41 protein-coding genes and 2 tRNA genes (1 of these 43 running past the window's edge) are annotated in these 57,671 nt (G+C 45.2%); 20 read left to right on the top strand and 23 right to left on the bottom strand.

From position 1 onward, the window contains the following. The 4 genes from cheR to cheZ all read left to right on the top strand — a co-directional run. On the top strand, nt 1–763 hold the 3' portion of the coding sequence (gene cheR / locus Xinn_RS04310) for a protein-glutamate O-methyltransferase CheR (RefSeq protein WP_086956246.1). It extends 125 nt beyond the left edge of the window; only the last 763 of its 888 coding nucleotides appear in the window; its start codon lies off the left edge, out of view; it ends in the stop codon at nt 761–763. After that, the gene (locus Xinn_RS04305) at nt 756–1,808 is read left to right on the top strand and encodes a protein-glutamate methylesterase/protein-glutamine glutaminase (protein ID WP_086956247.1); all 1,053 of its coding nucleotides are present in this window, start codon (nt 756–758) and stop codon (nt 1,806–1,808) included. The genes cheR and Xinn_RS04305 overlap by 8 nt, the downstream gene beginning before the upstream one ends. Before the next feature lie 224 nt (nt 1,809–2,032). Continuing rightward, nucleotides 2,033–2,422 (top strand): chemotaxis response regulator CheY, encoded by a 390-nt coding sequence (cheY, locus tag Xinn_RS04300; protein WP_086956248.1) that lies wholly within the window; start codon nt 2,033–2,035, stop codon nt 2,420–2,422. 9 nt (nt 2,423–2,431) lie between these two features. Beyond that, nucleotides 2,432–3,091, top strand: a complete 660-nt coding sequence (cheZ, locus tag Xinn_RS04295) for a protein phosphatase CheZ (protein ID WP_086956249.1) — start codon at nt 2,432–2,434, stop codon at nt 3,089–3,091. A 232-nt stretch (nt 3,092–3,323) separates the two neighbouring features. Here cheZ and Xinn_RS04285 read toward each other — a convergent pair whose 3' ends face one another. From Xinn_RS04285 to Xinn_RS04215, 15 genes are all read right to left on the bottom strand, one after another. Then, nucleotides 3,324–15,134 (bottom strand): non-ribosomal peptide synthetase, encoded by an 11,811-nt coding sequence (locus tag Xinn_RS04285; protein ID WP_244590128.1) that lies wholly within the window; start codon nt 15,132–15,134, stop codon nt 3,324–3,326. Between the two features lie 261 nt (nt 15,135–15,395). After that, nucleotides 15,396–16,178 carry a flagellar biosynthetic protein FliR gene (gene fliR, locus Xinn_RS04280; protein WP_086956252.1) on the bottom strand — a complete coding sequence of 261 codons (783 nt, stop codon included), beginning with the start codon at nt 16,176–16,178 and terminating at the stop codon, nt 15,396–15,398. Nucleotides 16,179–16,180: 2 nt separating this feature from the next. Continuing rightward, nucleotides 16,181–16,450, bottom strand: coding sequence for a flagellar biosynthesis protein FliQ (fliQ, locus tag Xinn_RS04275; protein WP_086956253.1), 270 nt, complete (start codon nt 16,448–16,450; stop codon nt 16,181–16,183). Nucleotides 16,451–16,491: 41 nt separating this feature from the next. Beyond that, nucleotides 16,492–17,208 (bottom strand): flagellar type III secretion system pore protein FliP, encoded by a 717-nt coding sequence (gene fliP, locus Xinn_RS04270; RefSeq protein ID WP_086956630.1) that lies wholly within the window; start codon nt 17,206–17,208, stop codon nt 16,492–16,494. 82 nt (nt 17,209–17,290) lie between these two features. Continuing rightward, complete coding sequence (gene fliO, locus Xinn_RS04265) at nt 17,291–17,770, bottom strand: flagellar biosynthetic protein FliO (protein WP_086956254.1); 480 nt, start codon at nt 17,768–17,770, stop codon at nt 17,291–17,293. 2 nt (nt 17,771–17,772) lie between these two features. Next, the gene (fliN, locus tag Xinn_RS04260) at nt 17,773–18,180 is read right to left on the bottom strand and encodes a flagellar motor switch protein FliN (RefSeq protein ID WP_086956255.1); all 408 of its coding nucleotides are present in this window, start codon (nt 18,178–18,180) and stop codon (nt 17,773–17,775) included. Continuing rightward, the gene (fliM, locus tag Xinn_RS04255) at nt 18,173–19,183 is read right to left on the bottom strand and encodes a flagellar motor switch protein FliM (protein WP_086956256.1); all 1,011 of its coding nucleotides are present in this window, start codon (nt 19,181–19,183) and stop codon (nt 18,173–18,175) included. Before fliM ends, fliN begins: the two co-directional genes overlap by 8 nt. A 5-nt stretch (nt 19,184–19,188) precedes the next feature. Next, a complete protein-coding gene (gene fliL, locus Xinn_RS04250; protein WP_086956257.1) occupies nt 19,189–19,665 on the bottom strand; it encodes a flagellar basal body-associated protein FliL in 477 nt (158 codons plus the stop codon). Between the two features lie 205 nt (nt 19,666–19,870). Next, nucleotides 19,871–21,226, bottom strand: a complete 1,356-nt coding sequence (locus Xinn_RS04245; protein WP_086956258.1) for a flagellar hook-length control protein FliK — start codon at nt 21,224–21,226, stop codon at nt 19,871–19,873. Then, nucleotides 21,223–21,669 carry a flagellar export protein FliJ gene (gene fliJ / locus Xinn_RS04240; protein ID WP_086956259.1) on the bottom strand — a complete coding sequence of 149 codons (447 nt, stop codon included), beginning with the start codon at nt 21,667–21,669 and terminating at the stop codon, nt 21,223–21,225. Before fliJ ends, Xinn_RS04245 begins: the two co-directional genes overlap by 4 nt. 26 nt (nt 21,670–21,695) lie before the next feature. Beyond that, the gene (gene fliI, locus Xinn_RS04235) at nt 21,696–23,060 is read right to left on the bottom strand and encodes a flagellar protein export ATPase FliI (RefSeq protein WP_086956260.1); all 1,365 of its coding nucleotides are present in this window, start codon (nt 23,058–23,060) and stop codon (nt 21,696–21,698) included. Further along, nucleotides 23,060–23,776: a flagellar assembly protein FliH gene (gene fliH, locus Xinn_RS04230; protein ID WP_086956261.1), complete on the bottom strand. Its 717-nt coding sequence runs from the start codon at nt 23,774–23,776 to the stop codon at nt 23,060–23,062. Before fliH ends, fliI begins: the two co-directional genes overlap by 1 nt. Further along, nucleotides 23,769–24,761 carry a flagellar motor switch protein FliG gene (gene fliG / locus Xinn_RS04225; RefSeq protein ID WP_086956262.1) on the bottom strand — a complete coding sequence of 331 codons (993 nt, stop codon included), beginning with the start codon at nt 24,759–24,761 and terminating at the stop codon, nt 23,769–23,771. Before fliG ends, fliH begins: the two co-directional genes overlap by 8 nt. Further along, a complete protein-coding gene (gene fliF, locus Xinn_RS04220; RefSeq protein ID WP_086956263.1) occupies nt 24,758–26,452 on the bottom strand; it encodes a flagellar basal-body MS-ring/collar protein FliF in 1,695 nt (564 codons plus the stop codon). Before fliF ends, fliG begins: the two co-directional genes overlap by 4 nt. Beyond that, on the bottom strand, nt 26,449–26,637 hold the full coding sequence (locus tag Xinn_RS04215) for a hypothetical protein (protein WP_086956264.1): 189 nt from the start codon (nt 26,635–26,637) through the stop codon (nt 26,449–26,451). The genes fliF and Xinn_RS04215 overlap by 4 nt, the downstream gene beginning before the upstream one ends. Before the next feature lie 220 nt (nt 26,638–26,857). On the opposite strand from Xinn_RS04215, the gene fliE reads away from it, so the two are divergent. Beyond that, nucleotides 26,858–27,169, top strand: a complete 312-nt coding sequence (gene fliE, locus Xinn_RS04210; RefSeq protein WP_086956265.1) for a flagellar hook-basal body complex protein FliE — start codon at nt 26,858–26,860, stop codon at nt 27,167–27,169. A 553-nt stretch (nt 27,170–27,722) separates the two neighbouring features. Here the strand turns inward: fliE and Xinn_RS04205 are convergent. Next, nucleotides 27,723–27,989, bottom strand: coding sequence for a helix-turn-helix domain-containing protein (locus Xinn_RS04205; RefSeq protein WP_038220669.1), 267 nt, complete (start codon nt 27,987–27,989; stop codon nt 27,723–27,725). A 1,419-nt stretch (nt 27,990–29,408) separates the two neighbouring features. Here Xinn_RS04205 and Xinn_RS04200 point away from each other — a divergent pair. The 8 genes from Xinn_RS04200 (at nt 29,409) to Xinn_RS04165 (ending at nt 36,741) form a co-directional block, all read left to right on the top strand. Beyond that, entirely contained in the window at nt 29,409–31,196 is a 1,788-nt protein-coding gene (locus Xinn_RS04200) for a type VI secretion system baseplate subunit TssF (RefSeq protein WP_169923522.1), read from the top strand. Nucleotides 31,197–31,230: 34 nt separating this feature from the next. Next, on the top strand, nt 31,231–33,249 hold the full coding sequence (locus Xinn_RS04195) for a type VI secretion system Vgr family protein (RefSeq protein WP_086956267.1): 2,019 nt from the start codon (nt 31,231–31,233) through the stop codon (nt 33,247–33,249). Beyond that, a complete protein-coding gene (locus Xinn_RS04190) occupies nt 33,246–33,740 on the top strand; it encodes a DUF4123 domain-containing protein (protein ID WP_086956268.1) in 495 nt (164 codons plus the stop codon). Before Xinn_RS04195 ends, Xinn_RS04190 begins: the two co-directional genes overlap by 4 nt. Then, nucleotides 33,740–34,084 carry a hypothetical protein gene (locus tag Xinn_RS04185; protein ID WP_086956269.1) on the top strand — a complete coding sequence of 115 codons (345 nt, stop codon included), beginning with the start codon at nt 33,740–33,742 and terminating at the stop codon, nt 34,082–34,084. The genes Xinn_RS04190 and Xinn_RS04185 overlap by 1 nt, the downstream gene beginning before the upstream one ends. Before the next feature lies 1 nt (nt 34,085). Further along, complete coding sequence (locus Xinn_RS04180) at nt 34,086–34,769, top strand: Tox-REase-5 domain-containing protein (RefSeq protein ID WP_086956270.1); 684 nt, start codon at nt 34,086–34,088, stop codon at nt 34,767–34,769. A 27-nt stretch (nt 34,770–34,796) separates the two neighbouring features. Continuing rightward, nucleotides 34,797–35,495 carry an Imm52 family immunity protein gene (locus Xinn_RS04175; protein ID WP_086956271.1) on the top strand — a complete coding sequence of 233 codons (699 nt, stop codon included), beginning with the start codon at nt 34,797–34,799 and terminating at the stop codon, nt 35,493–35,495. A gap of 64 nt (nt 35,496–35,559) precedes the next feature. After that, on the top strand, nt 35,560–35,823 hold the full coding sequence (locus tag Xinn_RS04170; protein ID WP_086956632.1) for a PAAR domain-containing protein: 264 nt from the start codon (nt 35,560–35,562) through the stop codon (nt 35,821–35,823). A 177-nt stretch (nt 35,824–36,000) separates the two neighbouring features. Further along, the gene (locus tag Xinn_RS04165; protein ID WP_086956272.1) at nt 36,001–36,741 is read left to right on the top strand and encodes a hypothetical protein; all 741 of its coding nucleotides are present in this window, start codon (nt 36,001–36,003) and stop codon (nt 36,739–36,741) included. A 446-nt stretch (nt 36,742–37,187) separates the two neighbouring features. Here the strand turns inward: Xinn_RS04165 and Xinn_RS04160 are convergent, their stop codons facing one another. From Xinn_RS04160 to Xinn_RS04140, 5 genes are all read right to left on the bottom strand, one after another. Then, complete coding sequence (locus Xinn_RS04160) at nt 37,188–39,623, bottom strand: toprim domain-containing protein (protein WP_086956273.1); 2,436 nt, start codon at nt 39,621–39,623, stop codon at nt 37,188–37,190. Nucleotides 39,624–39,732: 109 nt separating this feature from the next. Beyond that, the gene (locus Xinn_RS04155; RefSeq protein WP_086956274.1) at nt 39,733–39,939 is read right to left on the bottom strand and encodes a helix-turn-helix transcriptional regulator; all 207 of its coding nucleotides are present in this window, start codon (nt 39,937–39,939) and stop codon (nt 39,733–39,735) included. Nucleotides 39,940–40,078: 139 nt separating this feature from the next. Then, the gene (locus Xinn_RS04150) at nt 40,079–41,353 is read right to left on the bottom strand and encodes a tyrosine-type recombinase/integrase (protein ID WP_086956633.1); all 1,275 of its coding nucleotides are present in this window, start codon (nt 41,351–41,353) and stop codon (nt 40,079–40,081) included. A 165-nt stretch (nt 41,354–41,518) separates the two neighbouring features. Further along, nucleotides 41,519–41,594, bottom strand: a tRNA-Thr gene (locus Xinn_RS04145). Between the two features lie 6 nt (nt 41,595–41,600). Continuing rightward, a tRNA-Ser gene (locus Xinn_RS04140) sits at nt 41,601–41,688 on the bottom strand. A 337-nt stretch (nt 41,689–42,025) separates the two neighbouring features. Here Xinn_RS04140 and rcsD point away from each other — a divergent pair. Both rcsD and rcsB read left to right on the top strand, forming a co-directional pair. Then, nucleotides 42,026–44,725, top strand: coding sequence for a phosphotransferase RcsD (gene rcsD / locus Xinn_RS04135; RefSeq protein WP_086956275.1), 2,700 nt, complete (start codon nt 42,026–42,028; stop codon nt 44,723–44,725). 8 nt (nt 44,726–44,733) lie between these two features. Then, entirely contained in the window at nt 44,734–45,384 is a 651-nt protein-coding gene (gene rcsB, locus Xinn_RS04130; RefSeq protein WP_086956276.1) for a response regulator transcription factor RcsB, read from the top strand. A 36-nt stretch (nt 45,385–45,420) separates the two neighbouring features. Here the strand turns inward: rcsB and rcsC are convergent, their stop codons facing one another. Next, nucleotides 45,421–48,270 carry a two-component system sensor histidine kinase RcsC gene (rcsC, locus tag Xinn_RS04125; RefSeq protein ID WP_086956277.1) on the bottom strand — a complete coding sequence of 950 codons (2,850 nt, stop codon included), beginning with the start codon at nt 48,268–48,270 and terminating at the stop codon, nt 45,421–45,423. Between the two features lie 160 nt (nt 48,271–48,430). After that, entirely contained in the window at nt 48,431–51,070 is a 2,640-nt protein-coding gene (gyrA, locus tag Xinn_RS04120) for a DNA topoisomerase (ATP-hydrolyzing) subunit A (protein WP_086956278.1), read from the bottom strand. 209 nt (nt 51,071–51,279) lie between these two features. On the opposite strand from gyrA, the gene ubiG reads away from it, so the two are divergent. From ubiG to Xinn_RS04095, 5 genes are all read left to right on the top strand, one after another. After that, nucleotides 51,280–52,014, top strand: coding sequence for a bifunctional 2-polyprenyl-6-hydroxyphenol methylase/3-demethylubiquinol 3-O-methyltransferase UbiG (gene ubiG / locus Xinn_RS04115; protein ID WP_086956279.1), 735 nt, complete (start codon nt 51,280–51,282; stop codon nt 52,012–52,014). Between the two features lie 357 nt (nt 52,015–52,371). After that, nucleotides 52,372–54,663 carry a class 1a ribonucleoside-diphosphate reductase subunit alpha gene (gene nrdA / locus Xinn_RS04110; RefSeq protein WP_086956280.1) on the top strand — a complete coding sequence of 764 codons (2,292 nt, stop codon included), beginning with the start codon at nt 52,372–52,374 and terminating at the stop codon, nt 54,661–54,663. A 12-nt stretch (nt 54,664–54,675) separates the two neighbouring features. Then, nucleotides 54,676–55,806 (top strand): class Ia ribonucleoside-diphosphate reductase subunit beta, encoded by a 1,131-nt coding sequence (gene nrdB, locus Xinn_RS04105; RefSeq protein ID WP_086956281.1) that lies wholly within the window; start codon nt 54,676–54,678, stop codon nt 55,804–55,806. Nucleotide 55,807: 1 nt separating this feature from the next. Continuing rightward, nucleotides 55,808–56,074 (top strand): class I ribonucleotide reductase maintenance protein YfaE, encoded by a 267-nt coding sequence (gene yfaE / locus Xinn_RS04100; RefSeq protein WP_086956282.1) that lies wholly within the window; start codon nt 55,808–55,810, stop codon nt 56,072–56,074. A gap of 208 nt (nt 56,075–56,282) precedes the next feature. Next, nucleotides 56,283–57,053 (top strand): N-acetylmuramoyl-L-alanine amidase, encoded by a 771-nt coding sequence (locus Xinn_RS04095; RefSeq protein ID WP_086956283.1) that lies wholly within the window; start codon nt 56,283–56,285, stop codon nt 57,051–57,053. The last annotated feature ends 618 nt before the right edge of the window (nt 57,054–57,671 follow it).

The following is a 57,671-nucleotide window of genomic DNA, read 5'->3' as shown; positions in this document are numbered from 1 at the left end:
TATTGTGCTGGCAAAAAATAAACGAGAGATGGTTTATAACCGTCTGGTCAGGCGATTGCGTGTTCTGGGGTTTAATGATTTCGGGCAATATCTGGCGATTCTGGAGCAGAACAGTTATAGCAGCGAATGGGAACTCTTTGTCAATGCACTGACGACGAACCTCACTGCATTTTTCAGGGAAGCTCATCATTTTCCGATTCTTGCGGCTCATGCAGGTAAAAAAACTGGCGGGACTTTCCGGGTCTGGAGTGCAGCCGCTTCAACAGGAGAAGAGCCATACTCCATAGCCATGACGTTATGTGATGTATTAGGGCATCGTTCAAGCCGGATAAAAATTATTGGCAGTGATATTGATACTCAGGTGCTGGAAAAAGCCCGTCAAGGGGTTTATCGGTTAGATGAGCTACAGCATCTGAGTGAAAGCCAGAAAAAAAAATACTTTTTTAAAGGCGTTGGTCTTTATGAAGGATATGCCAGAGTTCGTCCGGTGCTTGCTGAAATAGTCAGCTTTCAGCATCTGAATTTACTGGACTCTGAGTGGGCACTTGAAGGTAAATTTGATGCAATTTTCTGTCGTAATGTGATGATTTATTTTGATAAAAAAACACAGGAAAGAATTTTACGCCGTTTTGTCAATTTCTTAAAACCAGATGGTCTGCTCTTTGCCGGGCATTCCGAGAACGTTACTCAAATTAGCCGGGAGTTCTACTTGCAGGGACAGACCGTTTACGGTGTAGGTCAGGCAAGGAGGGGTCATGAATAAAATAACAGTTCTTTGTGTGGATGATTCGGCGCTGATGCGCCAAATCATGCGGGAAATTATCAATAGCCATCCTGACATGGAGGTCGTGGATTGTGCGCCTGATCCCTATGTTGCCCGCGATTTAATCAAAAAGCATAACCCGCAGGTACTGACATTGGATGTCGAAATGCCACGGATGGATGGAATTGATTTTCTTGAAAAACTCATGCGGTTACGCCCTATGCCTGTTGTGATGGTTTCTTCTCTGACAGGAAAAGGGTCGGAAATTACCTTAAAAGCTCTGGAATTGGGTGCGGTGGATTTTGTGACCAAGCCGCAGTTGGGAATTCGTGAAGGAATGCTGGCCTATAGCGAGCTGATTGCTGAGAAAATCAGAGTAGCGGCGCAGGCCAAAGTCAGCAGGATAAAATCCGCGCAGGAAGCTGAGGCTCTACTGAATTTTAAACCCCTTTTATCCAGTGAGAAGTTGATCGCTGTCGGTGCCTCTACCGGAGGTACTGAAGCCATTAAAAATCTGTTACAACCTCTGCCTGTTACCAGCCCGGCGTTACTTATTACCCAACATATGCCATCGGGTTTTACCCGTTCATTTGCAGAGCGGCTCAATAAACTGAGCCAGATTACCGTCAAAGAGGCAGAAGATGGTGAACGGGTTCTGCCGGGCCATGCTTATATTGCGCCGGGAGACCGCCACATGGAACTGTGTCGCAGCGGTGCAAACTATCAGATTATGACCAGCAGTGCTCTGCCGGTTAACCGCCATCGCCCTTCCGTCGATGTGCTGTTCCGCTCTGTCGCCAAATATGCAGGGCGTAATGCGGTGGGCGTTATTCTGACCGGCATGGGGAGCGATGGTGCTGCGGGGTTATTGGAAATGAAAAAAGCGGGAGCTTATACACTGGCACAAAATGAAGCAAGCTGTGTGGTTTTTGGTATGCCACGGGCGGCAATCCAGCTGGGAGCTGTCGATGAAGTGATGGATCTGCAAAAACTCAGCAGAACGATGCTGGCTAAAATCAGTACCGTGCAATCGGTTCGGATTTAGTCGAAGCTGATTGCATTGAGTCATATACCCAATGAATTTCAAGCCACATCTCGGTGGCAAGGGAATGAACCCAGCCAACAAAGAGGTAGCTTGAAAGACGAAGGGTATAATTATGCCTGATGGACTTCAGATTACAGGATAGTAGCCTGAAAGATAAAGGGAAGATTGAGTGTTAACCTTTACAGCACGATGCTGTCGGATGAACAAAATTTCAAGGAGTTTTTATGGCAAGTAAGGATTTAAGATTTCTGGTAGTTGATGACTTTTCAACCATGCGTCGTATTGTGCGTAATTTGCTGAAAGAGTTGGGATTTAACAATGTTGATGAAGCACAGGACGGAGCAGAAGCCCTGACAAAACTTCGGACGGCTGAATTTGATTTTGTGATTTCTGACTGGAACATGCCTAACATCGATGGCCTTGAATTACTGAAAACAATTCGCAGTGACAGCCAATTGTCTGCTTTGCCGGTTCTGATGGTGACGGCAGAAGCCAAGAAAGAAAACATCATTGCAGCGGCACAGGCCGGAGCCAGTGGTTATGTTGTAAAACCGTTTACGGCGGCAATTTTGGAAGAAAAGCTCAACAAAATATTTGAGAAATTGGGGCTCTAAGGAGACAAAATGAGTGAAAATCCAGTCATGCCTAGAAGAGATGAGGCGATTACAACCAGTGAAATAATCAGTCGTATCGGGCAGTTAACAAGAATGCTGCGTGATAGTCTGCGTGAACTGGGATTGGATCAAACCATAGCTCAGGCGGCTGAGGCGATCCCTGATGCGAGGGAGCGATTGAATTACGTTGTCCAAATGACGGCACAGGCAGCAGAAAGAGTGCTGAATTGTGTTGAAGTGGCTCAGCCCCGCCAGAATGAATTAGAAGCTTCGGCGAAATCCCTGACACAGCGCTGGGATGAGTGGTTTGCAAACCCGACTGATTTAGAGCTGGCTGGTGCACGTTCTCTGGTTACAGACACGAGAAATTATCTCAGTCTTGTGCCGGAACATGCTGCATTTACCAATGCCCAATTACTTGAGATTATGATGGCACAGGACTTTCAGGATCTCACCGGGCAGGTAATCAAACGGATGATGGAAGTCATTCAGGAACTGGAAAAACAACTGGTTATGGTATTAATGGAAAATATACCATCTGATCAGATGGCCAAAACGAAAAAAGAAAACGACAGTCTTCTTAATGGCCCGCAGGTCAATCACGGCGGGGTTGGCGTTATCGCCAACCAGGAACAGGTTGATGATTTACTGGATAGTTTAGGTTTTTGATAACGAGAGACAATACTTTAAAGAACACCCTATTAATGATTTGGCGGGCAATTTGCCTGCCAAAATTCAATGAAATCAGCTCCACAAATCGTGGAGCTGATTCATTTTTACCTGAGTTAATGATTACAGCCTGTTCCATTAACGCCTATCGAGCTATGTTGAGTTATATACCCGTCGTCTTTCAAGCTGCCTCTTTGTTGGCTGCGCTCATTCACCCCAGTCACATAGTTACCTATGCTCCCGGGGACTCATTCCCTTGCCGCTGCGACGCAACTTGAAATCCATAGGGTATAGCTTCAGCCAATTCGCATAATGTGGGACGAGTAAACAGTAATGCCAGTGGAATATCCATATTCTGTTTTCGCAGGCGGGCTAATAATTGTACCGCTATTAATGAATGGCCTCCCAGTGAAAAGAAATTATCATGACGGCCTATTTGTTCCTGTTCCAACAATTCCTGCCATATCTCTGCCAGTGCAATTTCCACACGACCAATCGGCGCTTGATAGTCGGGCGCGACAGCAGTCGGTTGAACTGAAATTGGCATAGCGGGTGGCAAACCAGTCTGAACAGCAGCAAAATCCGCCATTAATTTTTGTCGTTCAGCGGTTGTCAGAGTCGCAATATCCATGATGGGTTTCTGAGGCTCATTTTCCAGTGCCTGCACCAGTTCGGACAAGGCGGTCATCATTGAGGTAATCAGATAAGCCGGATCAATCCCCGCGATTGCCTGAACGCTCAGCAGAAAACCTTTGCTCAAGTCATCGACTGCCAGATAGAGAGGGTAATTAGTCCTTTCTTTACCTGTCACCAGACGTATGCCTTCCCAGAGTGTGTCAGTTACGTTTGACTGGCTATGGCGATAATTCAGGAGAGTGTTAAACAGTGGCAGAGGCGGTGCAATTCCGCTACAACGCTGCGCTTGTGCCAGTGATGCCTGTTCGTGTTCAAGTAACCGGGTCAGGTTGGTATAGGTTGCCTGTACCGTTTCCTGTACACTGTTTTCTGCCAGTCGGATACGTACAGGCAGAGTATTAATAAACAGCCCCAGTGTTTGCTCAATACCGGCATTTCCCTGCATTCTTCCCAGTAAAACAGTTCCGAAGACCACATCATCCCGCCCGTTTATTTTTGCCAGCATTTGCGCCAGCGCAACATGGAATAGCACACCGGGGCTGACGCCATAACGGCGTGCCTGTTTACGGACAGCTCTGGACAGAGAGGCATTAAGTGGCTTGATGATCTCGGTTATCGGCCTGTTTTCACTGTAGATATCCAGTATCCCGAAAGGTACGGTAGGAGTATCCACATCGGCGAGCATTTCACGGAAGAAGGCTTCGTGATTTGCTGGTGGAATGCGCAGGAACTGGGCGATAAAGTGACGATAAGGCAGTGCTGCAGGTAACGGCTTAATGCGCTGGTGCAGAAGATCTCTGATTTCATCAATAATATGATCCAGCGACACATGGTCATTAAGTATATGGTGGCAGCAGAAAGCCAGCAGCCATTCACCCTGATGCGGGTCATAGGTAATATCAGCAGAGAATAGCGGTGCCTGACTGATATCAAGGCGGCGTTGGTACGGCTCTGTATACGCCAGTAACTGGGATGGAATGTCGTTATCCTTACCCGGAATAAACGTATTGATATGCAGAGATGCCTGACGCCAGACGACCTGTACCGGCTGAGTTAATCTCTCCCAGCAGATGGCTGTGCGCAGGATATCATGGCGATTAATGAGTTGCTGTAAAGCATGCAGAAAAGCATCAAGGCGTTCACGGGTATCGAATGCAAACAGGGTATGTAACAGATAAACATCTCCCTGAGTCTGCATCAGATGATGGAACAGCATACCTTCCTGTAATGGCGCCAGAGGATAGATATCCTGAATATTGCTGGCGCCTGCGGGAATACCGGCGGCAATGGTATCAATTTCATGTTGTGTCAGAGAAACCAGTGGCAACATATCAGGCGTAATAGTGGTGCAGCCATCAGGGATCAGATTAGGAGGTATGGATAATGTGGCTGGGTTATCTTCTGTGACCTGCATCGTTTTTGCCATTTCAGCCAGAATCGGCGTGACGAACACTTCGCGGATATTCAGGCTCCAGCCCCGGTTACGTAATCGTTCGATTAAGTTGATAATCATCAGAGAATGACCACCCAGTTCAAAGAAATGGTCATAACGCCCGACTTTTTCCAATCCCAATAATGCCTGCCAGATCTCAGCCAACACAGCCTCTTTTTCACCCTGCGGTTCTGAATAAGTTCGGGTAACGATAGCAGCCTGATCCGGTGCAGGCAGTGCCTGCCGGTCGAGTTTGCCGTTGGGAGCCAGCGGGAATTCATCCAGTATCACAAATGCGCTGGGCAGCATATAGTCAGCCAGATGTTGTGCAAGTTGGCGGCGCAACTCTGCGGGTTCGGGTTTTTTATCGGGTTCAGCGATCAGGTAGGCAACAAGTCGTTTATCATGCCTTGTTTTTGTATCTCCTGCTTTTTTAGCGGAAGTCTCTTCGCGGGCAAGTACGATTGCTTCATGCACGCCCTGACACTGTAACAGTCGGGTTTCAATCTCACCTAACTCAATACGGAAGCCACGGATCTTGACCTGAAAGTCATTACGGCCGAGGTATTCAACATTACCGTCAGAACGCCAGCGAGCCAAATCACCGGTCTTATACATACGGGCATTGGGTTGTTCGCTAAAGGGGTCAATAACAAATTTTTCCGCTGTCAGTTCCGGTTGATTTAAATAACCACGGGCAACTCCCATACCTCCGATATAAATTTCGCCACTGACACCGATAGGAACCGGCTGACCAAATTTATCCAGAATATAGAGTCGGGTATTGGAGAGCGGCCGCCCAATCGGAATATTGTGAGAAATGGAAGAAACAGAAGAAACAGGGCTGTTGTTCTCCATCACCATTTCTCTGTTTACCACGGCGGCAGTGGCTGTAATGGTGATTTCAGTAGGGCCGTAAGCGTTAAACCAGCGGCAGGCTGCTGTTTCCGGGCATGAAAACCAATCCATTAAACAGCGGGGTTCGACCTTATCACCTCCGACAATAATCGTATGGATACGGGAACTGAAGCTGCTGCGTCCGGCTTTTATTTCCTGTGTCCAGTGGTGCCAGAAAGCCGTTGGTACATTGATGATTGTCACTTTCTGCTCATGCAGGAAATCGGCGAAAGTGCTGTCCGGTACTTTGAGATAAGCAGGACGCAGAACCAGTGTCGCACCGGAAGCCAGAGTAGGGAAAATATCTGACACTGAAATATCAAACGCGAAGGTGACAAACTGAAGCACGCGATCTTGCGGGCCGGGTTCACTAAGCTGACAGTGAGCGTAAATAAGGCTGACCACATTGTGGTGTTCGAGCATAACGCCTTTTGGCTTTCCGGTTGAGCCGGAAGTGTAAATGATATAAGCCAGATGATGCGGCTGAATACCTGTTTGCCGACTGTCAGGATTATCGGCAGGTTGTTGTTGCATACGCTCCTGATGCGTTTCGTCGTCCAGCAGCCAGATAGGAATATCCTGTACCGGTAAGCGGGTCTGTAAGTGTTTCTGGGTCAGTAATATAACGGGCTTGCTGTCAGAAAGCTGATATGTCAGCCGTTCGACGGGATATTCTGGATCAAGCGGAACGTAACCGGCACCCGCTTTTAAGATCCCGAGCAGGCCGATAATCATCTCTAAACCCCGCTCAACATGAATGGCCACCCGATCATCAGGGCGGACGCCAAAGGCAATCAGGCTGTGTGCCAGTTGATTGGCGAGGCGATTAAGTTCGCCATAACTCAATGACTCTTCTGCAAAAATCACTGCCATCGCATCAGGTGTGCGTTGTGCCTGTTCCTCGAAAAGTTGTTGAATCAATGTGTTATGTGAGAAATCGGCAAAAGTGTTTTTAACAGGCTTACTTTCGACAGGCTGAATTTCATTGAAATCAGTCAATAATTGCTGACGTTCGGCAACCGATAGCATCGGCAGGCGGTTAATTGACTGCGTTTCATCTGCGATCATGGCTGTCAGCACATTGGTGAGATAACCCACGATGCGTTCAACTGTTGTTCTGTCAAACAGACTTGATGCGTACTCCAGATAACCACTGAGTCCATCCTGAGTTTCGGTAAGTGACAGAGTCAGATCAAAATAGGCGGTGCTATGTGGTTGCTCCATTAATGAAGCAGATAATCCCGGCATTTCGAGGGTCGGTTCAGTGGTATTGTTAAGCGCCAGCATTACCTGAAAGATCGGGTTATGGCTCAGGCTGCGTTCAGGATGCAGGATTTCTACTAACTGTTCAAAAGGCAGATCCTGATGAGCATAGGCTGCCAGCGAGCGATCACGAACATGGGTGAGCAAATCTGCGACGGTGCTGCACTGTTCCGTTTCTAGGCGTAAAGGCAGGGTATTGACGAAAAAACCAATCAACCCTTCGAGTTCACTGTGGGAACGATTAGCAACCGGTGTTCCGATGACGATATCGTTCTGCCCGCTCAGACGGGTAAGGACGATACTCCAGGCAGTGAGTAATGTCATAAACAGTGTTGTGTTCTGGCGCTGTCCGAGCGCCCTGAGAGCAGAAAGTAAATCAGCATTCAGGTGAACAGGAATATGATCCCCGGTGTAATTTTGTTCCGGCGGACGCGGATAGTCAGTAGGCAGAGACAGTAAAGCCGGAGCATCCTGAAGCTGCTTTTGCCAGAATGCTTTTTGTACAGCCAAATCCTCGCTTTGTAGCAATTTTTGTTGCCAGACAGCATAGTCAGCGTACTGAATAGGGAGGTGAGGTAGGGGAACACCATTTTTTCCTAATGCAGCAGATTTTCCTAATGCAACAGAGTAGAACGTACTGAGTTCACGGAGCAATATACCCAGTGACCAGCCATCAGTAATGATGTGATGCTGGATCAGGATCAGCACGTGCTCTTTATCAGACAGTTGCAGTAGCTGCTCCCGAATCATTGATTCATTGGCGAAATCAAACGCAGTTTGTCTTTCTAGCTTAACCCTTTCGTTTACGCGGCTCATGCGGTCTGTTTCATCTAAACTACGTAAATCTTGATGAGTGAGAACAAAGCCGGTATTCACATCATCAATATGCTGATAGGGCTGCTCATCCACCAGTACAAAACGGGTACGTAAACTTTCATGCCGACTGACAAGCTGGTCAAGGGCTGTTGCAAGCGCAGCATGATCGAGATCTCCGCTCAGGCGCAGAACGGTCGGAATTTGATAGGCCAGACTGACTTCAGTATTAAGACGGGTGAGAAACCACAGGCGCTGCTGTGAGAAAGAGAGTGGCAAATTCTGGCTGCGATCGGCTGCCGGAATGATGGTTTGAGCTGTTACAGGAACGTCGGCGATCAAAACAGCTAAATCTGCCAGAACAGGGTGGGAAAAAAGTACCTGTAAAGGTAATTCCCGCGCCAGTTTTTGGCGTATGCGTGTGGCAAGCTGAATTGCGAGCAGGGAGTGACCGCCGAGTTCAAAGAAATGGTCATAACGACCAATGTGTTCCAGTTTCAGCAGTTCCTGCCAGATTTCAGCCAATGCTGTTTCGATTGCCCCGACAGGCGCTTCATAATAGCGGGTTACGCGCGCAGTCTGATCGGGTATCGGCAGTGCCTTGCGGTTGAGTTTGCCGCTGGAGGTTAATGGAAAGGCATCAAGGATCATAAAGGCACTGGGCAGCATATATTCGGCAAGATGTTGCGCAAGCTGCTCTCTCAGTACAGCAGGGTCAGGTTTTGTATCGGGTTCAGCCAGCAGATAGGCAATCAGTTGTTTATCGCCGGACGGTTTTTCATTGCCAACGGTTTTTTCATGATAATCGTCTTCACAAGCAATAACTGCCGCCTCACGTACACCATGGCACTGTGTCAGTTTGGCCTCAATTTCGCCCAGTTCAATACGGAAACCGCGTATCTTGACCTGAAAATCATTCCGACCGAGGTATTCAATATTACCATCAGGTAACCAGTGCGCCAGATCGCCGCTTTTATACAGGCGGGCATCAGGATCGGAAGAAAATGGATCAGAAACAAAATGTTTGTTCGTTAACTCAGGCAGGTTCAGATAGCCACGAGCAACGGCACTTCCTCCAATGTAAAGTTCACCAGCCACGCCAACTGGAACCGGATTTCCCTGATTATCCAGAAGGTAAATCCGGATATTGTCGATGGGTTTGCCGATAGGAATGCGACCGATATACTGATCCGTCACACATCGCCAGGCAGTGACATGAATTGCCGCTTCAGTCGGGCCATAGAGATTGTGTAACTGGCAGTGGGTAAAATGGGACAGGCACTTCTGCTGTAAGGTATAAGGGAATGCTTCACCGCTACATAAAATATGACGAAGGGAAAGGCAGCGTCCGGCGGGGATCGCACTGAGAAAGAGCTGTAGCATTGAGGGCACAAAATGGATAATTGTAATTTTGTGTTTTTCTGTCACAGATAATAAATAGTGCGGGTCTTTATGGCCTTCCGGACGAGCCAGAATCAACCGCGCCCCAAACATCAGCGGGGGAAACAACTCCCAGACCGAAACATCAAAACTGAATGGTGTTTTCTGTAAAACTCGATCCTGTGGGGTGAACTGATAAGTTTTTTGTGCCCAGAGTAAGCTATTCATCACCGCCCGATGTTCATTCATCACCCCTTTTGGGACGCCGGTTGAACCGGAGGTATAGATGACATAAGCCAGATGGTCTGAGGTTAAACCAAAACTGTCAGGATCTGGGTTATTGTCCGGCATATCTGCAAGCAAGCACTCAGAATTGCTGAGATCGACAACGGGTATGCTATCGGTCAGTTGATTAATAAGATAAACAAAAGGGGTCTGAGTGAGCAGGGCAACCGGAGCAGCATCTTCAAGCATGTAAGCCAGCCGTTCGGCTGGCTGGCTCGGATCGAGCGGAACATAAGCGCCTCCGGCTTTCAGGATGGCGAGTAATCCTACGATCATTTCCAGACTACGCTCAGTACAGATGGCCACCCGATTATCAGGGCGTACCCCTAAGGCCAGCAGATGATGAGCGACCCGATTGGCCTGACGGTTTAGTTCGGCATAACTGAGTGACTGCTCTTCAAAGATTACAGCAATGGCATCAGGAGTATGTTGAACCTGTTTTTCAACTAATTGATGAATAAGCGTGTGTTGTGGGGAGTCGCCAACTGTATTTCGGATGAATATCGCGTCCTGAGAAGGTTGAGCCGTGTTGAAATCCACCAGCAGTTGTTGGCGCTCTCTGGCAGGCAAAATCGGAATATCCAGAATTGGCTGGTGGGGCGTGGTTTCCAGCGCATTAACCAACCCCGTCAGGGCAGTGGTCATATAGTTGATCAGACGAATGGGTTCAATATCTGATACGGTCTGAGCAACCAGACTGAAACCATCTCCCCAGTCATCAACAAACAGGCCAAAGGGATAATTAATCCTCTCTTCCTGCATCAGCAAACGAATGCCTTCCCACTTATTAAAAGTCAGCGCCGACTGACTATGGCGATAGTTGAGCAGGGTGTTGAAGAGCGGTAAAGATGGTGCAATGCCACTACAGTTCTGAGCCTGTGTCAGAGTGGCCTGTTCGTGTTCCAGCAACCTTATCAGGTTTTGACTGGTTTCCTGAACCGTAGTCTGTACACTGTTATCCGTGAGTTTAACCCGGATAGGCAGGGTATTGATCAGTAATCCCATCGCCTGATTGATGCCGGTGCTACCCTGCATACGGCCTAATAAAACTGTACCGAATACCACATCATCGCGTCCGCTGACTTTAGCCAGTACCAGAGCCAGTGCCGTATGAAACAGAATACTGGCGCTGACTCCCTGACGTTTGGCCTGTGTGCGGATCGCTTTGGCAAGTGTGGCATCAATAGGCTGTCGGGCTTCTGCTATTTTTTTATCCCCGCTGTGGACATCCAGTATCCCGAAAGAGACAGTCGGTTCATCCACATCAGAGAGTACTTCACGAAAATAGTCTTCATGAGCTGAAGCAGGAACATTCAGGGATTGGGCAACAAAGTTACGGTAAGGTAATACCGGAGGTAATTTGTGAGTATGGTTGCGTAATAATTCACTGATTTCACTAACGATACTTTCCAGTGTGACATGATCACAGGCTAAATGGTGGATACACAATGCCAGCAACCATTCAGCCCGTAGCGGATCGTAAACAATGTCAGCAGAGAATAACGGCGCCTGACTGATATTAAGGCGATACTGATGAGGATCAGTATATGCCAGTAATTGATCGAGAATGCTCAACTCACTATTTGGTGAACAGATCTTTGTTGGCGAACAGATCTTTGGCGAAAACGTATTAATGCTCAGAAGAGCCTGACGCCAGACTACCTGTACGGGATGCTCCAATCCCTGCCAGAAGATAGAAGTATGCAGAATATCGTGATGGTTAATAACCTGCTGTAATGCTGACAGAAAACTGTCAAGCCGCTCACGACTTTCAAAGGCAAGCAAATTGCGTAACAGATAAGTATCTCCCTGTTGCTGCAACAAATAATGGAAAAAAATCCCTTCCTGTAACGGCGTGAGCGGGTAGATATCCTGAATATTGGCAGCCCCTCCGGGAATTGCAGCCGTAATAGCATCAATCTCATGCTGGGAGAGGGAAACCAGAGTCAGCATGTCGGGAGTAATGGCAGTACAGCCATCAGGGATGAGATTAGCGGGAACTGTGAATGCTGGTGGATCTTCCCGTTTAACGTTTTCCTGAGTGGCACCCTGCTGAACGGACAGTATCGCTTGCGCCATCTCATTCAGTACGGGTTTGGCGAATACAGTCCGAATATTGATAGCCCAGCCCAGACTACGCAGTTGTTCGATAAGACGCACCGCTAACAGTGAGTGTCCGCCCAGCTCGAAAAAGTGATCGTTGCGGCTGATATATTTCACGCCGAGCAGCCGTTGCCAAAGCTGACTCAGGGTCGTTTCAAACTCTCCTACAGGAGCCTGATAATGGCGTGTAACAATAGAGGTATGATCGGGTTTGGGCAGAGCCTCTCGATCCAGTTTGCCACTGGGTGTCAGAGGAAAAGCATCCAGTGTCACAAAGGCACTGGGGATCATATATTCGGCAAGATGTTGCGAAAGTTGCTGCCGCAGCGCCATTGGTTCTGGTCTGATATTGGCTCCGGGCAACAAATTAGTTTCAGGCAATAAATAGGCAACCAGTTGTTTTGAGACTGAGCTATTTTCATCTGGTATGTTCTGATGAGACGAATTTTTATAATAGTTTGAGCTATAAGGCAACACGACGGCTTCGTGTACACCGTCACACTGCCGTAGTCTTGCCTCGATTTCTCCCAGTTCAATACGCAGACCACGTAACTTAATTTGAAAATCATTGCGGCCGAGATACTCTATCCTGCCATCAGGCAACCATCGTCCCAGATCGCCGGTTTTGTACATACGTGCTCCGTGATCAGCAGAAAACGGATTAGTGAGGAAGCGTTCGGCTGTCAGTTCGGGACGGTTCAGATAACCACGGGCAACACAAGCACCTGCGATATAAATCTCTCCAGTGACTCCTGTCGGAACGGGCTGGTGGTATTTATCCAGAATATAAATTTGACTGTTGGAGATGGGATAACCAATCGGTGGCGCTTTGTTCTCCTGGCTGTCACACAGGTACATTGCGACACAAACAGTGGTTTCTGTCGGGCCATAGGCATTGATCATCCGTCGTCCTTTCGCCCAGCGTTTAACCAGCGTAGGCGAACACGCTTCACCACCCACAAGCAGGGTTTGTAGTGTTGCAGGAAGAGAGTCCATTGTTGCCAGTACACTGGGGGATAACAGTGCGAAAGTAATGGCATGAGTCTCTAAATAGTGAGACAGGCTTTTCCCCGGCAGCAGGTCTTCCCGTCTGGCGAGGTAAAGACGAGCTCCGGCCAGTAATGCCATAAAACATTCCCAAATACAGGCATCGAAACTGTTTGAGGCAAATTGTAACAGCCTGCTCTCTGGCGTGATGTTGAGTTTATCCTGCTGGGTAGTAATCAGGTTAGACAGACTGCGATGCTCAACCATGACACCTTTCGGCTGACCGGTTGAACCGGAGGTATAAATGACATAAGCCAGATGGCGGGAGGTTAGCCCCAGAGCCTGAATATCCGGGTTTTCTGCTGAGTTTTCATCCAAGACTGAATATGAGGGAATATCAAGTAGTATTGTTGGCAGGTTATCATTCCCTATCTCAGCTACCGTTGACTGAGTCACCAGTGCGACAGGCGCTGAGTCAGTGAACATATATGTCAGCCTGTTGCTCGGATACGCCGGATCGAGTGGTACAAAGGCACCACCGGCCTTGAGGATACCTAATATTCCCACCACCATTTCCAGACTGCGTTCAACGCAAATCGCCACCCGATCATCAGGTTGAATACCAAGAGCAATCAAATGGTGTGCCAGACGGTTGGCTCGTCTGTTCAGCTCAGCGTAGCTTAATGACTGTTTTTCAAAGACTGCGGCGATAGCGTCTGGAGTGCGTTGCGCCTGCGATTCGAACAACTGATGAATCAGTGCATCCTGCGGAAATTCTGCTTGGGTAGCATTGAAATTCACTAATACCTGTTGACGCTCAATATCGGGCAGGATAGGCAGGTTAACTATTTTAGTATTAGTAAGGGATGGCGTTTCCAGAGTAGTGAGAGCAGCATTAAGCAGAACGGAAAGACGGGAACGGAGCGTTATCACCTCTTGGCCGCTCAGGTAATCAGGAGAAGCGTGGAATTCAATAGAAATCGGAGAAGGCGTATTTTTAGGGTGGGCAATATCGGTATGGTGCTTGATTTTGATCGTCAGTGGATAAGGTACACCGGATTGCATCTCAAAAAATTTGAGTCTGGTATCTTCTCCTTCTATCTGGAAATTAACTTCAATCGACTCAAAGGATAAGGTTATATGAAATAACTCGGTATTCTCTGTTTTTTGCCGGGAATGCCGTTGTCGGCTAAGTTCGACAATCGGGAAACTCTGGTGTTTATGGCAACGCTGCATTTCAGCAGCCACTTTATCCATGACATCACGGAATGTATCTTCAGGTATAACGGTAATACCAATGGGAAACACGGCTGCAAACATTCCTACTGTCTGCCTTTGACGCGAATTTTTGCGGTTATGTAGGGGAACACCGATGACAATATCATTGAGATCTGTTGTCCGGGCAAAATAGCAGGCCAGAACGGCATACATGAAATGCAGGAATGGTCGTTTCCGTCCACCAACAGCGGTTTCTATGCGCTTAAAAAGCGCCTGATCCATTGACCAGATAACAGGCTGTGTGGCAACTGGGTTAGGGTGTTGATTTGTTGGATTATTGGAATGAACCGGTCTGAGTAATGGGGGAGGCAGTTTTTCATACCGTTTTGACCAGAACTGCATATCGTGTGAATAGTTATCTGAAGCGAAATAATGGCGTTCATCCCCAATGAAATCCAGATAAGAGAAAGAAGAATTATCTGCCACCTCTCCTTTTATCAATCGATTATAAGTATCGAGAAGCCTCTCAGAGAGTATAAAAATACCTGCGCCATCAATGATCAAATGATGGCAACAGAGCTGCCAGTAGCGGCAGGTATTACTGACCCGCAGTAAACTGGTTCGCCATAACACATCATTATTAAGCTGAAAAGGACGCCTCAACTGGGCATCAATATGCGTTTTTACTCTGACTTTTGCATCGGGATATGATGAAAAATCAAGAATATCCATACTTACAGGCAGTGGATTGACAACCTTTTGTTCGGGTAAGCCGTGAGTATTGATAAATTGCAGACGCATGGAATCGTTACTATGAACAACCTGTTCAAAGGCACGGACAAATAATTCTTCATTCAACTCCCCTTCGATGCAGATAAATATATTGATATTGTAATCATAAGAATCGGGGCGAAGAGCCTGATCAAACCAGATAACCTGTTGAGGAGAGCTAAGAGGATGGGGGGCTGAACAGGGATGATTATCATTGCTAACTACTGAGGAAATCTGTGAAGAGTTGTCATGTAACATACTCATTTCTCCTTGAGAATAGTCCGGTTTTTATTTTTATCTATTTGAAAAGTAAATAATATATTTCCTTTGACGGGCCTTGAAAAAAATACTTAAGCGAATCTGCTGGGAGTTATCAATATTAAAAACACAATTAAACTATAACGTGATTAAATCAAATTAACTGAAACTAATATCGCATGTCGATATTTTTTGTTGAGGAAAGGTTAATTTTGATGAGGTAGATACTATGAGAAATGAGGGGGGTATAAATGGTGCCCTTTACAGCACCATATGATTAATAATCACAGCCAGACGATCAAACATCTCACTGAATAGCCGTTCAGTAAAAGGTACCAGCATCGGGAACAGCAGAGAGAGAGTGAAAATACCGACTGTCAGCGTCAGAGGAAAGCCGACCACGAACACAGAAAGCTGAGGTGTCATGCGGTTCAGCATTCCTAATGAGAAGTTCAGGACTAAAAGCAGGGTAATGAGTGGCATTGCCAGCATCATCCCATTGATAAATATCAGGCTGGCACTCTGTGCCAATAACAGGAAACCTTTTGAATTCAATTGGGCTGGCTGAATAGGAATGGAATAAAAGGTATCTGCCAGAATAGACAAGATCCATAAATGACCATCAAAAGCCAGAAACAGCAGCATCATCAGCATGTTCAGAATACGCGCTAAAATTGGCATATTCGGACCACCGGTCGGGTCAAAAAATGTGGCAAAAGACAATCCCATCTGTAGACCCAGCACTTCACCGGCATGGCGCACCACGGCAAAAGCAATCTGGATGGTTAACCCCAGAGCAACCCCAATCAATACCTGTTGGATCAGAACCCAGATCCCTGCAACGGAAAAAATCGGAATTTGCGGGGAGGGGATGCCGGGAACCAGTAAGGCAGTGATCACTAATGCCAGCCCGATCCTGACTTTTATCGGCATCTGTTTTTCACTAAAAATCGGCGCGATGCTGAACAAGGCCAGAAGGCGCGCCAGTGGCCAGAAAAAATCACTGACGAGGCGGGAAAGTGTTTCACTGTCAAATGGGATCATGATTAACCAATAATAGCGGGAATGCTGCTGAAAAGTGTCCGCATATAATCCAGCAACAGATTCAGCATCCACGGCCCGGCAACGATAATTGTGACAACAACCGCCAGAATTTTAGGAATAAACGACAGTGTCATTTCGTTTACCTGTGTCGCTGCCTGCAACAGACTAATCACTAAACCGCATACCAGCGCAGAGAGAAGCAGCGGCGCAGCCAGCGCCAGTGCGACTTTCATTGCTTCAACACCAAGTGCCATTACCGATTCTGGAGTCATAATTTTTCAAACCGTTTTTGATCTTTTTAAGAAAAATCCCGTCAGACGTAAAAACTTTGCGCTAACGAACCAAGCAATAACTGCCAGCCATCTACCAGAACAAATAACATCAGTTTGAATGGCAGCGATATTGTGGCGGGAGGAACCATCATCATCCCCAGAGCCATCAGAACACTGGCGACAACCAGATCAATGATCAGGAAAGGAATGAAAAGCGTAAAGCCAATCTGGAATGCAGTTTTTAGTTCACTGGTAATGAAAGCAGGAACCAGAACCCGCATCGGGACAGAATCGGCAGTTTCGAATGCTTCCTGATCAGCCAGACGGGCAAACAGTGCCAGATCATTTTCCCGCGTCTGACGCAGCATAAACTGACGCACGGGATGAGAGCCTTTCTCCAGTGCCGTTTCCAGAGAAATTTTGTCTTCACTGAAAGGCAGATAAGCATCCTGATAAACTTTATCGAATACCGGCGCCATAATGAAAAAAGTCATAAACAGGGCTAAACCCAGCATAACCTGATTCGGTGGGGCTGAAGGGGTTCCCAGCGCATTACGCAGTAAACCCAGTACGATGATGATGCGGGTAAAACTGGTCATCATCAGCAGGGCTGCGGGAATAAACCCCAGCGCAGTAATGAAAATCAGGGTCTGAACCGGCAGTGACCAGCTTTGCCCGCCATTTGCCAGCGGCTGACTGATGATACCCGGTAATTCCGCCGCTGCATTCATGGGAAACAGTGACAGTAAAAACGCCATAAACACCGCCGCCAGACGCGCCGGATAAATGCACGAAGCGAATTTTTGGCCTGTTATGTGATTGCCTATCATAAGAAAAACTCTATTTTTCATTGTCGTCCCTGTCGTTCTTAGTTTTTCGCTGAAGCTTATTTTTTAACAATTCACCGAAAGGAAGTTGACCGAAAGGAAGTGTTTTGAGTACGGTTTCCTTTTCCGTGTCATCAGGGGGAACAGGCAACTGATGTAACATATTGATCTGCTGAGGTGTCACACCCAGCACCAGCCAGTTGTCTTCGATTTCAACCACGACAACCCGTTCTTTTGGCCCAAGCGAACAACTTGCTTTTACATTGAGTAATCGGTGATTTTTGTTTTTGGCAGGCGCAAGTCCCAGACGACGGATCAACCAGGTTATGAAAAATATCAGTAACAGAATCCCGCCCAGAGCACTACTGATCTGCATCAGCGTCTGACCGGTAGAAAGGGGAGGAGTATGTGTTACTGCTGTACCAATCGGTGCGGCATCTGATGCCGCACCACTTTGGAAAGATGTATTAAGAGAAGGCTGGTTCGCCATCATGGTTAACGACTCAGACGACGCATGCGCTCAGAAGGTGTGATGATATCCGTAATACGGATACCGTATTTGTCAGATACGACGACCACTTCTCCTTGTGCAATCAAATAGCCGTTGATCAGGATATCCAGCGGTTCACCGGCCAGACCATCAAGGGAAACAACGGAACCCTGAGAAAGTTTCAGCAGTTGTTTGATAGTCATTTTGGTGCGTCCCAGCTCAACAGAGAGCTTGACGGGAATATCCATAATCAGATCAATATCAGAAAGCTGGGAGAGCGCATCCTGCGGTTCAAGGCTTTCAAAAATTGACGAGCCGCTGTCAGAGGCAAGCTGTGCAGCCTGTTGTTCCAGCGCCTCTGCCCACAAGTCTTCAGTCGAGCTGGTATCTGCGGGTTGTTTAGCATCACTCATTGGGCTTTTCCTCATCCAGAGCATTTAAAACAGGGTTAATCAGGTGTTCAACGCGCAGGGCATACTGCCCGTTGAGTGTTCCATATTGGCTGGTGAGCACGGGCACACCATCAACGTGAACGATCAGACGTTCAGGTTTTTCAATCGGCAAAACGTCGCCGCGCTTTAACTGGAGAATTTTTGACAGTCGCAGGGGAATATCAGCAAAATTTGCCACCAGTTCCAGTTCTGAGTTCTGAACCTGTTTCACCAGAATGTCACGCCACTGCCCATCTTCCTGCCGTACATTTTCCACCGGAGGGTTTGTCAGCAGTTCACGCAGGGGTTCAATCATGGCAAACGGAATACAGATGTTGAATTCCCCGTACAGGTCGCCAATTTCCACCGTGAATGGGGTGGTGACCACGATATCATTAGGGGAAGTCGTGATATTGGTGAATTTCACCTGCATCTCAGAGCGCACATATTCCACTTCAATCTTAAAGATGGAATCCCATGCGTCACGATAGGCATCCAGTGCCAGTCTCAGCATCCGGTTGATGATCCGCTGTTCGGTATAGGTGAATTCACGGCCTTCCACTTTGGTCGGGAAGCGGCCATCACCGCCGAACAGGTTATCAACAGCGATATAAACCAAACTGGGTTCAAAAGCGAATAGTGCGGTTCCCCTCAATGGTTTCAGATGCACCAGATTGAGGTTGGTCGGCACGGCCAGATTGCGGGCAAACTCATGATAAGGCTGGATTTTAATAGCGCCGACCGTAATATCCGGACTGCGGCGCAGCATGTTAAACAGCCCCATTCTGAATTGGCGGGCAAAGCGTTCATTGATGATTTCCAGCGACTGCAAACGCTCGCGTACAACACGGCGCTGTGTGTTCGGATCGTAAGGGCGAACCTCACTCTCTTCTGATGACGCAGTTTGTTCTACGTCATCCGCAGCAGCACTGTCACCATTGAGCAGAGCATCGATCTCTGCCTGTGAAAGAATATTGTCACTCATCGTGATTATCGCAGAATAAACGTAGTAAACAACACATCGGTGATCGCTTGATCAGGTTCACCGGGTATCAGTGTTGGGCTCAGTGTCTGTTTAATGTCTTCCACTAAACGTACTTTGCCGTCATCTTTTGCCAGATCAGTAGATTTCTGGCGGGATAACAACAGCAGCATACGGCTACGAACTTCAGGAAGATAATCATGGAAGCGCTGACGCGTTATTTCATCGGACAGACGCAACGTCAAGCCGACATACAAAACACGATCAAAATGATCTTCGTTGTCTATCAGATTGACGGTAAAAGGTTCCAGCGTCATGAATACCGGAGTATTAATGATTTTGGCTTTTTCTGCACTGTTACTGCCTGATTGCTTCATTGTCCACCAGCTATATCCTCCGATGGCGGTACTCAGAATGGCAATCAGTATTAACAGTATCATCCAAATTGGTTTTGTGCGTTTACGCTCGTAGCTATAATCAGACATGGACAGACAAATTCCTGTTTTCTGTAGTGGGTAAGGCATCGCGCATTCCGTGGCGGGAGTTCCTTATCCAACAAATTCAACATCAATTATCCCGCGTCTTTGTTCCGGCAATGGCAGGAACAAACGCGGAAAAAACCATTAACTCACTCGTTTGTTATCGGCTCTGTTTCATTTTTTTGCAGTGCTATCGCCGCAAATACTTAATTCAGGCGAAAATGTCTACGCCTCCCCGGCTTGAAGCGAGTTGCTGAGGTGTTAACCGGATCGTGGATTCATGAGTCGCCGGTGCCTGTGCTGCTGCCAGTGTGCCATTATTTTCAGTATGGCTTTTAGTCTGGCTGCCGGTATTGGCCTGCTGTTGTGGATCGGCGGCCTGTTCCTGTTGCCAGTTTCCTGAAGCATCACTGCCGACACTGCTCTGAGCCAGTTGGATGCCGTTTTCCGCCAGTGAATGGCGAAGGTTCGGCAGAGCGGCTTCCAAAGCGGCACGCACATGCTGATGAGCTGAGACAAAATGAAGTTGTGCCTGATTATCTTCAACATTCATACGGATATGCAGTGCGCCCAATTCCTGTGGATGTAAGCGTAATTCAGCCTGTTGCAGCCCGTTCCGGTTAAAAAACAGTACCTGTTGGTTGAGCTGCTGCTGCCACTCTTCACTGCCGAGATGAGCACTCAGTAAAGGCGCAGATGCACCATTGAGCTGAAACTGTCCGTTTGTCTGATTTCCCGCAGAGAGCAGGGGAGCACTAAACAGGTTGTGCAAAGCGTTTGGCGCTGATGCTTCCGCAGAAGCTGAGGCCAGTGCTGATGCGCCCTGTATTGACGTAAACTCTTTCCCGCTTTCCTTTCCGCTAAATGACAGCGTTGAGTTTTGTTCAGTCATACCATTAGCGGCTGATTTTGCTTTTCCGGTGGTCGATGCCAGCGCAGCACGGTTTGTCGTTGTCCCCTGGGCGGTGAAAAGATCGATATCGCCATCTGAATCATTCTCTTCACTGTTTTCAGTCGGATCTGTTGCCCTCAGCGCTATATCTGCCAGCGTCTTTTTGCCTGATAGCTTTCTGTCGGATTCGGATAAAGTATCTTCGATACTATTTTCCGTGTGCAGTAAACCTTCTGTGTGTTCTGAACCTTCACCGACTGACTGGCGGCTGATTAATCCGGCCAATTGGACAGGCATGGCGTTGATTAACATTTCAGCAGAAAGAAGGTCATCATCTTCGGATAAGGTAAATTTTGCATCATTGTAGGATGCAGAAGATCCTGATACAGAAGGCTTGTCCTGCATGGCGATCTGATCAGTCACTGCCCGTGAAGAAGATAAGTTTTCTTCCTCTCGTTTATCAGTGGCCTGTTTCTCACCAGATTCGCTATTGCTGCCATTTGTGCGATTTTTAGCGGTCTGAGCAGAAGTTTTCTGTTCTGCATTGAGATACCGGCCAAATTCAGTCGTCTGTTCTTTAGCAGTGTTACTGCCCTGAGGGGAGCTCAGCGCTGGCTGATTTTTCCCCGCATTTTTTTCAAGTGTTAAATCAGTAGGCAAAAGAGTGAGATTCATTGTTTCATTCTCCGTTGTGCACCACGTTGTGCGTACTCATCCATTTGTTTTTGCTCCATGCGATTCTGGTGTAACTTCAAACTATGTTCTGCCCGTTGTTGCAGCGTATCAAACGCGTTCAGACGCTGCTGTTTTTCCTGCCACTGCGACATGGCCTGCTCAAGCCGTTTTTTCCATTGGTTGAGCTGTAATCTGTGTTGCTCGATGGCCATTTCCAGCGTTTTCATAAACTGCTGGTAATTCTGCCAGGTCGAGCTGGACATGCCGCTGCTTAGTGTGTCGTTCAAACGTGTACGATACTCATCCTGATAACTCATTAACGCCGTGAGTTGTTGCTCCATTTGCTGATGGCTCTGGCGTATCTGCGCCAGTTGTGTCGCCGCTTTTTCCGCTGCGTCCTGAGCAAGTTCGCGCAAAGTCACAAGAGGGGAGTGTTGTTGCATGTATATCCTCAGCGTTTCAGAACATCTTAGCTTGGTAATAACTGTTGTAGCTGGGCACATGCTGCATCGTACTCACTGCGTTCTTCGATGGCCTGATGCAGGAACTGCGCCATATGCGGATATAGCTCAATGGCTCTATCCAGCAAAGGATCGCTGCCAGCAGCATAAGCCCCGACATTAATCAGATCCCGGTTGCGCTGGTAGCTGGAAAGCAGTTGTTTAAAATGCTGTACCCGCCGGTAATGGGTGTTATCAATCAGGGCTGTCATGGCCCGGCTGATTGAGGCTTCAATATCGATAGCCGGATAATGCCCGGATTCTGCCAGTGCCCGCGACAGAACAATGTGACCGTCCAGAATGGCGCGGGCAGAATCAGCAATCGGGTCCTGCTGGTCATCGCCTTCGGTCAGGACGGTATAGAATGCGGTGATTGAACCGCCATCACTGACACCATTACCTGCACGCTCTACCAGTGCCGGTAATTTAGCAAACACAGAAGGGGGATAACCTTTGGTTGCCGGAGGTTCACCAATTGCCAGTGCAATTTCACGCTGCGCCATGCTGTAACGTGTCAGGGAATCCATAATCAGCAGAACATGTTTCCCGCGATCACGAAAATCCTCTGCTATGCGGGTTGCATAAGAAGCTCCCTGCATTCGCAGTAATGGAGAAACATCAGCAGGTGCGGCAACAACTACCGAACGAGCCCGTCCTTCTTCACCTAAAATATTTTCGATGAAATCTTTAACTTCCCGGCCACGTTCACCAATCAGACCGACCACAATAACGTCAGCCTGCGTATAACGGGCCATCATGCCGAGCAACACACTTTTACCCACACCAGAACCGGCGAACAATCCCATCCGCTGCCCCCGCCCGACAGTCAGCAGAGCATTGATGGCGCGCACGCCTACATCCAGTACGTCGCTGATGGGGGTACGTTGCAGGGGATTGAGTGGTGGAGTGGTTAAGGGGGCACGATATCCGGTATCCGGGGCAGGTAAACCATCAAGAGGACGCCCGGCACCATCCAGAACCCTGCCGAGTAATTCCGGCCCCAGTGGTAAACGCCGTCCGCTACCAGCATCTTCACCATAAGCACGGGCATAGACACGGGCACCCGGCACAATGCCTTCAAGCTCTTCCAAAGGCATCAACAGTAACTTTTCACCATTGAAGCCGACGACTTCACTTTCGACTTCTTCAAGCGTGTTACCATTTTGCCGTTCAATCAGGCAGGTTGCTCCCAGCGGCAGATGTAAACCCGTGGCTTCCAGTACCAGACCCGTGGCGCGGGTCAGACGTCCGTAACGCCGTATTTTAGGCGTTTTTTCCAGACGTTTTTCCATGCAATCTAATGTCGCCAGCCAGCGCCCAAGTCTCGCAGTCATCACAGTTCTCCTGATCCCGCCAGACGGCACATTTCATGCCAGCGTGTTGCCAGACTGGCATCCAGATCGCCTTCATCAGCGCTGACCTTACAGCCGCCCGGATGCAGTTTGTTATCTGCAATCAGACGCCAGCCATGCAGAGCCAATATTTCGCCCAGTTGTTGTTCAACCAGCGGGATATCTTGTGGGTGAACCCGCAATTGAGGTTTGCCACTGAACATGGGTTCCTGCTGAATAAATTCACGGATCTGATTCAGCAGGGCAGTGCCGTCACACACGGCCGGTTGGCCGATAATATGCTGGGCTGCGGTCAGGGAAAGCTGCATCAGACGTGAAGCAATAACCGTGTCCAGACCATCCAGTGAATGACTGAAATCATTTAACAGCGCTTTCCATTGCTCAATCACAACCTGCTGCTGTTCTCCGGCTTCCTGTAATCCCTGTTCAAATCCGGCTTTCCGGCCTGCTTCAACACCCTGTTCATATCCACGGGCATGGCCTTCAGCAACACCCTGTTCATGACCCGCCTGACGTGCCTGTTCTTTCAGTTCATCCAGTATTCTGGCCTGTTCCTGTAGACGCTCCTGCTCACTTGGCTCCTGATTATCCGATGATTCCGTCTTATTCCGGTCAAGAGCTGCCTGTAATGTTTCCCACGGAGTCAGTTCACCCGGCAGCCATCGCTGCCAGTTTCCATTATTTGAATTATCAGACATAGGTATCATCACCACCATTCAGGATCATTTCCCCGGTTTCTGCCAGACGACGAACCACAAGCAGAATGGCTTTCTGTTCAGCTTCCACCTGAGACATACGAACCGGACCACGGGTTGCCAAATCATCACGCATAATTTCAGCCGCACGCTGAGACATATTGTTGAGGAAGTGGTCGCGCAGTGCCTGATCGCAGCCTTTCAGAGCAATCAACAGAGAATCAGTGGTAATTTCCTGCAACAGACGCTGGATACTGCGGTCGTCCACGCCGATAAGGTTTTCAAACAGGAACATTTCATCAATGATTTTCTGTGCCAGTTCACCGTCATAAGTACGGACTGCATCGATAACACTTTCTTCCTGCTGGCTCTTCATCAGGTTGATAATCTCTGCCGCAGTACGAATACCACCCATTTTGCTGCGTTTCAGGTTCTGACCATCCAACAGATTGTTCAGAACTTCGGTCAGTTCTGCCAGTGCGGCTGGCTGAACACCACCAAAGGTCGCAATACGCAGCATGACATCATTACGCAGGCGATCATCAAACATGGCGAGAATATCGGCTGCCTGACCACGATTCAGGTGAACCAGAATCGTGGCAATGATCTGCGGATGCTCATCGCGGATCATGTCAGCCGCAGATTGTGGCTCCATGAAGTTAAGCGTTTCGATACCGGTTGTGGTATCGCGGGATTCAAGAATATCTTCCAGCAGACTGGATGCACGTTCTTCACCCAGCGCTTTCACCAGCACACTACGGAGATACTCATTGGCATTAATGCTGAGAGCCGCGTACTGTTCGGCATCTTCTACAAACTGGGTCATCACTTCAGCCAGTTGTTGATTGGAGATTTGCTTCATCCCCGCCATTGCAATACTCAGTTGTTGTACTTCCCGGGAATTCAGGTGCTTAAACACCTCAGCCGCCTGATCTTCTCCCAGGGTCATTAACATGATGGCGCTTTTTTCTGTTCCGGTCAGGCTCATTGTTCGTTACTCATCCATTGGCGGATCACCAGCGCAACTACGCGAGGATCTTTTTCCGCAAGTTCACGGATACGCTGGCTTTGAATCTCAGCATTGACACGCTGGCGGGCCAACTGACGGCGCATGTTTTCATCCTGCTCAGCACTGGATTCAGTTGCTGGCTTATTCTGTTTTTTCTGCGCTTCCAGAGCGGCTTTTTCCGCAGCACGTTTTCTGGCAATTTGCGGCACGATCATCTTACGCCACAGCAGCCATGCAACCAGTGCTAACAGTAACCAACGGCCCAACTCCAATAATTTCTCCAGCAGGACAGGATGTTGCCAGAACGGCAGCGTTTCTATCACTTCGGCTGTGTTATTGAACGGTGTATTGACGACATTGAGGCTGTCACCACGCTCAGTAGAGAAGCCCATTGCTTCACGAGTCAGTGATTCAATCTGGGATAACTGTTCTGGTGTCAGAGCCTGAGTTTCCGGGCCGTTTTCCCCCTGAACAGTGGCATAGTTGACCACAACCGCAACAGAGAGCCGCTCCACGCCACCTGCCTGTAACTGGGTATGGCGGATAGTACGATCCACTTCATAGTTGATGGTTTCATCGTGACGATTATTGCGGTTATTACTGATCATGCGTTCATAGCTGTTATTGCCATTACGCCCTTTATCAGACTTATCGTCGCCATTTTTGGCATTTGGTTTTTCAATTGGTGCGCTTGGTGCGGCACTTGGCTGATTCGACAACGCTCCCGGCACACCACCGACTAATGGCCCGCCGCTTTGTTCAGTTGCACTGGTCTGTTTAGAACGCACGGCAGCCTGATTAGGTGGTTGGTTAGGCTTATACTCTTCCGCAGTTTCTTCACGGCGGGAAAAATCGACTTGCGCAGTGACCTGTGCATGAACATTACCACGACCGACAACAGGTGCCAGAATTGTTTCAATGCGATGCTGGAAGCGGTTTTCGACTTCCTGTATGTATTTCAGCTGGGTGGTATTTAAATCCCGCCCGTTAGCATCAGATTGAGTCAGCAGACGCCCGGCCTGATCCACAATGGTGACATTGCTTGGTGGCAATCCGGCCACACTGCTTGAAACCATATGGACAATGGCATTGATCTGCCCTTCATCCAACGCGCGGCCCTGCAACAACCCGACTGTTACGGAAGCAGAAGGTGACTTCTGTTCACGCACAAACAGGGAAGGCTTCGGTAATGCCAGATGGACACGGGCACTCTGCACCGGGCCGAGTGATTCGATAGTGCGCGCTAATTCGCCTTCCAGCGCACGCTGATAATTAACCTGTTCACTGAACTGACTGATGCCGAATTTCTCTTTATCCAATAACTCAAAACCCGCAGCGCCTCCTTTCGGTAAGCCTTGTTGTGCCAGTTTCAGTCTGGTTTCATGCACCTTATCAGTCGGTATCATGATAGCAGAGCCGTTTTCGGCAAAACGGTAAGGGACATTCATTTGAGTTAGTTGGGTAACGATCTCGCCGCCGTCCTTATCACTCAGATTACTATAAAGCACCCGATAATCAGGGCTGCGCAACCAGAGGAAAAGGGCGACGATAATAGCGATGGCAGCAGAGCCAGCAACTAATAATGGAACTTTTGGATCAGCTTTTATCCTGTTGATGATAGCGCTGAAACCCTTCTGTGGATTCTCAGCGTCGGTTGTTGCTGCACTCATAGACGATCCTTGCCTTGCTGGTCAACATGAATACTAAAAGCGTGGCGTAACAAAACAGACTCCCCATACGCAAGCGAAAACATTATTCCTATATCTTTCATTTTATTAAAAATTACCTCTTTGCTGACCTGATCTGCCTCAGTGATATCGTTATCTGTATCACCGGGAATTGATTGATTTGCCACCACGATGCAACTTAAAAACAATTGATATAATTAATCCCGTCATTATTCGCTGTTCACACATCTTTTAATGGCACAATAAGCTTCGAATTTTTACGTTAATTACCCGCTTTAGTTTGAATTGGCTATGTTACGGTGGCAGCCTGAAAAAACTGCCAACCAGCCCACGGCTAATATGGCATTTAATCACGTAATCAATAGGGTGATTTAACACGAGGTTTTTATGTCAATTCAGGCAATTGAAGGTGTACTGCAACAGATGCAGGCGCAGGCATTACAGGCTGCAAGTATCGCGAAGCCTATGCCGGTAAAAGGAGGCTTTGCCAGCCAGCTCACCGCAGCAGTAGAAAAAATAAATATGTCCCGCGTAGAAGCCGCCAAACAGGCACAGGATTTCACACTGGGTGCGCCGGGCGTGGAACTGAATGATGTGATGGTCAATATGCAGAAAGCCACTATTTCACTGCAAATGGGTATTCAGGTCAGGAACAAACTGGTCAGTGCGTATCACGAAGTCATGAATATGCAGGTTTAGTAGTATATTGGTTTGATTTTGTAGCTAGTGACTTCTGTTTGTGAATTTTTTGGGGCATATATGGGACAATAGTGAGCTATTTTGTTGAATAGTGTCCCATCCTGAATAAGGTTGAAACTTCTTTTTATTACATCACTGGCAGCCACAACAAAACGATGCTCTCTTTATGATGAAGTCACAAATATGTCACATGCAACGTTTAGTGTTGTGAAAACACAAAAAGAAAAAACCCGTTATCTTGTTGATAGATAACGGGTTCTTATATGGTGCGACTACCGGAATCGAAATATAATATAACTAACTAAATATATTAAATTTATTTTTAGTTATTGCTTTTATGCCCCTTTTAATGCCCCCGAATTTTTTTCCTTCTCCTATTTTTTCTATCTTACTAATTTTAATTATCTTTATTGGTTTTTTGTCTGTTTTATAATCGCATTGAAGCAAAAAAGCCGTGAGGGTTAAAAATGGTCAAATTGGGCGGCCATTTCACGCTCAGGGCTTTAGGTTAAAATTTATCATTTTTACGAAGTCGATCACAAATTAAAGCGGGTTATTCCTGTGGCTTAGCGCGGGCTTTCCTGTCTAATAATTCTCCGCTATAAGAATCGAAATAACGGCTGGGCCAGATCTCTGAGGGATGGATGCCAAGATAATCTGCAATGATCCATTCACCTTTCGGCCACGGTCTGCTGAATGCGTTTGCCAGTGTTGAGGAACCAAGCCCCGCTTCACGGGAAACTGCCGCTAAGGTTGTACCACGTTTACGTAATGCGGCGATAATGTCGGCCTGATGCCAGTCTTTTTTAATTTCAATCATTCCTGCTACCCCTTTCCATTAATGAATATTGATGGTGGCGATTCAAGCAGGGTTAGCAGACTGGGTTCACACCAGCGAGGCCGAAGCCTCCCCTGCCTGAACCACCATTGAAAAGGTGAGCGCAGGCGCACTGGCAGAAACATCCTACCAGTGTCAGTGAACACAAGGCTGCTAAACCTTGACCATTAGATTTTGCTAATGGCGGGAATACTTTAACGGATTGTTTTATCTAACTCAATAACCAAACGGCTAAGTTGAACGGCTATAAACCTGCTGAGCACAGTACCGGTGTACTTTAAATTTAGTTGCCCCCTGCGCGACCAAACTGAGAGTTAAACTCTTTTGTAGGTCAAGGCGCAGTGAATTTGGCTCTCCGTTATCACACAAACTTAGGGGAGAATACGGACGGCTAAATCAATCTTTGTTGTTTATTTTCGTTCGTGATCGCTTCGCTATCCGTATTTCCCCTCTGTTTTTTAGACCTATGTTACTTATTTCAAAACATTCCCTGCGTGTCGGTTAGGTTCACCGTTCCGTGGTGCGTCAGATTAATGTGTAGCAAGGCGAGGTAGTGTTGAGTTTTTGCAGGAGTTCGCGACGTGCTCAGCACGGCGATGGAATACTCCCCGTTCAGTACCTGATCCGCTCAGGATGAACGCCTCATTAATCGTGACGTGATGTGATTTCTCCTTTTTTTACTGCATCGGCCTGTTGCAAGGCAGTGTGTTGAAAACCAGACCGGACAATTGTTCATCAATCAAACAAAATGCCAGTCTGTACGGGTCAATGGCTTATTTCGAGCGGTTTCATTGAGTAATTAGAGGTTCAAATGGGTTGTAAAGGCAGGCCGGACGTGCTCTGGACGTTGGCCGCTTAGCGGCGTCACTTGGTAATCGCTGCGCTTTTACACAAGTGACGCCGCACAGTGTTCGGAACGTTTGTCATGCGTTAATCAAAACGTGGATAAAGATCGTACAGGGGTAAATTGTAATGGTAAATATGGCAGGAATACATGCTCTGCATGAATGATAAACCGGTGCATAAATAAACCGGATAACTTTCATCGCCGGACGGAGGGTTGTTGTCCAGCGATATCTGCTTCCAAAAGTGTGCAGATGTACCGCATTGCAATGCTCTCCCTTGCAGGCTACGGGAGTTTCATTTCGCCACCCGAAGGCGATCTTTACAGGCGAGAAGATCATTAAGGTACAGCAAAATGTTAGCGGATTAGCCGGGCAGGGTCAACGCGGCTGCTGTTTTTTTGAAACCTTATCCAAGGTGAGATAAAAGTCGGTATATATCAATTAAATTAACAAATAATCCCATATCACAATCAAATCAGTGCAATTTGCTTTATTACCCATAAAGATTTTAAATGCAATGCCGATAAATGACGTATTTGTACAAGGAATGCGCAAAGTGAAAAATCAGAAGGAATCCCTGTACCTGCAAGAGCTGGCGTGGCTGCGTGAAAAGATGAAGTTAGCCGCCACCGAAAACCCCTCTCAGGCTGAGTTTCTGGAACATCCCAATGACCCCGATATCCAGCGGATTATGGAAGGTTTTTCGCTCCTGTCCTCCGGGGTACGCAGTAAAATCGATGATACCTTCCCCGAAGTGTCCCATGAAGCACTCGCCCGCATCTGGCCGCATACCCTCCGCCCCATTCCGCCGACGACAATATTGCAATTTACGCCTCATCAGGGGGTGCATCAGGGTGCGGTCATTATCCCGGAAAACACGCCGGTCACGGCGGCAGCGGGAGAACAGAATTTACCGTTTCGTACCTGCTGCGATTTGCCGGTTGAGCCGTTTGTGGTGTTGGATAAACAGATCCAAAAAACCCGCGAGTACAGCGATATTATCCTGACGTTACAGCAGACAGGCAGTTCGCCGCCGCTCTGGTCAGGCGGAAAACTGCATTTCTTTCTGGGCACCGATCCAGACCGGGCGGCTCAGTTAAGTTTGTGGCTGGATATGCAGATTGAAGACGTCTATCTGCGGACTGCGGAGGAGGAAATTCGGCTCAGACGCAGTGATTTTCTGGGCTGGGGTGAGAACTTACGTCATACACTGTTACCCACGGAAAAATCGCCCTTTGCCCGCCTGCAACAGATGACGGAATATTACTGTCTGCCCCATGCTTTCAGCTTTATGACGCTGGCTGTCCGAGAGCAACGGCCGTTGCAGTTAAACCCGGATAATACCGGCGAGCTGATTATCCGCCTGCACGGGGAGCTGCCGCTGGATGCGCTGGGGGATGCCTTTCAGCTTGGCTGTGTCCCAGCGCTCCATCTGGCGCCGATGGTCAGCCCGCCCATGGCATTGAAGCCGGGTCATGCCTGTTATCCGCTGGCGCTGGCCGATACCGTGCAGCTTTTCCGCATCAAAAGTATCCAGACCGCCAAGCAGCCCGGTGAAAAAGCAGCACAAGGCAGTACGCCGCGTGGCAAGCCCAGCTGCTTCCTGCCCATTGACCAGTTTCAGCCCAAAAGCGATTGGCTGTTGAACGAGGGCGATCCGGATAACGTTTACTTTCAGTCATGGATCACTGACGATTTGCTGGGACGCCGGCATCACCAGATCCGTTTTATGGGGATGGATGGTAAAGCGGCGCACAATCTGTCCCCCCAGACGGTGTGTGCCCATGTTTCCGGCTACCATATTCAGGCCATGCAATTGGGTGTCGGCGACATTACGCACACACAGGCTCCGGTGCCCGCCCATTTACACGCCCGCAATATCACACCGGTATCGCCCGATTTTCCGCCGATGGTGGCAGGTAAATCAGACTGGTTGCTGATCAATCTCTTAAACTGCCCGCCTTTTATGTTGTTTGATGCTGAATCTCTGAAAGGCTTTCTGCGCCTGTATGACTGTTATGCAGATCATGATCGCACCCTGAGCCGCCGTATGCAGCAGCATATCAACGGTATTGTGCATATTGAAGCGCAGTCTGGTGCGCGTATTGACAACACGAAAGCGGGACAGGGGCGTTCCATTAACGGCCACACCCTGCACATTACCCTTGATCCGGCCTGTTATAACAATGACGGCAGTATGTATCAGTTCTGCCGGCTGATTGACGAACTGCTGACGTGTTTCATTGTGCGGAATAATTTCATTCTATTAACCCTTTACCGGCAGGGTGAGTCACAGGTGTTATGGACATTCCGGCAGCGTACCGGGCTACGCAGTGAGATGTAATATCTTGATATTTCAATGAAAATAAGGAGATAAAATGCTAAAAAGTGGATTACGTTTTCTTTGCCGGGTAGGGGATTTGCCCGAAGAGACGTTTGCCGTGGCGGATTTTACCCTGCGGGAAGGGCTGTCTGATCTCTTCACGCTTAATCTGACGCTGGTTCAGTCGTTGCCCGTCAACCCCTTTAAACCCAAACCGGACATTGATTTAACGGCCCTGCTGATGCAGGAAGCGGTATTGCAGATTTTCCACGGGGAGACTGAACAGCGCAAAATCACCGGGATTATTTCCCACGCGGACTGGTGTGGCACCGATGGCAACAAAACCCTGTATACCTTCACCGTGCGCCCTTTTCTCTGGCGGCTGACACTGAATCAGGACAGCCATATTTACCATCGTCAGAATGTGCCGGATATCCTCAGCCTGTTACTGAAAAAACATTATGTTCGTGCGGATTCACAACTGGAAGATCCGCACCAGCCACGCGAATACACCACCCAGAAACGGGAGTCTGACTATGCGTTCTTCTGCCGTCTGGCGGCGGAAGAAGGGATCAGTTTCTGGTTTGAGGATGAAATGCTGTTTTTCAGTGACAGCCATCTGGGTATGACAGCTAACCTGCCACTGCAATACCAGCCCCAGCCGGACACTGCCCACGGGCAGGATGTGATTTATCAGGTGCGTCTGGGTGTCGGTATGGCACCGAAACGCAGTATTCACCGGGATTACAACCCGGACAGGCCGCTTTCTCAGGTGTATCAACTGGAAAGCAGCCCGGACTATCAGGCATTAGGCTCACTCACGCCGTATACCATTTACGAAAGTTACGGGCGTTTCCAGCAGGAAGCGGAAGGCAAACCGTTTGTGAAATACCGCCACGAAGTGCTGAAAAACCAGACGCAACGGGGCAGTGGACAGAGCAACTGCATCAAACTGCATCCGGGCAAAATCTTTGAAATCGACAATCACCCACATCAGCCGCTCAATACCCGCTGGCAGATCGTTGAAATCAGCCATCACGGGCGTTGTCCGCAGGCACTGGGTGACAACAGCGGCGAAGGCACGACGCTCAGTAACGATTTCAGTTTTATCGACGGATTTGCCGACTGGCGGCCACCGTTTCATTACAAACCGCAGGCGGACGGGGATGAAAGTGCCACGGTGGTCGGGCCGGAAGGGGAAGAAATCTTCGTCAATAAAGACGGTGCCATCAAAGTGCATTTTCACTGGAACCGCTACGACAAGGCCGATGACAGTGCCTCCTGTTGGGTGCGGGTGGCTCAAGGTTGGAACGGTAACGGCTTTGGTTTTATGGCCATCCCGCGTATCGGGCAGGAAGTGATTATTTCCTATCTTAACGGCGATATTGACCGGCCGATAGTCACTGGCTGTGTTTACAATGGCCTGAACCGCCCGCCACTGGACTTACCCTCTGCCAAAACCCGTACCACCTTTAAAACCAAAACCCACAAAGGCGACGGGTTTAACGAACTGCGTTTTGACGATGCCAAAGGCAGTGAAGAGGTGTTTATTCATGCGCAGAGAGATATCCGGGCACAGGTACTGAATGATGAAACCCACTATGTGGGCCATAACCGGACGCACCACATTAAAAATGATGCCCATTTACGCATTGATAATGAGTACCGCGTACAGGCAGGCCATGACATTTCACTGTCAGCCGGGCAAAAACTCCATATCAAGGCTGACGATGCGTTGCTCACCCAGAGCGGTAATGAAATTCACTTAAGTGCCGGCGCTAAAGTGGTGATTGATGCGGGGGCTGAACTGACCCTTCAGGCCGCCGGGCATTTTCTGAAAATTGACGCAGGCGGGATCAGCAGTAGCGCCGTAGTTAACTTTGGCAGCGGTGCACCGGGGAACGGCTCAGGCTGGGGCGGTCAGTTGCCGGATATGCTAGATAAACTGAAACAAACCACGGTGGCTCAGGTCGTAGAGCCAGTTTTGGCTGCACCACTGGAGAAAATTTGTATCAGCTGTTTAATGAAAGCAGCGTTAGACGGTTCTGCAATGGTTATCAGGGGGCAGTCATGATTTTTTCATCACCGCAACACTGGCAGGAATATCAGAAAACGCACCCCGATATGAAACGGTATGCGTTGGTTGATGGCTTGCAGTATGAGCGCCTCTTTGATGAGGAATTAACTTATTCAGCAGGATTGAATAATCCGCTGTTCCGGCGCTACCCAGATGCAGAAATTGCCTTTGCCGGGCCGTGGCTGTTTGACCTCTCGCACGACACGGTATTCATGGAGAAATTTTTAACACTGGAAAAAACCTTTCCCGCTGTTTCATGGATCTATACTAATCAGTCATTGGATGCACTGACCCGCCATTTTGAACCGTATTTTAACGTTCATCTGGAAAGTGGTGAAACGGCCCTGTTACGTTTTTACGATCCCCGCATTTTGCATCAAATGCGAGATATTTTCAGTCAGGCACAGTTAATTGAATTTACTCAACCGATTGATGAGTGGCATTACTGGTTGGATGGTCAGTTTTATTCAATGAAAGGAGCATGTTAATGATAAAACTCAGTAAGGAGCAGGTTGCTCAATTTATTAATGCCGAGGACGAGGCCTATATCACCCGCGTTCGGCAACAAATTCAGTCAGAACACGCTGAGTTGCTCAGTAATGAAAGCGAACATAACTTATTTAAACGGCTAAAAGAAGCCTATCTGGATTTAATCTCTATGGGGTTTAAAGAGGAAAAACTGATCCGATCTTACCTCTATTTTGTGGCGTTTAATCGCAGTTATCACGAATCTCCCGAAATTCAGAACATGCTAAAAGCGGGAGATAACCCAGAGCAGCAATATCGTGATTATCTGCAAATAATAGATAATTTAATGAAAAGGAAACATTAAAATGCCTTTTATTTTAGCTCCTGCTGTACCAGCATTTGCTGCTGCTGTGGAATGGACTGTTGTTGCTTGTGTCGGCGTATTAGCTGCTGTGGGCGTTATAGAAGGAACGAAAGATACCACAGCAGATGATATAGAAATTAAGCCTAAAAAACCGAAAATAAGAACAGAAGAAGAGATGGAGAATGATATTAAATTAGGCAAAGAAAAAGCGAAGTCTAGGCTTGAGGAAATTACAAAAACAGGCACGTTGACTCGTTCTATGGAAGAATGTAAATCTTGTCCTGCTAGCTCCGGAATATCCAAGGCTGAACATAGAAATTTCGGTAATATCATTAACTTACAATATCAGGTGTATATTACTCAGGCTGCCTCTGGTCCAGGATGGGTTATGGAATGGGATTATCTAACGGTTTCTTTTGATGGGTTTCAAAAGAAGTCTTGCTTATTGCAAGAAACAAAAGGCGCTTATGATCAATTTTTTATTGACGAAAATACAGTAAAAAAATTTTACTCTGGCATTAAAGGTACAGTCCAACAAGCACACGTACAAGATAATATAGTTTGTTTGACCCCGCCTAACAAATTAGCTTGGTATTTTATGGAGCCTCTCAGTTTTAAATACTTTTATAAGATATTTAGGCAGCTTGAATATACAATGGATATTTACCACCAACCTATGGCTTAAAGCTTAAATAAAATAGAGGTAACTAAAATGAGTGAGATTTCTCTACACGTAATAGTTAAAGAACAGGTAACACAAGAATTTTCTGATCTAACAGATGCAATGCGTTTCTTCCTTAATGAACTAAATAAATGTGATAAAAGAATTACTTCTTTCTATGCTCAAGGTGAAACTTTAGAAGAAGCTTTAGAAAATAAAATCATTGATGTTAATGGTTATGAAAATCCTAATATTTCAAATCTAATAGGAGAATACTTGCCCATTGTTGAAGGGATATGGGATGGTAATGAAGAGGATTCAATGTCTATTCTCTTTATAAATAACAAAGAAAACTCTTCTATTCATATTAGTGCTGAAAATCATATTGGAATATATGATAAAAGTAATCTCATTAATTTCATTAAGTCGGTAGCCAACAAATATACCTTGAAAATTTTTTCTGTTACATTTAATGGAACCGGCACTGGTGAGGAAGTTTTCCCCGACCGTCCGGCCGTTGGATGGATGCTATATCTTCCTTTTCAATTTGAAATACACCCTAGTCTACTGAAAAGTGGAGCTGAGTTTATCCTTATCTCTACAACGCTAAGCACAGGTACAATTATAATTACCAAAGATGATTACAATTGTCTGAATAAGGAAGACCAGAATCTTTCTAATGATATTGAGATCGCATTACGTGATTTGGGTTTTTTACCTTTATATACTGATATTTATAAAAATAAATAACACCACCATTGAATACAGGTATCGGCATTATATGCCGATTTTTTTCAATTTAAATAGGTATAATATGGCCAATAAAGCAATTATTCGACTAAATGATACAACAGATCATGGAGGTAAGGTCATTACCGCTATTGATAGTTATGTTTATCAAGGCGTGCCTGTTGCTGCTAAAGGTGATTTAGTAGCTTGCCCAAAATGCAAAGGTGTCTTTCCTGTAGAGGAAGATAGCAATGATTTACGATATCAAGGAAAATTTATTGCTCTGGAAGGTATGCAAACAGCTTGTGGTGCAAAATTGATTGCCAGCCAGAGCGAATTGCGCGCGTGATATCATGTTATGTGTAGCTAGCGTCAGCTTATCGCTGACGCTGGATTAATGAAATAAGTACACAAAAGAAATTATATAAGTAACACACATTCACTGTTCGCAAATTTCTTGAGTGATGAGATCAGGTTTTTGCAAATTAAATTTTAATCATCAATGAATTGTCAAGAGTATAAGAATATGCCATTTATCCTCATTATTTTTATCCAGATTTTGTGTGGTGTTCATGTTATCAGAACAAATCAGGAACGGTTTTGGTTATATTTGATTATTGGTTTACCCGGGATTGGCTGTACCATTTATACACTATCAATCATTCTTCCGGGATTCTTCGGTAGTCATTATGGTCAACAAGGGGTTAGCCGCATTCTCGATAAAATCGCGCCCGAACGCCATATAAACAGGCAACGTGATGCGTTAATGATCAGCGAAAACAGTGAAAATTATACACAATTGGCGGATGAATTAGCCCGGCTGGGGCGGTTACAGGAAGCAATACAAAACTATCGAAAAGCATTAACTGGGATCTTTGAGCATGATCCCACCATTATGGCAAAATTAGCTAAGGTTCAGTTTGATAATAACGACCCGATTGGCTGCGAAAAAACGTTGAGCGAACTGATTATGGCGAATCCTGATTTCCGCTCTCAGGACTGTCATTTACTTTATGCCAGAGCACAGCAACAGATGGGAAATCTGGACAAAGCGGAAGAAGAATATCGTGTGCTTGTTGAATATTATACCGGTCCTGAAGCCCGTTTTCGTTATTACGAGATGTTATGTGAAAAAGGCGATTTAATTTCAGCAAAACAGCAACTAGAAACAATCGCTATTATTGCTCGCCGTTCCAAACCACACTACCGCAAATTGCATAAGGTGTGGTTACAGCAAGCCTATCAGGAATTACACAAACTGAATTAGATTAGGTTTGAGGAAGGCATAGAATGATAAATACTTTCCCCTGTTTAGAATTCAGCTGACGCGCTGCGCTTGTCTTCTCCGTGTTACCGGGCTAATACATTAACCCAGTAACACGGAGAGCTGAAAGATCACCCGCCAGAAAAACCATTTTCCCCCTCTCCCTATTAAAGAATTAGTAATAAAACTGTTCACCCTGTTCACCTCTAAATATTTTCATTTAAATTCATATTGTTAAAGGGTGATGACTTGAAATCAAACTCATCACCACTCTTCACTCAACCCTTCACCGTTAAATCAGAAAAAGGTGAACAGGAGTGAAGACTTGTGAACAGTTTTAAAATAACTATTCACCCTACAATATATTGATATATCTGCTTTAAATCATAGGGTGAACAGTAGTGAACACTTTTTACTATTTTTATGAAATCTTTATCGGTGTGAAAAAATTATTCTTCTGGCAGGTTATCCCTTGTCAGTTTCGGCAGCCATTCGATGGCGGTGTCGATATTCAGATCCAGATTACTGCGAATGCCCTGTTTACTTTTCTTACGCAGGTAATGCTGGTTGTATTCAGCCAGTGCACCGGGCATATCCATACCGAATCGGGTCACGGAAACCGGTTTGTTCAGGTTGTTGCCTTTCATATAGGCAAGGTAGGCGTGATAGAGGTATTTACGGGGATTAAATGGCACGATTTCCGCATTGCCGATTAACAAACCATCAGCTTCATGAGAAGCCACCAGATAACCACAAAAATCAACCAGTGGATCTGTACCGCGTTTGATATCCAAAGCCTCTTCGGATTTTTGTTGCTCTGCCAGTAAACGCCTTGCCGTTTGTGGATCAGCAAATCGATGAAGCAGTTGCCGGATAATGACAGGCAGTTCTGCCGCGATTTTGTCCCGCAAAAGCGGATCGCGTTCGTTCTCCGGCACGACTTCGGAGAAATTGAAAATCACCCGACGCCGCGACACTCCGCCACTGCGATCACTGAAACTCATGGCGTTATTGTTCACCGCCAGCACTACAGCAGGAATGCGGGTTGAATAAGGCTGTTTGTGCTTCGGGTCAACGGCGACTTCATCCCCGCCTGTAATGGCCTTGATGCCGGAACCGTCGCCCACATAGCGGGTCTGGTCGGGCAGGATAATCAGCGAATACCCGACAATCAGCGCCCGTTCCCGTGGATTTTCCAGTGCGGCCATGCTAGCGGAAACGGTATTGCCTTTCCCTGCCAGCATCATGCAAATTTCAGCAAAGATACTTTTACCACTGCCTCCGGCTCCAGTGACTTCCAGAAACAACTGCCAGTCGTAACGGTTTGCCAGTACCATAAACAGCGCAGCCAGCACTCTTTCTGCTTTGTTTTCACAATGAGCAGTTGCCCGGTTGAGCCAGCGCCAGAACTGAGGGGAATGGCTTTGCAGGGTTTCCCCCGAAACGGGGGAATTGAATTCAACGTCATTCGCAAGCAGCAGCCAGTCATGTTTGTGATGAGGCCGGAACTGACCGATTTTCAGGTCAAATACCCCATTACGAAACCCGATTAAATGGCGTTCTGGTGCATTCATCATGGGAAGCTGTAATTTCAGGGCATCCACGGCAGAGCCAATGCCATGCGGTGAGTACGGCATTTTCTCTTCCATAAAAGCTGCTACCATTTCCCGCTGTAAATCGCGGTTACTGACCGGACACCAGATAATACCATCATAGTGATGAACGGTTTCCGAAGCGCCATCCAATGCCAAATCACCGTCATAACGTGCCAGTAACACTTCTCCGCGCTGACTGGCTCCCATCTGGCATAAGGTTAGTTTTGACGATTCGGCATCATTGGGCTGAATCGCGGCTTTTTTAGTTATGGGTGTCGGTTGATAAAGCCCCTGAGCAAAAGCCAGCTTTGCCGTTTCTACACCGTGTTGTTGGCGGTAATCGTCCCAATCGGCTTTATGCTCTGTCGGCGGCAACGTAATCCAGCCATTAACTGCAAGGGCGGTTTTTTCTGCCGAGATTTTGTCGGTATTCACTTTCGGTTTACCGTGTTTATCCAGTTCACCGGAGTGATGCCAGTCGTTATCGGCGGCAATAATGATTTTCGTGTCCGGCCAGCGTTCCCTGACTGATTGAGCAACGGAGAGCAAATTGCCTGCGTCCAGCGCTGCCAGAACAGCACCGTTACAGAGTTGGTTAACCGTGAGTGCTGTGGCGTAACCTTCGGTAATGATGACCGTATCGGGACGTTCCTCCAGCGCTGATAGAGCAATAAACGCGCCTTTCTTCTGGCTACCGGTGAGTAATTTTTTCTCACCATCCGGTTTGATGATCTGCGCACCTGTTACTTTTTTATCCAGTGTTGCGAGTCGCAACACTGTCGAATTATCAGCCAACAACATCTGATTAGGGCAATGCAGCCCTTTGGCGGTCAGATAGGGAGATTGTCCGGCAACAGTTTGCGCCATCAGAGCTGCTACTCCGTCGGCAATTGACTGTGTTGTTTGAATGGTTTTTCTGGCTGGCTTGGGTTCAGGCAAAGGTAATGCCAGTACATTCGCAACGATTTTTGCGGCCTCAGTAATAGAAATTCCTTTGGTTTTTGCCACCAAATCCAGTCCATCACCATAGTTGGGGTTATCACATTGGCGACAATGCCAGTTGCCATGATGGTGATCATCAATAAAGTGAAAACGATCAGTGCCGCCACAAATCGGGCAGGCACCATGCTTGTCTTTTGCCGGAATATCAATACCACAGGCAGGCAGCAGACTTTCCCAATGGTACATAGCAGATGTTTTCACGGTCTGGATCAGTTCAAGCGGTTTTTGATTAGCGAATTTTTGGACTGTAAATTTAGGACGAGTTTGGGTATGCTGTATGCCAGCCATCGTTTTACCTTGCTTAACGGTTGTTGGTCAGACGCCTCAGATGTGTTCGTCGCACATTGGGGCGTTGCTTTTTATATTACGTTTCTTATGTCATATTCTTTTGTGTGCGTTATGCCACCCTCGATTCAGCGATACGCTGGGCAATCCAGTTATCAATTTCTGATTCAATAAACGCGATGGAATGGGGGCCAATTTTGACCTGTTTCGAAAATTCCCCGTCATCAATCAACTTGTAGATCCACGCCTTGCTGTAACTTGTTCTGCGCTGAACTTCCGGCAAACGGATAAGATTTTCTTTCGGTGCTGTCATTGTCATATTTTTTCTCCTGTTACCGAGTCCCTGAGCGCTCATCGTGGACGTTGTTTGATGACAGGGGGATTATTTAAAAAGCAAGATTAAATGAGCAGCGTTAATTGTTTCTCTTATAATGCGAGTTAATTGATTGAAAATTGCACTATTGGTTTTTTCTGGTGCGAAGCGGTTTGGCAAAGTCATACGGTGTGATATGCCTTTCTCTGTTGGCATCCAGATAATCCGCCCACCACTGCACCATCAGCCGCCGCTCTTCCAAATGCTTAGAGGTGTGAATATAGGCGGCCCTGACCTTTTTTCTTTCGATATGGCTTAATTGGCGCTCTATCGCATCATCGTTCCATAATCCCGATTCCCCCATTGCACCCCGTGCCATTGTCCTGAATCCGTGTCCACACACTTCGGTTTGGGTGTCATAACCCATGACACGTAAGGCATTATTCACAGTGTTTTCACTCATGACTTTCATCGAATCATGGTTGTTGGGGAACATCACCTCACAACCGCCACTGATTCCATACAGGGTTTTGATAAGAGCGACAGCCTGACGGCTCAGTGGCACAATGTGCTCGGTTTTCATTTTCATGCCACGTTCAGAGAATCTGACGCCTTTAATGGGCTTCCTTGTGGCGGGAATTTTCCAAATAGCTCTTGCAAGGTCGATTTCTTCCCAGCGCGCAAACCGTAACTCACTGGAGCGAACAAACGTGAGTAGCGTCAGTTCCACCGCGATCCGGGTCATTACACGACCACGATAACGAGAAAGGCGGGTGAGAAAATCAGGTAAACATTCATGGGGAAGGGCGGGATGATGATTGGATTGCACTGTGGTGAGAGCGCCAGCCATGTCATTAGCGGGGTTGGACTCAAGAACGTCATTCTGGACAGCATAACGCATAATGGCTGTCACCCGTTGTTGTAATCGCTGGGCGGTGTCATGCTTGCCGTCAGCATCAACGGCTTTGATTGGGGCTAATAGCTGGCTGGTTCTTAATGTACCTACATCAAGAGAACCTATATGGGGAAAAATATAATTCTCAAGGTTGTGTAACACCCGGTTACTGTGGTTTTTACTCCATTGTTTTTTACTAGCGTGCCATTCACGGGCGATGCGTTCGAAGGGGTATGCTCCCTTCGATTCAGATTGTGCTCTTTTTTTCTCTGCTTTGGGATTAATCCCTTGTACAATCAACTTCTTGGCTTCGTCTCGCTTGGCTCGTGCATCAGCCAGGGACACAACTGGATAGACGCCAAAAGCCAGACGGTCTTCTTTCTTATCGGTAGGGCGGTAGTACTTCATGCGCCAATATTTAGCACCGTGTGAAGTGACCTCCAGATACAGGCCGCCACCGTCAGTCAGTTTATAGGTTTTCTCTTTGGGTTTTGCCGTCTCGATTTGTCGCGCGTTGAGTTTCATTTTATGGGGCATACTTATAATCGAAGTGTAGGTGCCACTGATTATGCCCCTTGCTGCATATTGATTGCAATAGACTAAGAAAGACGCCGAAATAACCTATGTGGTTAATTCGGCGTAATTTTATTTTAGTTGATTTACTTGATTGGACTTCAAGAAACTTTAATATGGTGCCGACTACCGGAATCGAACTGGTGACCTACTGATTACAAGTCAGTTGCTCTACCAACTGAGCTAAGTCGGCGAAATTTGGCGGAAGGATAGAGATTCGAACTCTAGGATGGTTTCCCATCGGCGGTTTTCAAGACCGCTGCCTTCGACCGCTCGGCCATCCTTCCATGGCGCGAGATTATGCCTATATCTCCGGGGGGTGTCTAGCCCCTGAAAGGAAAAAATTGTTATTTTTTTACTGTTTGCTCAATCTTCGAACGTTAATGGTCTTTTTATCCGCTAACCTGCTAGTATTACCACAACACAATGACTTAATTTAGTTGAAATTGAATTAAAATTAACCATATACACAATGGATTTCAAGATGCGTTGCGGCGGCAAGGGAGTGGATCGCCGGGAGCATAGATAACTATGTGACCGGGGTGAGCGAGCGTAGCCAACAAAGAGGCAGTTTGAAAGACTAAGTGTATAGATATCTTCACAATAAAGGTAGCCATCCAAAGAATGTATAAACAAGCAACAATTAAGCCATCTGCTATCCCCCGTTTTTATGCACTGTTTATTATTCTGCTTTTTACGTCTCTATTTTTATTTGGGTATAACTATTTTGATAGTTGGCTGATGGAGAAAAAATATGCTATCAGCAGTGTGGCAGACAAAATGCGATTGCAGATTAAAGATTATCGTTATCATGCAGAGAATATTTTTGAGCAATCTAATATGCCGTCATTCTCTTCTCAGAAAGCAGCACCCTCACTGGAAGTGAGTCCTAATATTTATTGGCTAGAGAGCAATAGCAAAAATATAGATGCGATTATTTTTGGACGTTACAACGATTCAAGCATTCAACTAGCGCAGAAATTGTCCAATTATCTCGAAATTCTCTGGGGTTCACGTAGCGAATATAAATCGATGTACTACCTTAATGGTAAGGATAACAATTTATTATTGGTGACAACTCATCCTATATTAAAGCCGGAAATTAAATTTAAGGAAAGTTATCTGACCCTGACTTCTGACTTTAAGCGTTCTGAGATGTTGGCTCAATCAATAGCACTGGATGAAAGAGAAAGTATTTCATCTATTAATGTATTACGTGGAGAGAATATTTATTTCTATACTTATAAAGCAGCATTCAACTCACCGGGGCAATTAACCACCGTTATCGCTTTTGATCTGCCGATTAATAATCTTTTACCGCCTGATATGTCACCGGCAAATTTTCGGTTGTACTTAAATAATGAATACAATACCGACAAAACAAATAAAGTTGATGTTTCGTTAAACGGTTTTTGGCTGGAGTTTTCTCAGCCACTTAATGTGATGCCGTATAAATTGATATATCAGGTTCCATTGAAAGCACTTGTTGTCGATTTATTGCTCAGAAATATTTGGCTGTTGCTTTCTATATTGCTGTTCTTACTTCTCTCATTCAGTGGGTTATTTTATATCCGTCAGCGATATATCACGCCTAACGCTTCAATGGATCAGGAGCTGAAAATCAAAGATTCTCTGGAGAATGACATTGTTTCTAATATACCTATCGGGCTATTAGTTTATGATTTTTCATCGAATCAGTTAATCATCAGCAACAAAATTGCTGAAAAGCTGATGCCTTATCTTGATTTGAATAAGGTTAAAGTCATGGCTGAACAGCATCATGGTGTTATTCAGACATCTATTGAGGATGCGGTCTATGAAGTGAAAATGTATAGCAGTAATTTATTACCTGAAACATATCTTTTTTTATTGCAGGATCGGGATCAGGAAGTCATGATCAATAAGCGTCTTCTGCTTGCTCAGCGTGAATATGAGAAAAGTGCATACGCCAGACGTTCAATGCTGCTGAATGTTAATAATGAAATAAAAAAACCCATTCTGGAGTTGAATGATATTGTTATCCAACTGAAAGAAAGATCACAAGATGAAGATATCCAATATTCACTGGATAGGTTGTTGGCAAAATCAGAATATATTACAGAATGGGTAGAAAATATTTCATTACTCAATGAGTTAGAATCGGATGATTGGAAACCGACTAATGAGATATTTTCTTTATCCTCGCAACTGGAGAATATATTAAAAATATCTTTTCCAACATTAAATGCTAAGAATCTGAAGTCTTATTATCATTTTAATATTCCTCATGAGTCCATATTCTATGGTGATAGAAAAGCGTTAAGCAAAATAGTTTCATTATTATTAAATTATGCAATTACAACAACCAGTTATGGTAAAATATCGCTCAATGTCAGTAGCTCTGGTAAAAATAACAGCTACATACAGATTGAGTTAATTGACAGCGGTTCAGGCCTTAGCAAGAAGGATCTGAACAGTTTGAATTATCCTTTCTTACATCAGTTAGCAGAAGACAAATATTATACTAATTCTGGATTGGCTTTTTATTTGTGCAATAAATTATGTAAAAAAATGGGAGGAAATCTTGAAATTAGCAGTAAACTGGGGCTGGGAACACATTATGTTGTCAGTTTACCCCTGTCTCAACAAGATGAAGATGTTGAGATCCCGCAACTGTTAGAAGGGATTATAGCCCTGATAGATATCAGTAACCCTGAAATAAAAAAAATAATCCATAATCACCTTGATAATTATGGAGCAACATATTTTGAAAAAAGCACAGAAAATGTTACGGAAGAATACGACATTATTCTTACCGATAAACAGAACAAAACAAAAAAGCCAACTATATTATTAGTAGGTAATTTAGTAGGATTTAAGCAAATGCAAACTGGTTTGGTTCAGTGTAATTACAATTTTGTAGGTGATGTTATCAATGCTATATCATTGTTAATTGAAGAAAATTTAAACTTAGTCGAGTCTGACGAGATATCCTCAGATCTGGAACCAGAATCAGATTTTGCTCAAAATATAGATAGCAATCTTTGTAATATCCTTAAAAGTTATTACACACAGTTGGTAGACAGTAGTTACAGGAAATTATTTATAGAGACGGTACCGATGGATGTTACTAAACTGTATACTGATATGGAACGCTATGACTTAATATCACTTTCGCAAACGGTACATCGCCTTAAAGGTGCGTTTGCTATGTTAGACTTTAAATTGCTAAAAACATCATGTGAGGCGTTGGAACAACACATAGCAGACAATAATGAAATAGAAATCAAAAGTAGCATCAGCCGTATTGATTCCTTTGTCACAAAGCTGTTGCAGCCAAGGTAACCAATAATATGAATAACCTTAATGTCATTATTGCCGATGACCATCCTATTGTTTTATTTGGCATCCGCAAGTCACTTGAACAAATTGAGTGGATTAATATTGTCGGTGAGTTTGAAAATTCAACTACACTGATTAATAGTTTGCCACATATAGAAGCAGATGTTCTCATAACGGATTTGTCAATGCCCGGTGACAAATATGGCGATGGCATCACTTTGATAAAATATATTAAACGCCATTATCCGACATTGGCTATCATCGTTCTGACGATGAACAATAATCCGGCTATTTTAAGTGCAGTACTTGAACTTGATATTGAGGGGATTGTTTTAAAGCAGGGAGCGCCTACTGATTTACCCAAAGCACTTTCCGCATTACAAAAAGGTAAGCAATTTACACCTGAGAGTGTTTCTAAACTGTTAGAAAAAGTGAATGCTAATGGTTACGGAGATAAGCGCTTATCCCCAAAAGAGAGCGAAGTACTGCGTTTATTTGCTGAAGGGCTACTTGTCACAGATATTGCAAAGAAGCTTAACCGCAGTATAAAAACAATTAGTAGTCAGAAAAAATCCGCGATGATAAAACTGGGAGTTGATAACGATATTGCGTTACTTAATTACTTATCTTCAGTCACCATTGACAATGATATGGTTAAATAGCAATCCGTTATTTGTTTTAAGTAGAAGGTCGGTGACTCAAGTTGCCGATCTTATATATGAAACTAATGTTTCTTTCAATTTTGTCAATGAGACTGGTTTTAGTAAACAATAATCCATCCCGACATCAGCACAACGTTGCCTTTCTTCTGCCATTGCATTCGCTGTGATCCCAATAATGGGTTTAGTATAACCTTCACTTCTTAAATATCTTGTGAATTCATAGCCATCCATATTGGGCATGTTAACATCGGTCAGAATAATATCGGTTTTGTTATTTTTCAGGTATTCGATAGCATCAAGCCCATCATGAGCCATTGCTGTTTTAAGGCCTAAGGAGTTTAATTGTTCAACCAGTAAATGCCGATTGATAGGATGGTCATCAACAACTAAAATTTTAATTGTGTTTAATTTATCATCTGCTTTGACAGGTGCTGTTGTTATGGAAGCAGGAGAAGGCATCATATAACTATTGCCGGACAGTAGGTTATCAATAAAGTCAGCGAAATCGCTAATCTGATAAGTGTTATGCAGCCAATAATTATTGTGAGTATTTTTAGGTTCTCCGATATGATGCTCGGATATTTCGATGCGATAACGAACAGAATTATTAGGTTCAATAAGTTTATCACTGACTAAAAATGTAGTGTCAGTAACGTGGTCAGCGTCGTATAAAGTAGTTTGAAAATTTGCTGTTGTAAGTAAATTGTACAGATATTTTTCTAAACAGTCATTATGAATAGCTAAGACTATTTTTTGTTGAGTATGATTTGGAGAGTATGTAATAGCACGGTATTTTTTCTCATCGTATCTCGCACCATATAATGGAAGCCGGATAGAAAAAATACTGCCAACATATTGTTGGGATACAAATTCAATATCACCATCCATCAGGTTGATTAGTTTTTCACAAATAGCTAAACCCAGCCCTGTACCTTGTGATGCATTTTCTTTATTGGTACTGGTTTGAAAAAATGGCTCAAATAACTGAGCCTGTAATCTATTTTCTATTCCTAGACCTGTATCTTTAATACTGATATACATATAGCCGTATCTTACTGTAATGGATATAATAATACAGCCTGTTTCTGTAAATTTAATTGCATTGTTTAACAAGTTAGAAATAATTTGCTGGAGCCTTACCGGATCATTATTAATATAGTCAGGAACATCTGGATCAACATAGCAATAAAACCCTAGATTTTTTTTCGCAATCAGAGGTAGGTAATTTGAAATTACATGGGATATAACTTCTTTGCAGCTAAATTCTTTAGCATCAATTCTAAGCTGGTTAGATTCTATTTTGGAGAAATCAAGAATATCACTAATGATTTTTAACAGCAGTGATGATGAATTATTCATTGTCGATAATAATCGCGCAGCTTCTGATGACAATGGATAGGACTGTAGTAATTCGAGATTCCCAATAATGCCATATAAAGGCGTTCTTAATTCATGGCTGACTGTTGCCAGAAACATTGATTTTGCATGGTTAGCCTGCTCTGCGGCTGAAGCCATTTCTTGTAATGATTTTTCCATTTTTGCCCGTGTGCTGATATCAATCAGCACACAGATTGCGACTTCCTCATTGCGATAGCGTGAATGCACAAAACTGATTTGCAGATGATTATTATTGCTAGTGACAACATCAATATAACTGCTGCTTTTGTCACAAATGATATCAATAATGCGTTTTTGATCTTCAAACGTCAACATTTGGGTATAGTTATGTGCAAGTTCATTACTTAATATATTAGCACCATCACTGATCCGTAAAATACTGATGCCAACAGGAGCAGAGGCGACAATTTTGTGGTTAAATTGTTCATTCTCTTCAAGACGAAGGGCGTTATCTTCAGCAGGAGAGAACATTTTCCTTTCAAATAACCAAACGAAAAAAATGATAAAAACCGCAGAGGTAATATTGAGGATAATACTATTAATGATTTGTAGTTTGAATTCATTAAAGATATTCTTCAGGGGTTCTGCATATATGACGCTGAATGATGAAGGTGCTAATCGCCGCTTTAACAATAAATGAGAAAAATCTTCACTATAGCCAAAATAAGGCATCGGCATATTGTAACCAATAAGGTTTGGTTTATTATTTCTTGTAGGGAAATATAATTCAGGTTTATTATAATCATTTAATAGTGTAAGAGTAATATTTTTGTTATGACTGGGAATAAAAGTATCTAGTCTGATAGATTGTTCTACACCTATCAATGTAATCATTTTTCCGTTGCTATAAATAGGAGCAAGAATATAAAAACTGCCACTATCTAAGCTTGTATTTGGTGCCGCCCAATAAGCATTTTGCTCTTTTCCTTGTTCCTGTTCAAATATCAGGCGTCGGTAGTTCTCATAAACCATTTTTTTTAGTATGTCAGGCTCTGTTATTGTGCCGCGAATTGGAAAGTTCACCATACACATACTTTGAGTATCGACTAAAAAAATCTGATTGATACCCTGTGGCATAACAATATTATCTTTCCAAAAGAAGAACAGCTCATTTAATGATTTAAAGTAACTTGTTGGATCATTGTGCAGAAAGTCACAATTAGAGTTTATGCTCAGCGGCGTATATAAAAAATGGGGGTTATTATATGGCAGGTTAATAGTCAGTTTTTTTTCATTTTTTTGAGATAAATGTTTTTCCGTCATATATTGGAGATCACGCAAAGAATTAGTCGTATTCCGAATATAGGAGAACATTATATCGTAAAAAGTATTATATTCTTGACGAATATCTGATTTAGCTTTATTAAAAATATTAGCCAGATAGAAACTGGTTAATAAGGCACCTAATGCCCATAACATAAAACCAAGCACCCGAAAAAGGTAGCGGGATATCTTTAATGATGTATGAAATGAAGATAGATATCTCAAGAGGTCGCCTGATAAAAATGTGATTAATAATAACTGTTAACAGCATATACTAGTGTAGCAGGGAATACAAAGTTGCGTTTGGTACTGAAAAATTACATAAAAAAGCAGGTATTTTCATACCCGCTTTTTTAATGTATCAATAGATCAGAAAAAGAGGATATTACTCCTGACTTTCTGCTCCGTTCCCTTCTTCATCAGAAGGTGCGGCTATATTACCGTCTTCGTCTTCTTCATCATCAGGTTCAGCTACACGCTGCAAGCCAACCACTTTTTCGTCTTCTGCCGTACGGATCAAGGTGACCCCCTGAGTATTACGACCGACAGTGCTGACTTCTGACACTCTGGTGCGTACCAGTGTTCCCGCATCAGTAATCATCATGATTTGATCGGTTGGTTCAACCTGAATTGCCCCAATCACACTACCGTTACGCTCACTGACTTTGATGGAGATAACGCCCTGAGTTGCACGGGATTTGGTCGGATATTCCTTCTCGGATGTCCGTTTTCCATAACCGTTTTCGGTTACAGTGAGGATTTGCCCTTCTCCGCGAGGAATAATCAGGGAAACGACTTTGTCTCCTTCAGCCAGTTTAATACCTCGGACTCCGGTTGCCGTACGTCCCATTGCACGGACGCCTTTCACGCGAACCGTACCATCTTCCAGTGTTTCTTCTTCTTCTTCCAGGAAGCGGACAACTTTACCCTGAGCAGAGAATAGCATCACTTCATTGCTGCCATCAGTGAGGTCAACACCGATCAGTTCATCACCTTCATTCAGGTTAACGGCGATGATACCGGCGCTACGCGGACGGCTGAATTCGCTGAGTTTAGTTTTCTTAACGACTCCGCTTGCCGTTGCCATGAAGATATTCAGACCTTCTTCATATTCACGCACTGGCAGAATAGCCGTAATACGTTCGTCCTGACCTAATGGCAGCAGGTTGACAATAGGTCGGCCACGAGCACCGCGACTTGCTTCCGGCAGCTGATAGACTTTCATCCAGTACATCTTGCCTTTGTTGGAGAAGCAAAGAATTGTATCGTGAGTATTGGCTACCAGCAGACGCTCAATGAAATCTTCTTCTTTGATACGTGCTGCGGATTTGCCTTTGCCACCACGGCGCTGGGCTTCATAATCAGACAGAGGCTGGTATTTTACATATCCCTGATGGGAGAGTGTAACCACAACATCTTCCTGATTGATCAGATCTTCAATGTTGATATCTGCTGAATTTTCAGTCAGCTCAGTGCGGCGTTTATCGTTATACTGCTCTTTGATGGCAAGTAACTCTTCCCGGATGACTTCCAGCAGGCGTTCAGGGCTTTCCAGAATGAACATCAGTTCAGCGATAACTTTCAGCAGCTCGCGGTATTCATCAAGCAGCTTTTCGTGTTCCAGACCAGTCAGTTTCTGCAAACGCAGATCCAAAATAGCCTGAGCCTGTTGTTCAGTCAGATAGTATTTGCCGTCACGAATACCAAATTCCGGCTCCAGCCACTCTGGGCGGGCTGCATCGTCACCGGCCTGCGCCAGCATGGCGGAAACATTACCTAATTCCCATGCCTGAGTAATAAGGTTTGCTTTTGCTTCAGCAGGTGTAGGAGCACGACGAATCAATTCGATCACCGGATCGATATTTGCCAGTGCAATAGCCAGTGCTTCCAGGATATGAGCACGATCACGGGCTTTACGCAGTTCAAAAATTGTTCTGCGGGTGACAACTTCCCGACGGTGGCTGACAAATGCAGAAAGAATGTCTTTCAGATTAAGCAGCTTAGGTTGACCCTGATGCAGAGCAACCATGTTGATGCCGAATGAAACCTGCAACTGGGTGAGGGAATACAGGTTATTCAGAACCACTTCACCAACTGCATCGCGTTTAATTTCGATAACGATGCGCATACCATCTTTATCGGATTCGTCGCGTAATGCACTGATCCCGTCGATCCGCTTATCTTTCACCAGTTCAGCGATCTTCTCGATCAGGCGCGCTTTATTGACCTGATAAGGGATTTCACTGACGATAATAGTTTCGCGGCCATTATCGTTAGTTTCAACTTCTGCGCGGGCACGGATATAAACTTTACCGCGACCGGTACGATAGGCTTCCTGAATACCACGACGACCATTAATGATAGCCGCTGTCGGGAAATCAGGCCCCGGAATGTATTCCATCAGGCCTTCAATACTGATATTTTCATCATCAATATAAGCCAGACAGCCGTCGATCACCTCAGACAGATTATGAGGCGGAATGTTAGTTGCCATGCCGACCGCAATCCCTGATGAACCATTCACCAGTAGGTTGGGAATACGGGTTGGCATGACATCGGGAATTTGCTCTGTGCCATCATAGTTAGGCACAAAATCGACGGTATCTTTTTCCAGATCTGCCAGCAATTCATGGGCTATTTTTGACATGCGTACTTCGGTATAACGCATGGCAGCCGCAGAGTCGCCGTCAACTGACCCAAAGTTCCCCTGACCGTCAACCAGCATATAACGCATGGAGAATGGTTGTGCCAGACGTACAATCGTGTCGTAAACAGCGGTGTCGCCGTGTGGATGGTATTTACCGATCACATCCCCAACAACGCGGGCAGATTTTTTATAGGGTTTATTCCAATCATTTCCTAGTACATTCATCGCAAAAAGTACACGGCGATGTACAGGCTTCAGTCCGTCTCGAACATCTGGCAGTGCGCGTCCAACAATAACGGACATCGCATAATCCAGATATGAGCTTTTCAGCTCTTCTTCGATATTGACCGGGGTGATTTCTCTGGCAATGTCGCTCATGGAGCCACTGTCCCTCATACTCCGAATTCAAAGGCTTAGAATTATACCACAAATTGACAGTTTTATAAAAATCAGATGCGGGTATTTCAAGATTAAGGTGTGTATAATAGTTTCTTATCACACATCCCCATAATACTGTTACATTTTCTGTGAATCAGTTTTCTGTGTACCAGTTTTCTGTGAAGCAGTTCCTAGGAGCGATATTGCTGATGAACGCCAAAACCCCCGATTCACACACTCAGTCACATGCTAATGTGGATCAACAGGAAATCGAAAAATTTGAAGCTGTTGCATCCCGATGGTGGGATTTGGACGGTGAATTTAAGCCATTACACCGTATTAACCCATTACGTTTGAACTATATTCTGCAACGAGCCGAAGGGCTTTTCGGTAAAAAAGTGCTGGATGTCGGATGTGGTGGCGGGATCCTGTCAGAGAGTATGGCTCGTGAAGGGGCGGATGTGACCGGTCTGGATATGGGTTTTGAGCCATTGCAGGTTGCCCGGCTGCATGCACTGGAATCCGGTATGTCGGTGACTTATGTGCAGGAAACCGTAGAGAGCCATGCCGAACAGCATCCGCACACCTACGATGTTGTTACCTGCATGGAAATGCTGGAACACGTACCTGATCCGGCATCGGTTATTCGTGCTTGTGCCAAATTGGTTAAACCGGGTGGTCATGTGTTTTTTTCCACCATTAACCGCAATAGAAAAGCGTGGCTAATAGCTGTTATCGGCGCTGAATATATTTTGAACATGGTGCCGAAAGGAACGCATGATGCGAAAAAATTTATTCGTCCTTCGGAGCTAATCGGCTGGCTGGATAAAACTTCTTTGAAAGATCAACATATTATTGGTCTTCATTACAATCCGTTAACAGATAAATTTCGTCTTGGACACAATGTGGATGTGAATTACATGCTTCATACCCAATCTGCTTAACATGAGTAATTAAAGGATTAATAAAACAGCAAATAGATATTATTTTTAAGTTTTTATTTTTGAATTTCTGCCGATAGGTTTGCGAAAGTAACATCAAGTAACTACGCAGGTTATCGGCTTTTTGACAAAATTAATCCTCAAGTTATCCACAAAACTTCCCGATCTTGTACACTTGATAAAACGCAAAATTTACATTATCTTGTTATTACAGTTTTATTCACCCCCTATATATTGTGTTTCTGGACGTTTCACTGCTACTAGTTCCCAACAGGATTTCAGTCATCTTGGGGCATTGTGCTGTCAACGGACAGGAAGAACAATTCTAGGCGAGATACGAAAAAGAAGGTGTATTTCCTCATGAACCAGAGTCTGCTAGTAACCAAGCGTGATGGGCATAAAGAACAAATTGATCTTGATAAAATTCACCGGGTTGTCACCTGGGCTGCCGAAGGGCTGAAAAATGTCTCAGTATCACAAGTAGAGTTGCGTTCCCAGATTCAATTTTATGATGGTATTAAAACATCCGATATTCATGAAACCATGATTAAGGCTGCCGCTGACCTGATTTCAGGTGATGCTCCGGATTATCAGTATCTGGCAGCGCGTTTAGCCATTTTTAACCTGCGCAAAAAGGCTTATGGTCAATTTGAGCCGCCAGCGTTATACGACCATGTTGCTCGTATGGTCGATTTAGGTAAGTATGACAAACATTTGCTGGAAGACTACTCCAAAGAAGAATTCGAGCAAATGGACAGTTTTATTAACCATCTGCGCGATATGGATTTTTCCTACGCAGCTGTTAAACAGCTCGAAGGCAAATATCTGGTACAGAACCGTGTTACAGGTGAAATCTATGAAAGTGCTCAGTTCCTGTATGTGCTGGTAGCTGCATGCCTGTTTTCCACCTATCCGAAGGAAACACGTCTGGATTATATCCGCCGTTTTTACGATGCGGTTTCTACCTTTAAAATTTCATTGCCAACGCCGATTATGGCAGGCGTTCGTACACCAACCCGTCAGTTCAGTTCTTGTGTTCTGATTGAATGTGGTGACAGCCTGGATTCCATCAATGCAACTTCCAGTGCGATTGTAAAATATGTATCCCAACGTGCTGGTATTGGGGTGAATGCCGGTCGCATCCGTGCACTGGGCAGCCCGATCCGTGGTGGTGAGGCCTTCCATACCGGCTGTATTCCGTTTTACAAGCACTTCCAGACAGCAGTGAAATCCTGTTCTCAGGGTGGTGTTCGTGGTGGCGCGGCGACATTGTTCTATCCAATGTGGCATCTGGAAGTAGAAAGCCTGCTGGTGCTTAAGAACAACCGTGGTGTTGAAGGAAACCGTGTCCGTCATATGGACTATGGTGTTCAGATCAACAAGCTGATGTATGAGCGTTTGATCAAAGGACAAGATATTACTCTGTTCAGTCCGTCCGATGTACCGGGGTTGTATGATGCTTTCTTTGCTGATCAGGATGAATTTGAACGCCTGTATACACAGTATGAAAATGACAGCAGTATCCGTAAAGAGCGTGTTAAGGCAGTAGAACTGTTTTCCTTAATGATGCAGGAGCGTGCTTCAACCGGTCGTATTTATATTCAGAACGTTGACCACTGTAATACACACAGCCCGTTTGATCCGGCTATCGCGCCTGTTCGTCAGTCGAATCTGTGTCTGGAAATTGCATTGCCGACTAAGCCATTAGATAACATTAACGATGAAAATGGCGAAATCGCATTATGTACGTTGTCTGCTTTCAACCTCGGAGCCATTGAAAATCTGAGTGAGCTGGAAGAGTTAGCAGATTTAGCAGTTCGCGCACTGGATTCTCTGCTGGATTATCAGGATTACCCGATTATTGCTGCTAAACAGGGTTCAATGGGGCGTCGTACACTGGGTATTGGTGTCATTAACTTTGCTTACTATCTGGCGAAAAACGGTGTTCGTTATTCTGATGGCAGTGCCAATAATCTGACGCATAAAACATTTGAAGCTATTCAGTACTACCTGCTGAAAGCGTCTAATAAGCTGGCTAAAGAGCAGGGCGCGTGTCCGTGGTTTGGTGAAACAACTTACTCACGGGGTATTCTGCCGATTGATACCTATAAAAAATCATTGGATGTGTTGACCAGTGAAGCATTGCATATGGATTGGGAAGCTCTGCGTAGCGATATCCTGCAATATGGTCTACGTAACTCAACCTTATCAGCGTTGATGCCATCGGAAACGTCTTCACAGATTTCTAATGCGACGAATGGTATTGAGCCACCAAGAGGTTACGTCAGCATTAAAGCATCAAAAGATGGCATTCTGCGTCAGGTTGTACCGGAGTATGACCGTCTGAAAAGGTCTTATGAATTGCTGTGGCAAATGCCAAGCATTGACGGTTATCTGCAATTGGTCGGGATCATGCAGAAATTTATCGATCAGTCAATTTCTGCCAATACTAACTATGACCCAGCGCGTTTCCCTAACGGCAAAGTTCCGATGAACCAATTGCTGAAAGATTTACTGCTCGCTTACAAATATGGTGTGAAAACACTGTATTACCACAATACCCGAGATGGTGCGGAAGATGTTCAGGATGATTTGGAAGAAGTTGTCGAATCAGCTGATTCCGATTGTGAAGGCGGCGCGTGTAAAATTTAATCTGAGGAAACTATGTCCTATACTACTTTTTCGCAAGTAAAAAATGATCAATTACAGGAGCCGATGTTTTTCGGCCAGCCTGTGAATGTAGCGCGTTATGATCAACAGAAATATCCTATTTTCGAAAAGCTAATCGAAAAACAGCTCTCGTTTTTCTGGCGTCCCGAAGAAGTTGATGTTTCCCGTGACCGCATTGATTACAACGCTCTGCCGGATCATGAAAAGCATATTTTTATTAGTAACTTGAAATATCAGACGTTGCTGGATTCTATTCAGGGTCGTAGCCCGAATGTTGCATTTCTGCCACTGATTTCTATTCCAGAATTAGAAACGTGGGTTGAAACTTGGTCGTTTTCAGAAACAATTCATTCGCGTTCTTATACGCATATTATCCGTAATATCGTGAATGACCCTGCTGTTATATTTGATGATATTGTCACAAATGAACAGATCCTGAAACGTGCTCAGGATATTTCGAAGTATTACGACGATCTGATTGAAATGACCAACTACTACCACCAACTGGGTGAAGGGACATATAACATTGCTGGTCAGGAAATCACAGTCAGTCTGCGCGTACTGAAAAAACAGCTTTATTTATGTTTGATGAGTGTCAATGCATTAGAAGCGATTCGTTTCTACGTCAGTTTTGCCTGTTCATTCGCGTTTGCTGAACGTGAATTGATGGAAGGCAATGCAAAAATCATCAAATTGATCGCTCGTGATGAAGCACTGCATTTAACAGGCACTCAACATATGTTGAACCTGCTGCGTTCTGGTCAGGATGATCCTGAAATGGCAGAAATTGCTCAGGAGTGTGAACAGCAGTGTTATGACCTGTTTGTACAGGCGGCTGAACAGGAGAAAGAATGGGCAGAGTATCTGTTTAAAGATGGCTCTATGATTGGCCTGAACAAAGATATTCTGAGCCAGTATGTTGAATATATTACTAATATTCGCATGCAGGCTGTCGGCTTGAAGCTGCCATTTGAAATCCGTTCAAACCCGATTCCTTGGATCAATTCGTGGTTGGTTTCTGACAATGTTCAGGTGGCTCCGCAGGAAGTCGAAGTCAGCTCTTATCTGGTTGGTCAGATTGATTCGGAAGTCAATACTGAGGATCTCAGCGGTTTCGAACTCTGATATGGCTGATTACAAAGTTACCCTGCCTTCGAGGCAGGGATTATCTGTCCATTACTCTTCCAGTCTTCACAGTAATCTGTTGGAAGCTTTAGAACAAGGCAAAGTACAGATTGAATACCAATGCCGTGAAGGATATTGCGGTTCTTGCCGTGTTCGATTGCTGAAAGGGAAGATAGGGTATCCTTGTAAACCATTAGCATTTGTGAATGAGGGGGAGATTTTACCCTGTAGCTGTTATCCCCTTTCTGATATCGAAATCGAACTCTGATTGATATTGAAGGTAATTTTCTATCCAGTAGATAAATCAGAAAAATTATCAGGTTTTATTGTCTTCAATATTAATATCATGATTAATAGTAAGTATGTCTGAAGGATGAATTGATATGCTTACTTATTTTTTCTCAAAATTTAATTTTCTCCTGCATTGCTTCTTGTTATTAATCCCCTAAGATAAGTCAAAGAGAAGGAGCATATCTATGTATAAAATTGATTATCACTCATACCGTTCAATTAAAGGTTTCAATCGCCGTCCTCGGTTTTTAGTAATGCATTACACCGCATTGAATTTCCAAAAATCTGTTGAGGCACTGACAGGTGAAGGTGTCAGTGCTCATTATTTAGTGCCTAACCCGGATGATCAAACATATCAGGCCGCAGGCTTTGACTGTATTCATATATTTAATCTGGTTGATGAGCTTGAAAGAGCCTGGCACGCGGGCATGAGTAGTTGGTCGGGGCGAAATAACCTGAATGATACATCTATTGGCATAGAAATTGTTAATGAAGCCAGTGATAATTGTGGTGTTTTTACTTTTCCACCATATCACCCAGATCAGATTAATGCGATCAAGGAGTTGGCAATTAATATACTACAGCGATATCCAGATATTACTCCGACTCATGTTATCGGGCACTCTGATATTGCTGTCGGCAGAAAAAGTGATCCTGGTCCGGCTTTTCCCTGGAAAGAGTTATATGAAGCAGGGGTTGGAGCATGGTATGACGAAGAAGTAAAACAAAAATACATTAAAGAGTTTAATCAGTCTTTTCCTGACAGAGCAGATATTTTAGAGAAATTCAATCAGTATGGGTATGATGTTCCCGACTTGAATGATAATGATGGTTATAAAAATCTGATTAAAGCATTTCAGATGCATTTTCGCCAGTCAAACTATGATGGTGTCTCTGATATAGAAACCATCGCTATTATATATGCTTTAGTGGAAAAGTATTTCTGCAAAGTCTAGGAAACCATAGAAAGGTTATTCTTGATATAGTTTTACTGAGTTATCATAGGCTATCGTTTTTATGAACACACGGTAAGCAGGAATTAATGGAAAGTATCTGCCTTTTATCGAAAGCCGGTTATTGGCTGGGCAGATTCTCTCTTTTTACCTAAATATAATTATAAACTTTATTGGGTATAATTTTATTTGATATTTCCATACTGGAAATTAACCAGTTGGTAATACTCATCTTAATAAGATATTGAGGTAATACCACTTTAAAATCCTATATCATGATTAATATAAATTATAAAGATAACTCTATCTTTGATGAAATTTCGTATTTCAATCGCACATATTATTATACTTTTTGTTTCATCCTTGCTCTTTGGCAAATGCTCATCTAATCTTAATGTTTTATTTATGATTTTTTACAATTTATTGAGTATATAAAGTGTCTTATAGCCAAAATATTTTAAACTACGTTATGTTTACAATAGAGTAAATTGTCTGGAATATAGATAAATAGCTATGCTTTCACATAGACAGGATCTTAAGCAATAACCGTTTATTTTTAGATAGAAAAAAGGCTTCATTTATGATCTGATAATCGTCGCCAAACAATAAATCAAAACCACG

Origin of the sequence: Xenorhabdus innexi, from assembly GCF_002632485.1 — a bacterium.
Taxonomy (GTDB): Bacteria; Pseudomonadota; Gammaproteobacteria; order Enterobacterales; family Enterobacteriaceae; genus Xenorhabdus; species Xenorhabdus innexi.
Note: the sequence above shows the minus strand (reverse complement) of the source record. Positions and strands in the feature narration are given on the sequence as shown.

What these genes read in the sequence shown, in the direction of transcription:
- gyrA (WP_086956278.1), bottom strand. Translation starts at nt 51,070, where the DNA reads ATGAGCGACATTGCCAGAGAAATCACCCCGGTCAATATCGAAGAAGAG.
- Xinn_RS04170 (WP_086956632.1), top strand. Translation starts at nt 35,560, where the DNA reads ATGGCCAATAAAGCAATTATTCGACTAAATGATACAACAGATCATGGA.
- fliN (WP_086956255.1), bottom strand. Translation starts at nt 18,180, where the DNA reads ATGAGTGATGCTAAACAACCCGCAGATACCAGCTCGACTGAAGACTTG.
- Xinn_RS04175 (WP_086956271.1), top strand. Translation starts at nt 34,797, where the DNA reads ATGAGTGAGATTTCTCTACACGTAATAGTTAAAGAACAGGTAACACAA.
- ubiG (WP_086956279.1), top strand. Translation starts at nt 51,280, where the DNA reads ATGAACGCCAAAACCCCCGATTCACACACTCAGTCACATGCTAATGTG.
- fliP (WP_086956630.1), bottom strand. Translation starts at nt 17,208, where the DNA reads ATGGCGTTTTTACTGTCACTGTTTCCCATGAATGCAGCGGCGGAATTA.
- Xinn_RS04165 (WP_086956272.1), top strand. Translation starts at nt 36,001, where the DNA reads ATGCCATTTATCCTCATTATTTTTATCCAGATTTTGTGTGGTGTTCAT.
- fliR (WP_086956252.1), bottom strand. Translation starts at nt 16,178, where the DNA reads ATGATCCCATTTGACAGTGAAACACTTTCCCGCCTCGTCAGTGATTTT.
- fliG (WP_086956262.1), bottom strand. Translation starts at nt 24,761, where the DNA reads ATGAGCCTGACCGGAACAGAAAAAAGCGCCATCATGTTAATGACCCTG.
- Xinn_RS04190 (WP_086956268.1), top strand. Translation starts at nt 33,246, where the DNA reads ATGATTTTTTCATCACCGCAACACTGGCAGGAATATCAGAAAACGCAC.
- Xinn_RS04095 (WP_086956283.1), top strand. Translation starts at nt 56,283, where the DNA reads ATGTATAAAATTGATTATCACTCATACCGTTCAATTAAAGGTTTCAAT.
- fliI (WP_086956260.1), bottom strand. Translation starts at nt 23,060, where the DNA reads ATGACTGCGAGACTTGGGCGCTGGCTGGCGACATTAGATTGCATGGAA.
- rcsB (WP_086956276.1), top strand. Translation starts at nt 44,734, where the DNA reads ATGAATAACCTTAATGTCATTATTGCCGATGACCATCCTATTGTTTTA.
- Xinn_RS04285 (WP_244590128.1), bottom strand. Translation starts at nt 15,134, where the DNA reads ATGTTACATGACAACTCTTCACAGATTTCCTCAGTAGTTAGCAATGAT.
- fliM (WP_086956256.1), bottom strand. Translation starts at nt 19,183, where the DNA reads ATGAGTGACAATATTCTTTCACAGGCAGAGATCGATGCTCTGCTCAAT.
- fliO (WP_086956254.1), bottom strand. Translation starts at nt 17,770, where the DNA reads ATGATGGCGAACCAGCCTTCTCTTAATACATCTTTCCAAAGTGGTGCG.
- fliL (WP_086956257.1), bottom strand. Translation starts at nt 19,665, where the DNA reads ATGTCTGATTATAGCTACGAGCGTAAACGCACAAAACCAATTTGGATG.
- fliQ (WP_086956253.1), bottom strand. Translation starts at nt 16,450, where the DNA reads ATGACTCCAGAATCGGTAATGGCACTTGGTGTTGAAGCAATGAAAGTC.
- fliH (WP_086956261.1), bottom strand. Translation starts at nt 23,776, where the DNA reads ATGTCTGATAATTCAAATAATGGAAACTGGCAGCGATGGCTGCCGGGT.
- yfaE (WP_086956282.1), top strand. Translation starts at nt 55,808, where the DNA reads ATGGCTGATTACAAAGTTACCCTGCCTTCGAGGCAGGGATTATCTGTC.
- Xinn_RS04305 (WP_086956247.1), top strand. Translation starts at nt 756, where the DNA reads ATGAATAAAATAACAGTTCTTTGTGTGGATGATTCGGCGCTGATGCGC.
- Xinn_RS04180 (WP_086956270.1), top strand. Translation starts at nt 34,086, where the DNA reads ATGCCTTTTATTTTAGCTCCTGCTGTACCAGCATTTGCTGCTGCTGTG.
- Xinn_RS04155 (WP_086956274.1), bottom strand. Translation starts at nt 39,939, where the DNA reads ATGACAATGACAGCACCGAAAGAAAATCTTATCCGTTTGCCGGAAGTT.
- fliF (WP_086956263.1), bottom strand. Translation starts at nt 26,452, where the DNA reads ATGAGTGCAGCAACAACCGACGCTGAGAATCCACAGAAGGGTTTCAGC.
- Xinn_RS04150 (WP_086956633.1), bottom strand. Translation starts at nt 41,353, where the DNA reads ATGAAACTCAACGCGCGACAAATCGAGACGGCAAAACCCAAAGAGAAA.
- cheY (WP_086956248.1), top strand. Translation starts at nt 2,033, where the DNA reads ATGGCAAGTAAGGATTTAAGATTTCTGGTAGTTGATGACTTTTCAACC.
- Xinn_RS04245 (WP_086956258.1), bottom strand. Translation starts at nt 21,226, where the DNA reads ATGAATCTCACTCTTTTGCCTACTGATTTAACACTTGAAAAAAATGCG.
- Xinn_RS04195 (WP_086956267.1), top strand. Translation starts at nt 31,231, where the DNA reads ATGCTAAAAAGTGGATTACGTTTTCTTTGCCGGGTAGGGGATTTGCCC.
- Xinn_RS04160 (WP_086956273.1), bottom strand. Translation starts at nt 39,623, where the DNA reads ATGGCTGGCATACAGCATACCCAAACTCGTCCTAAATTTACAGTCCAA.
- Xinn_RS04185 (WP_086956269.1), top strand. Translation starts at nt 33,740, where the DNA reads ATGATAAAACTCAGTAAGGAGCAGGTTGCTCAATTTATTAATGCCGAG.
- nrdB (WP_086956281.1), top strand. Translation starts at nt 54,676, where the DNA reads ATGTCCTATACTACTTTTTCGCAAGTAAAAAATGATCAATTACAGGAG.
- fliJ (WP_086956259.1), bottom strand. Translation starts at nt 21,669, where the DNA reads ATGCAACAACACTCCCCTCTTGTGACTTTGCGCGAACTTGCTCAGGAC.
- nrdA (WP_086956280.1), top strand. Translation starts at nt 52,372, where the DNA reads ATGAACCAGAGTCTGCTAGTAACCAAGCGTGATGGGCATAAAGAACAA.
- Xinn_RS04205 (WP_038220669.1), bottom strand. Translation starts at nt 27,989, where the DNA reads ATGATTGAAATTAAAAAAGACTGGCATCAGGCCGACATTATCGCCGCA.
- fliE (WP_086956265.1), top strand. Translation starts at nt 26,858, where the DNA reads ATGTCAATTCAGGCAATTGAAGGTGTACTGCAACAGATGCAGGCGCAG.
- rcsD (WP_086956275.1), top strand. Translation starts at nt 42,026, where the DNA reads ATGTATAAACAAGCAACAATTAAGCCATCTGCTATCCCCCGTTTTTAT.
- cheZ (WP_086956249.1), top strand. Translation starts at nt 2,432, where the DNA reads ATGAGTGAAAATCCAGTCATGCCTAGAAGAGATGAGGCGATTACAACC.